The organism is Mycoplasma sp. (ex Biomphalaria glabrata) (genome assembly GCF_001484045.1).
Classification (GTDB): domain Bacteria; phylum Bacillota_I; class Bacilli_A; order Mycoplasmatales.
Genome location: NZ_CP013128.1, coordinates 512,311 through 569,981 on the forward strand (window position 1 = coordinate 512,311; position 57,671 = coordinate 569,981).

The 57,671-nt window shown below is 28.5% G+C and carries 61 protein-coding genes (2 of these 61 only partly in view); 54 read left to right on the plus strand and 7 right to left on the minus strand.

Translation table 4 applies throughout. The annotated features are described in order from the left end of the window. From thrS to ASO20_RS02495, 23 genes are all read left to right on the plus strand, one after another. A protein-coding gene (thrS, locus tag ASO20_RS02380; protein ID WP_085056507.1) for a threonine--tRNA ligase crosses the window boundary here: on the plus strand, positions 1-197 show its 3' end. 1,729 nt of this gene lie to the left of the window's left edge; 197 of the gene's 1,926 nt are visible here — the last part of the coding sequence; its start codon lies beyond the left edge, outside the window; it ends in the stop codon at positions 195-197. A 151-nt stretch (positions 198-348) separates the two neighbouring features. Next, entirely contained in the window at positions 349-891 is a 543-nt protein-coding gene (gene infC, locus ASO20_RS02385) for a translation initiation factor IF-3 (protein ID WP_085056364.1), read from the plus strand. Between the two features lie 13 nt (positions 892-904). Next, on the plus strand, positions 905-1,111 hold the full coding sequence (rpmI, locus tag ASO20_RS02390; protein ID WP_157061712.1) for a 50S ribosomal protein L35: 207 nt from the start codon (positions 905-907) through the stop codon (positions 1,109-1,111). A 16-nt stretch (positions 1,112-1,127) separates the two neighbouring features. Next, the gene (gene rplT, locus ASO20_RS02395) at positions 1,128-1,508 is read left to right on the plus strand and encodes a 50S ribosomal protein L20 (protein WP_085056365.1); all 381 of its coding nucleotides are present in this window, start codon (positions 1,128-1,130) and stop codon (positions 1,506-1,508) included. Positions 1,509-1,559: 51 nt separating this feature from the next. After that, positions 1,560-1,862 (plus strand): OB-fold nucleic acid binding domain-containing protein, encoded by a 303-nt coding sequence (locus tag ASO20_RS02400; RefSeq protein ID WP_085056366.1) that lies wholly within the window; start codon positions 1,560-1,562, stop codon positions 1,860-1,862. Between the two features lie 66 nt (positions 1,863-1,928). Beyond that, positions 1,929-2,492 (plus strand): dUTP diphosphatase, encoded by a 564-nt coding sequence (locus ASO20_RS02405; RefSeq protein WP_085056367.1) that lies wholly within the window; start codon positions 1,929-1,931, stop codon positions 2,490-2,492. Positions 2,493-2,567: 75 nt separating this feature from the next. Continuing rightward, complete coding sequence (locus ASO20_RS02410) at positions 2,568-3,068, plus strand: hypothetical protein (RefSeq protein ID WP_085056368.1); 501 nt, start codon at positions 2,568-2,570, stop codon at positions 3,066-3,068. Between the two features lie 587 nt (positions 3,069-3,655). Beyond that, positions 3,656-5,200 (plus strand): MATE family efflux transporter, encoded by a 1,545-nt coding sequence (locus ASO20_RS02420; protein ID WP_085056370.1) that lies wholly within the window; start codon positions 3,656-3,658, stop codon positions 5,198-5,200. A 60-nt stretch (positions 5,201-5,260) separates the two neighbouring features. Next, positions 5,261-6,313 carry a phenylalanine--tRNA ligase subunit alpha gene (gene pheS / locus ASO20_RS02425; RefSeq protein ID WP_085056371.1) on the plus strand — a complete coding sequence of 351 codons (1,053 nt, stop codon included), beginning with the start codon at positions 5,261-5,263 and terminating at the stop codon, positions 6,311-6,313. Between the two features lie 9 nt (positions 6,314-6,322). Beyond that, a complete protein-coding gene (pheT, locus tag ASO20_RS02430; protein ID WP_085056372.1) occupies positions 6,323-8,770 on the plus strand; it encodes a phenylalanine--tRNA ligase subunit beta in 2,448 nt (815 codons plus the stop codon). Continuing rightward, positions 8,763-10,337, plus strand: coding sequence for an MATE family efflux transporter (locus tag ASO20_RS02435; RefSeq protein WP_085056373.1), 1,575 nt, complete (start codon positions 8,763-8,765; stop codon positions 10,335-10,337). Before pheT ends, ASO20_RS02435 begins: the two co-directional genes overlap by 8 nt. Before the next feature lie 80 nt (positions 10,338-10,417). Beyond that, complete coding sequence (rpmF, locus tag ASO20_RS02440) at positions 10,418-10,585, plus strand: 50S ribosomal protein L32 (protein WP_085056374.1); 168 nt, start codon at positions 10,418-10,420, stop codon at positions 10,583-10,585. 128 nt (positions 10,586-10,713) lie between these two features. Further along, positions 10,714-11,667 carry a 16S rRNA (cytosine(1402)-N(4))-methyltransferase RsmH gene (gene rsmH, locus ASO20_RS02445; RefSeq protein WP_085056375.1) on the plus strand — a complete coding sequence of 318 codons (954 nt, stop codon included), beginning with the start codon at positions 10,714-10,716 and terminating at the stop codon, positions 11,665-11,667. A gap of 10 nt (positions 11,668-11,677) precedes the next feature. Continuing rightward, positions 11,678-12,946, plus strand: coding sequence for a hypothetical protein (locus tag ASO20_RS02450; protein WP_085056376.1), 1,269 nt, complete (start codon positions 11,678-11,680; stop codon positions 12,944-12,946). Between the two features lie 85 nt (positions 12,947-13,031). Continuing rightward, the gene (gene ftsZ / locus ASO20_RS02455; protein ID WP_085056377.1) at positions 13,032-14,333 is read left to right on the plus strand and encodes a cell division protein FtsZ; all 1,302 of its coding nucleotides are present in this window, start codon (positions 13,032-13,034) and stop codon (positions 14,331-14,333) included. 3 nt (positions 14,334-14,336) lie between these two features. Then, on the plus strand, positions 14,337-14,726 hold the full coding sequence (locus tag ASO20_RS02460) for a cell division protein SepF (RefSeq protein ID WP_085056378.1): 390 nt from the start codon (positions 14,337-14,339) through the stop codon (positions 14,724-14,726). A gap of 97 nt (positions 14,727-14,823) precedes the next feature. Then, positions 14,824-15,159 carry a hypothetical protein gene (locus tag ASO20_RS02465; RefSeq protein WP_085056379.1) on the plus strand — a complete coding sequence of 112 codons (336 nt, stop codon included), beginning with the start codon at positions 14,824-14,826 and terminating at the stop codon, positions 15,157-15,159. Positions 15,160-15,900: 741 nt separating this feature from the next. Then, entirely contained in the window at positions 15,901-16,026 is a 126-nt protein-coding gene (locus ASO20_RS03135) for a hypothetical protein (protein WP_257720214.1), read from the plus strand. 1 nt (position 16,027) lies between these two features. Beyond that, entirely contained in the window at positions 16,028-16,312 is a 285-nt protein-coding gene (locus ASO20_RS02475) for a hypothetical protein (RefSeq protein WP_085056381.1), read from the plus strand. A gap of 1 nt (position 16,313) precedes the next feature. Continuing rightward, entirely contained in the window at positions 16,314-19,001 is a 2,688-nt protein-coding gene (ileS, locus tag ASO20_RS02480) for an isoleucine--tRNA ligase (protein WP_085056382.1), read from the plus strand. Positions 19,002-19,006: 5 nt separating this feature from the next. Beyond that, positions 19,007-19,576, plus strand: a complete 570-nt coding sequence (lspA, locus tag ASO20_RS02485) for a signal peptidase II (protein ID WP_085056383.1) — start codon at positions 19,007-19,009, stop codon at positions 19,574-19,576. Further along, entirely contained in the window at positions 19,569-20,495 is a 927-nt protein-coding gene (locus ASO20_RS02490) for an RluA family pseudouridine synthase (RefSeq protein WP_085056384.1), read from the plus strand. Before lspA ends, ASO20_RS02490 begins: the two co-directional genes overlap by 8 nt. A gap of 45 nt (positions 20,496-20,540) precedes the next feature. Continuing rightward, positions 20,541-21,047 carry a deoxycytidylate deaminase gene (locus ASO20_RS02495; RefSeq protein ID WP_085056385.1) on the plus strand — a complete coding sequence of 169 codons (507 nt, stop codon included), beginning with the start codon at positions 20,541-20,543 and terminating at the stop codon, positions 21,045-21,047. 5 nt (positions 21,048-21,052) lie between these two features. On the opposite strand, the gene ASO20_RS02500 is transcribed toward ASO20_RS02495, so the two are convergent. Continuing rightward, positions 21,053-22,066 carry a hypothetical protein gene (locus ASO20_RS02500; RefSeq protein WP_085056386.1) on the minus strand — a complete coding sequence of 338 codons (1,014 nt, stop codon included), beginning with the start codon at positions 22,064-22,066 and terminating at the stop codon, positions 21,053-21,055. A gap of 54 nt (positions 22,067-22,120) precedes the next feature. Here ASO20_RS02500 and ASO20_RS02505 point away from each other — a divergent pair, with 54 nt between their 5' ends. The 10 genes from ASO20_RS02505 to ASO20_RS02550 all read left to right on the plus strand — a co-directional run bounded on the left by ASO20_RS02505 (position 22,121) and on the right by ASO20_RS02550 (position 34,292). After that, on the plus strand, positions 22,121-22,459 hold the full coding sequence (locus tag ASO20_RS02505; protein ID WP_442928649.1) for a holo-ACP synthase: 339 nt from the start codon (positions 22,121-22,123) through the stop codon (positions 22,457-22,459). Continuing rightward, entirely contained in the window at positions 22,459-23,328 is an 870-nt protein-coding gene (thyA, locus tag ASO20_RS02510) for a thymidylate synthase (RefSeq protein WP_085056388.1), read from the plus strand. The genes ASO20_RS02505 and thyA overlap by 1 nt, the downstream gene beginning before the upstream one ends. A gap of 1 nt (position 23,329) precedes the next feature. Next, the gene (locus tag ASO20_RS02515) at positions 23,330-23,797 is read left to right on the plus strand and encodes a dihydrofolate reductase (RefSeq protein ID WP_257720215.1); all 468 of its coding nucleotides are present in this window, start codon (positions 23,330-23,332) and stop codon (positions 23,795-23,797) included. Between the two features lie 79 nt (positions 23,798-23,876). Then, on the plus strand, positions 23,877-24,539 hold the full coding sequence (locus ASO20_RS02520; protein WP_198140225.1) for a lysophospholipid acyltransferase family protein: 663 nt from the start codon (positions 23,877-23,879) through the stop codon (positions 24,537-24,539). Between the two features lie 90 nt (positions 24,540-24,629). Continuing rightward, entirely contained in the window at positions 24,630-25,904 is a 1,275-nt protein-coding gene (locus ASO20_RS02525; protein WP_085056391.1) for a thymidine phosphorylase, read from the plus strand. Then, a complete protein-coding gene (locus tag ASO20_RS02530) occupies positions 25,905-26,669 on the plus strand; it encodes a segregation/condensation protein A (protein WP_085056392.1) in 765 nt (254 codons plus the stop codon). It abuts the gene before it with no gap. 5 nt (positions 26,670-26,674) lie between these two features. Next, on the plus strand, positions 26,675-27,214 hold the full coding sequence (scpB, locus tag ASO20_RS02535; protein ID WP_085056393.1) for an SMC-Scp complex subunit ScpB: 540 nt from the start codon (positions 26,675-26,677) through the stop codon (positions 27,212-27,214). A gap of 1 nt (position 27,215) precedes the next feature. After that, the gene (locus tag ASO20_RS02540; RefSeq protein WP_085056394.1) at positions 27,216-27,938 is read left to right on the plus strand and encodes a pseudouridine synthase; all 723 of its coding nucleotides are present in this window, start codon (positions 27,216-27,218) and stop codon (positions 27,936-27,938) included. Continuing rightward, on the plus strand, positions 27,938-31,060 hold the full coding sequence (locus ASO20_RS02545; RefSeq protein WP_085056395.1) for an FtsX-like permease family protein: 3,123 nt from the start codon (positions 27,938-27,940) through the stop codon (positions 31,058-31,060). Before ASO20_RS02540 ends, ASO20_RS02545 begins: the two co-directional genes overlap by 1 nt. Before the next feature lie 58 nt (positions 31,061-31,118). After that, positions 31,119-34,292 carry an FtsX-like permease family protein gene (locus ASO20_RS02550; RefSeq protein WP_085056396.1) on the plus strand — a complete coding sequence of 1,058 codons (3,174 nt, stop codon included), beginning with the start codon at positions 31,119-31,121 and terminating at the stop codon, positions 34,290-34,292. A 9-nt stretch (positions 34,293-34,301) separates the two neighbouring features. On the opposite strand, the gene ASO20_RS02555 is transcribed toward ASO20_RS02550, so the two are convergent. Beyond that, positions 34,302-34,850, minus strand: a complete 549-nt coding sequence (locus ASO20_RS02555) for an inorganic diphosphatase (protein ID WP_085056397.1) — start codon at positions 34,848-34,850, stop codon at positions 34,302-34,304. A 74-nt stretch (positions 34,851-34,924) separates the two neighbouring features. Here ASO20_RS02555 and ASO20_RS02560 point away from each other — a divergent pair, with 74 nt between their 5' ends. From ASO20_RS02560 to ASO20_RS02585, 6 genes are all read left to right on the plus strand, one after another. Then, a complete protein-coding gene (locus ASO20_RS02560) occupies positions 34,925-35,698 on the plus strand; it encodes an ECF transporter S component (protein ID WP_085056398.1) in 774 nt (257 codons plus the stop codon). A 70-nt stretch (positions 35,699-35,768) separates the two neighbouring features. After that, complete coding sequence (locus ASO20_RS02565; RefSeq protein ID WP_085056399.1) at positions 35,769-36,416, plus strand: hypothetical protein; 648 nt, start codon at positions 35,769-35,771, stop codon at positions 36,414-36,416. After that, a complete protein-coding gene (gene topA, locus ASO20_RS02570) occupies positions 36,416-38,518 on the plus strand; it encodes a type I DNA topoisomerase (protein WP_085056400.1) in 2,103 nt (700 codons plus the stop codon). The genes ASO20_RS02565 and topA overlap by 1 nt, the downstream gene beginning before the upstream one ends. A gap of 82 nt (positions 38,519-38,600) precedes the next feature. Further along, positions 38,601-38,939 carry a hypothetical protein gene (locus ASO20_RS02575; RefSeq protein WP_085056401.1) on the plus strand — a complete coding sequence of 113 codons (339 nt, stop codon included), beginning with the start codon at positions 38,601-38,603 and terminating at the stop codon, positions 38,937-38,939. Positions 38,940-38,952: 13 nt separating this feature from the next. Beyond that, complete coding sequence (locus ASO20_RS02580; protein WP_157061715.1) at positions 38,953-40,383, plus strand: aldehyde dehydrogenase family protein; 1,431 nt, start codon at positions 38,953-38,955, stop codon at positions 40,381-40,383. A gap of 10 nt (positions 40,384-40,393) precedes the next feature. Further along, positions 40,394-41,209, plus strand: coding sequence for an aldo/keto reductase family protein (locus ASO20_RS02585; protein ID WP_085056402.1), 816 nt, complete (start codon positions 40,394-40,396; stop codon positions 41,207-41,209). Here the strand turns inward: ASO20_RS02585 and ASO20_RS02590 are convergent. Next, a complete protein-coding gene (locus ASO20_RS02590; RefSeq protein ID WP_085056403.1) occupies positions 41,206-41,820 on the minus strand; it encodes a hypothetical protein in 615 nt (204 codons plus the stop codon). The two genes, ASO20_RS02585 and ASO20_RS02590, sit on opposite strands and share 4 nt — an antisense overlap. Before the next feature lie 162 nt (positions 41,821-41,982). Here ASO20_RS02590 and ASO20_RS02595 point away from each other — a divergent pair, with 162 nt between their 5' ends. From ASO20_RS02595 to ASO20_RS02630, 8 genes are all read left to right on the plus strand, one after another. After that, positions 41,983-42,810: a hypothetical protein gene (locus ASO20_RS02595; RefSeq protein WP_085056404.1), complete on the plus strand. Its 828-nt coding sequence runs from the start codon at positions 41,983-41,985 to the stop codon at positions 42,808-42,810. Positions 42,811-42,935: 125 nt separating this feature from the next. Continuing rightward, on the plus strand, positions 42,936-43,700 hold the full coding sequence (locus ASO20_RS02600; protein ID WP_085056405.1) for a PD-(D/E)XK nuclease family protein: 765 nt from the start codon (positions 42,936-42,938) through the stop codon (positions 43,698-43,700). Positions 43,701-43,756: 56 nt separating this feature from the next. Further along, entirely contained in the window at positions 43,757-44,167 is a 411-nt protein-coding gene (locus ASO20_RS02605; RefSeq protein WP_085056406.1) for an RpiB/LacA/LacB family sugar-phosphate isomerase, read from the plus strand. Between the two features lie 7 nt (positions 44,168-44,174). Beyond that, the gene (locus ASO20_RS02610) at positions 44,175-44,720 is read left to right on the plus strand and encodes an RpiB/LacA/LacB family sugar-phosphate isomerase (RefSeq protein ID WP_085056407.1); all 546 of its coding nucleotides are present in this window, start codon (positions 44,175-44,177) and stop codon (positions 44,718-44,720) included. Positions 44,721-44,753: 33 nt separating this feature from the next. Continuing rightward, the gene (locus ASO20_RS02615; RefSeq protein WP_085056408.1) at positions 44,754-45,635 is read left to right on the plus strand and encodes a class II fructose-bisphosphate aldolase; all 882 of its coding nucleotides are present in this window, start codon (positions 44,754-44,756) and stop codon (positions 45,633-45,635) included. A gap of 70 nt (positions 45,636-45,705) precedes the next feature. Beyond that, positions 45,706-46,710, plus strand: coding sequence for an ROK family protein (locus ASO20_RS02620; protein ID WP_085056409.1), 1,005 nt, complete (start codon positions 45,706-45,708; stop codon positions 46,708-46,710). A gap of 7 nt (positions 46,711-46,717) precedes the next feature. Beyond that, complete coding sequence (locus ASO20_RS02625; RefSeq protein WP_085056410.1) at positions 46,718-48,052, plus strand: MFS transporter; 1,335 nt, start codon at positions 46,718-46,720, stop codon at positions 48,050-48,052. 72 nt (positions 48,053-48,124) lie between these two features. Continuing rightward, a complete protein-coding gene (locus ASO20_RS02630; RefSeq protein WP_085056411.1) occupies positions 48,125-48,391 on the plus strand; it encodes a hypothetical protein in 267 nt (88 codons plus the stop codon). Positions 48,392-48,407: 16 nt separating this feature from the next. On the opposite strand, the gene ASO20_RS02635 is transcribed toward ASO20_RS02630, so the two are convergent. From ASO20_RS02635 to ASO20_RS02645, 3 genes are read right to left on the minus strand one after another with little or no spacing between them, the layout of a single operon-like run. Continuing rightward, positions 48,408-49,091: a sugar isomerase domain-containing protein gene (locus ASO20_RS02635; protein ID WP_085056412.1), complete on the minus strand. Its 684-nt coding sequence runs from the start codon at positions 49,089-49,091 to the stop codon at positions 48,408-48,410. Positions 49,092-49,106: 15 nt separating this feature from the next. Then, entirely contained in the window at positions 49,107-49,790 is a 684-nt protein-coding gene (locus ASO20_RS02640) for a sugar isomerase domain-containing protein (RefSeq protein WP_085056413.1), read from the minus strand. Positions 49,791-49,792: 2 nt separating this feature from the next. Then, complete coding sequence (locus ASO20_RS02645; protein WP_085056414.1) at positions 49,793-51,133, minus strand: glutamine synthetase family protein; 1,341 nt, start codon at positions 51,131-51,133, stop codon at positions 49,793-49,795. A 142-nt stretch (positions 51,134-51,275) separates the two neighbouring features. Here ASO20_RS02645 and ASO20_RS02650 point away from each other — a divergent pair, with 142 nt between their 5' ends. Beyond that, positions 51,276-51,986: a hypothetical protein gene (locus ASO20_RS02650; protein ID WP_085056415.1), complete on the plus strand. Its 711-nt coding sequence runs from the start codon at positions 51,276-51,278 to the stop codon at positions 51,984-51,986. Positions 51,987-52,002: 16 nt separating this feature from the next. Here the strand turns inward: ASO20_RS02650 and ASO20_RS02655 are convergent, their stop codons facing one another. After that, positions 52,003-53,613: an APC family permease gene (locus tag ASO20_RS02655; protein WP_085056416.1), complete on the minus strand. Its 1,611-nt coding sequence runs from the start codon at positions 53,611-53,613 to the stop codon at positions 52,003-52,005. A 197-nt stretch (positions 53,614-53,810) separates the two neighbouring features. Between ASO20_RS02655 and rpsB the strand changes: the two genes are divergently transcribed. The 6 genes from rpsB to pflB form a co-directional block, all read left to right on the plus strand. Next, positions 53,811-54,818, plus strand: coding sequence for a 30S ribosomal protein S2 (gene rpsB, locus ASO20_RS02660; protein ID WP_085056417.1), 1,008 nt, complete (start codon positions 53,811-53,813; stop codon positions 54,816-54,818). A 2-nt stretch (positions 54,819-54,820) separates the two neighbouring features. After that, positions 54,821-55,660 carry a translation elongation factor Ts gene (gene tsf / locus ASO20_RS02665; protein ID WP_085056418.1) on the plus strand — a complete coding sequence of 280 codons (840 nt, stop codon included), beginning with the start codon at positions 54,821-54,823 and terminating at the stop codon, positions 55,658-55,660. A 3-nt stretch (positions 55,661-55,663) separates the two neighbouring features. After that, entirely contained in the window at positions 55,664-55,933 is a 270-nt protein-coding gene (locus ASO20_RS02670) for a hypothetical protein (protein WP_085056419.1), read from the plus strand. A 73-nt stretch (positions 55,934-56,006) separates the two neighbouring features. Then, positions 56,007-56,270 (plus strand): glycine radical domain-containing protein, encoded by a 264-nt coding sequence (locus ASO20_RS02675; protein ID WP_085056420.1) that lies wholly within the window; start codon positions 56,007-56,009, stop codon positions 56,268-56,270. Then, positions 56,257-57,000, plus strand: coding sequence for a 4Fe-4S cluster-binding domain-containing protein (locus ASO20_RS02680; RefSeq protein WP_085056421.1), 744 nt, complete (start codon positions 56,257-56,259; stop codon positions 56,998-57,000). The genes ASO20_RS02675 and ASO20_RS02680 overlap by 14 nt, the downstream gene beginning before the upstream one ends. A 99-nt stretch (positions 57,001-57,099) precedes the next feature. Continuing rightward, positions 57,100-57,671, plus strand: the beginning of a protein-coding gene (gene pflB, locus ASO20_RS02685; RefSeq protein WP_085056422.1) for a formate C-acetyltransferase. The gene runs 1,528 nt beyond the window's last position; only the first 572 of its 2,100 coding nucleotides appear in the window; the start codon lies at positions 57,100-57,102; the stop codon falls past the right edge of the window.

The following is a 57,671-nucleotide window of genomic DNA, read 5'->3' on the forward strand; positions in this document are numbered from 1 at the left end:
AAGATAATGATGAACGTTTGTCTTATAAAATTCGCGAATCACAAACACAAAAAATTCCATATCAAATTATTATTGGAGATAAAGAAAAAGAAACTCAAACAGTACAAGCTAGAAAATATGGTTCAAAGGATAGTATTTCTTACTCATTAAATGAATTCATTGAATTAATTAAACTAGAAATTGTGAATAAAAACTAAATATTGACATTATTAAAATACTCTTTATAATATTTATGTGTAAATTAAGTAGGAGTATGTCTTCTCACCCTCACGTATTAGGAAAGGGTAGTTGTATTTAAGCATACCTCTTTGGTATGTTTTTTTTATTTAGTTTGCTCACCGGAGGAACATGAGTCAAAAACCTAATTTTGGTAAAAATAATAATAACTCAAAAGAATTAGTCAATCAAAAGATTAGATTTGAAAAGGTATTAGTAATTGATGATGATGGTGCTAAACTTGGCGAAATGTCATCATATGAAGCGAATATGATAGCTGCAAGTAAAAATCTAGATTTATATTGTGTAGCACCAAACCTATCAATTCCAGTTTGTAAAATCTGTAATTTTGGAAAACTAAAGTATGAAATGTCAAAATCTCAAAAAGAGAATAAAAAGAAACAATCACAAACTAAGTTAAAAGAAATTCGTATTAAAACAGGAATTGCATCAAATGATTTAAACACAAAAGCACGCCATGCTATTGAGTTTTTAAAAAGTGGTGATCGCGTTAAATTATCGCTTAAAATGTTTGGACGCCAATTGGCAACACCAGAAATCGGTTTCGAAAAAATTAATCAATTTCTAGAGTTAGTTAAGGATTATGGTCAACCAGAATCAGAGGTTAAAAAAGTAAATAACTTTTTTGATATCATCATTATTCCGAAGAAATAAGAAAGGGTATAACATGGCAAAAATTAAAATGAAAACAAAAAAAGCAATTGCTAAACGTGTTAAAGTTACTAAAACTGGTCAATTAAAACGTGCATCTGCTTATACAAGTCACTTATCTTTAAATAAGTCAACTAAACAAAAACGTCAATTGAGAAAAGGTGGATTAGTTCACAAAACTGATATCGATAGACTAAAGAGAGGATTACCTTACTCAGGGTAATTTATAGGAGGATCAAATGCGTGTAAAAGGCGGACCAATTAGAGCTCAAAAGAGAAAAAGAACTCTTAAAAAAGCAAAAGGATACTTTGGAGCAAAAAGTAAATTATACAAAAAAGCTCATGAACAAGTTATTCGTTCAGAAGCTTATGCTTTTGCTGATCGTAAAAAATTAAAATCTGATTACCGTAAATTGTGAATTACAAGAATTAGTGCAGCATGTAAACAACATGGCATTTCTTATTCAAAATTTATTTCAGGTTTAAACAAAGCTAATGTTGAACTAAATCGTAAAATGATTTCTGAAATGGCAATTAATAGTCCAGAAACATTTGCTGAATTAGTAAAAATTGCAAAAGAAAATGTTGTTACTCCAAAAAATGACAACACAACTCTTTAATATTTTATTTAACTAAATAAAGTAATTAATCACCTCCTAATCTAACTTTAGATGGAGGTGATTTTTATTAATGACGTAATTTTAATTGGGGTTGCAACTACATCGACAAGTCAAATAAATACTGGTGATTTATGTTACCAGAAAATAGCGATTGAAGTACCTTATAGTTCAAAAGATAAAAGAACTGTTTTGATTAATTGTTTAGTGACACCAAAACTTTTAGAACGTTTTAAGAAACAAATAATGCCAGGTGATTCGATCGGGATTCAAGGATATCTATCGTTTGATGACGATAAAAATATTGTTGTAATAGCAGAAGATTGTACATCATTTAAAAAACAACCTAACTTATAGGTTGTTTTTCTATTTTGTAACTATGTACTTGTGGTATAAAATAAATACAATAAATTGGGGAACATCATGAAATCAAATCAATTGAGTAAAAATACTGATAATATAAAATCAGGAAAACTAATAATGAATTTTGATGTTGTTAAGCTTTACGAAATGCAAAGCAAATTAGATGGTTACATTATTGTTAATCATAATGTTAAAGAACAGGAAACAATTAATGAACGTTGAATTGCTCTACTTGTTGAGTTAGGTGAACTTGCAAATGAAACAAGGTGCTTTAAGTATTGATCACTAAAATCAGCTAGCGAGAAAAATATTGTTTTGGAAGAATATGTTGATGGGGTTCATTTCATTTTGAGCATTGGGAACACAATTAAGCAATCAAGAATTCTGCCAAATATAAATGAAGTTAAAATTAATCCAACTAAAAAGGAATTAACAAATAAATTTGCTGAATTATTTACATGCATTACTGATTCAATGAATAAAACAGATATTTTTACGCATAATGAAGTATTCGCTAAATTTTTGGAACTAGGGTTAATGTTAGGATTTTCAAGTGATGATATTTATAATGCATACCTTAACAAAAACCAAATTAATTTCGCACGACAAGATAATAAATATTAATAATCACATTAGTTGACAATTTTATTTTCAGTAGTTAAAATCTAATTCCAATCTAAAAATAAGAGGGGAGTTGGAATGAAAATAACTCAAGTATTACATAAATATTTACCAATTATTACGTCAATTTTATTTCTAGGAATAGTAGCAGAATCAGTAATAATCCTTAATTATTATTTTACGCACCGTAATTTAGATTTAGGAACTAAATCAATTACTATCGAATTAGATGCCAATGACGGAACAAAATTTCAAGAAAATTTTCAAACAGAAGATGGATTGTTAGGTGATATAGTTCACGACCACGGAATTATTTCCGGGGCGCAGCCAGTTACTGCTCCATCAGAACAGGTTCTTTTTCAATTTGCATCATATACTGCAGGAATATATGTCACTGCAATGGCTGAATTTGATAGTAAAACTCAAACTTATCAATGAGATGCACCGCAGAACCACGAAGCAATATTATACTATCAATGAGATAATCAAAAAAAAGTGTGAGTTCAACCTAATTTAGGAGTAAGTGATTGACATATTCATAATGGTGATATCTATAAATTTGATATTGAAAAATTCTAACAATAAATATAGATGGAAAGAATGTCAAAAACATTAAAAAATTAGAATATTTTTAGGAACTTTATTAATATTTAGTGGAGTTATTTCAGTAAGTATTGCTGATAAAAATACTAAAAAATTAAATGAACAACTTACATCCTTTGATCTGAGTTTTAATTTAGAAAAGCATTCAAATAATTTAACTAACAATTTAATTAACGATAAAGTTATAGAATATCAATTTTCACTAAACTTAAATGTTGCAATTCAAAAACTAAGTTCTAAAAATGAATCAGTTAATATGTGAAATGTTATGTCTTTGCAAAGTGACAAGTTTCAATTTTCGAATGTCCGAGGCTTTACTAATAAATTAGTTAAACTATTTGTTCCGATATCAAAGGAATAAATAGATACAACAAATATTGATTTTGAGTCATTTTCAAATATAGACACAAAAGATTGCGGGATTGGCCCAAGTATCAGAATTACTACACCATATGAATGTCATTCATGACTAGATGGTTTAAATCCTACAATACATGTAAACAATGTCTTTTGATTCAATGTATTTGATTAAAGACAATTTAGTATTAATATATATATAAACTATGATTTCAAAAGCTAAAAAGAAAATAAATCTTGACGATTTATATTATCACACATCACCATTTAAGGCTATTTTGAAATTATCAATTCCCGTAATGATAACTCAATTCATTTTGGGAATTTTTACTTTTATTAACTTGTTATTTATGTCACTTGTGATTAAGGGAGCACCAAATGCAAATGTAATTAGTATTTTTGTGCCACTATATACAGTTTTGATGAGTTCCATATGAATGTTCACTAGTGGTTCAACCGCTAGAATGTCATTTTATTTAGGAAAAGGTCAGTACGAACAAGTTAAAAAAATTTTTAATTGCGTAACGATAAATGTCCTGGGGTTGAATAGTCTTTTCATAATAATCGGTTTAGCTTGCGCTTATCCAATCTTTCTATTATTAGCTAGCGGGGCAACAAATATTGCTAATTATGCCTGAGATTTCTTTTGACCAACTGCACTAAGTATGCCATTTTTAGCTATTGGATATTTATGAGGAATTAGTTTTAGAAACATGGGTAACCAAAAAGTTTATGTCACATTAAACGTAATTATGTTGGTAAGTAATGTTTTGGCTCAAATTATTATGTGAAAAACATTAAATACAGATAGTAAGGATTTGCAATACACAATGATCGGAATATGTAATTTAATTTCTGCGATCGTCATTTGCGCTGCAGCTTATGTTTGTTATTTATTAAACAAACGTTGAAATCCTGACACTCCATTATCTTTAGAGAAAAAGTACATGTTTAATAATTGGTCAATTACAAAAGAAATCATGAAAATTGGTTCGCCGGCTATAGTACTAAATTTTGGGGTGACGATGATTGGGTTTTTAACTAATTTAGTTTTTCACTTTGTCCCTATCCATCCTGATCAATACATATGAAAGTCAGGAACTGTGGATAGTAATTTGAAAGTACATTATTGGCAATTACTTTTTGGCGCTGGTTATCCGATTTGGACAATGTTAATTAACCCGATTAATGGAATTATTATTTCCGGACGTGTTGTTGCTATTTATAATTATGGAAAGGCCGATTTTACTCGTGTTAAGCAATCATTTCGAGCAACAGTTTTAATTCTTGCAGTTTATATGGTTCTTGTCGAAGTTATTTTAATTTCCGCTAGTCAATATATAGCAAGAGATCTATACAACATAAGAAATAATATGCAAATTAATTTTAATGGTAATGATTATATCTTACCAAAGGCTAATGATAATTCGCACGCCGTTATGATGATTATTGGTATGTTATATTGATTGAATGCTTTTACGGTATCACTATCAATCTTATGACAGGCTAGAAATAAACCAATTCAAGCAAATTTATGTGTTTTGAATCGGAATGTACTGGTAGAATTATCTCTTGTTCTAGTCTTTGGTGAGTTAGCTAAAGTAACAAACAATTACTGAATATTTTGAGCATCATATCCAATAATGGATGTAATAGGGGTGTGCGTAGGATATTTCTTATATCATTACGGAATGAAATCAATTAAATCTGAATTAAATTTAGTAAATTTACGGAAAAAAATAAAAATTTAATTTTAAATAGGAAAGATTCTAAAAAAATAGGAAAATATAAGTAATGCTAAGTGGGGAATTATGTTAGAACAATTTAATAAACATGCCGAAGATATCTTAAATAAAATTAAAGTAGCTTGTGCTGATCCAAACAATACAATTGATGATTTACAACAAATTTTTAATAAATATTTTGGGGTAAATAGTGAATTAAAACAAAAGTATACTACTAAATTAAAAGAATTGAATCCAGAAGAAAAAAAAATACTAGGTCAAGCGATTAATTCATTAACAAAAGAATCCGAATCGTTAATTAAAGAACGTCAAAAATTTTTGGAAGAACAAAAATTTCTACTTTCACTCGAGAAAGAGAAAATTGATATTACTTTAGAAGCGAAAAAAATGAATCACGGTTCAATTCACCCTATTAATTTGGTCCTTTATAAAATTCATGACATTTTTAAACAATTAGGTTACACAGTTATCGATGGTAAAGAGGTTGAAACTGATCTTTTTAATTTTGAAAAATTAAACATTCCTAAAGGTCACCCAGCTCGCGAAATGCAAGATAGTTTTTTCATTGACGAAGAAAATTTGCTTAGAACTCATTGTACTAATGCAACAGCGCATGTTTTAACAGAAGCTAAAAAGAATATGCCAGTGCGAGTTGTAAGTACTGGAAATGTTTATCGTAAAGATGATGATGATGCAACTCATTCACATCAATTTACTCAAATTGATGTCGTTAATTTAGGTCAAGGGATTACATTAGCTAATTTAAAATGAACATTAGAGTTTTTTGCTAAAGAAATGTTTGGCGAAAAAACTCAAATTAGAATGCGACCAAGTTTTTTCCCATTCACAGAACCAAGTATGGAAGTTGATGTTACATGTGTGCATTGTAAGGGTAGAGGTTGTGCTATTTGCAAAAAAACAGGTTGAATTGAAATTTTAGGAGCTGGAATGTTACATCCAAACGTTTTAGAATTATGTGGTCATGACTCTAAAGTAATTCAAGGTTTTGCCTTCGGAATTGGTGCTGAACGTATTGCGATGCTAAAATACCATGTTAGTGATATTCGTTATTTTTATAACAACGATATTCGTTTTTTGAAACAATTCAAAAAATTTTAGGGGAAATTTATGTATTTAAGTAGAAAAGAGTTAAGTAAATATATTGCAAGAATTGATTCGGTTTCTGATGAAAAAATTGCTAATGCGTTAATTGATATAGGATTTGAAGTTGAAACGATGTGTAATTACGCAAGGTCAAATAGTAATTTAGTTGTTGGCGAAATTTTATCATGTGATAAGCACCCCGATTCAATAAAATTGAATATTTGCAAAGTGAATATAGGCGATGACAAACCAAGAACAATTGTTTGTGGAGCAAACAATGTCCGTAATGGTATTAAAGTTATTGTTGCTTTACCTGGAGCTTACTTATCATTTCAAAATATAAAAATCGACGTTGCAGAATTGCGTGGAGTCGTTTCTGAAGGTATGATTTGTTCATTAAGTGAATTAGGAATAAATGACAAAGTTTTTCCTGATGAAGAAAAATCTGGAATTTACATTTTACCAGATGACGCGACACCAGGTAATAAAGCACCTTTAACTTACATTGGTTACAATGATACCTTTTTTGATTTATCAATAACTTCAAATCGTAATGATTGTAATAGTATTTATTATTTATGTCGCGAATTGGCACACAAATTAGATCACAAATTTTTACCGCTTGAATTATTTGAATTTGAAAAAAGCAATAATAAAAAATTAGAACTAGAAATTTCAACAGACAAATGTTGGGCTTTTAGTTATGCTATTTTAGATGGGGTTAAAGTAGCACCATCTCCAAAATGATTAAGAAATTATTTAATATCACACGGAGTTAATGTTGTTAATAACATTGTAGATCTAACTAATTACGTTCTTATCGAATTGGGGCAACCAATGCATGCTTACGATTATGATGTTGTTGGTAATAAATTAAATGTTTATGAAAACAAACATCATGTAAAAATAGAAACTTTAAATAATAAGGAATTATCAGCTGAAAAAAAAGTAGTCGTTGGCAGTGATGATAATATTTTTTCATTTGCAGGAATTATTGGTGCTAAGAAGGGATCAATCAACAATCAAACTAGAAGTATAATATTGGAAGCTGCGATTTGAGATTATAAATATATTCGTACTACAACAACTAAATTAGGGTGAAATACGAAATCATCACAATTATTTTCTAAACCTTTATCATGAAACAATTTGCAAAATGCTATTTTACTTTTTATTAAAATTTGTCGCGAAAATAATTGAATTGAAAACACATCAACAATTTACACATATAATGATTTACCAAAAATCGTTAATGAAATTAATTTTAATGTATGTGAAGTTGAAAAATTATTAGGTTTATCGATTAATGCTAAGGAAATTAAGAAAATTTTAACAAGCATAGGGTTTACAATTAATAATTTTGTGGAAAATAATTTTTCAGTATTACCACCAGCAAATCGTTTAGATATTCTAAGAAAAGAAGATGTTATTGAAGAATTACTTCGTTTCTATGGTTTAGATAATATTCGTTCAATTCCACCATGTCAAGTAACTTGTCCTTTTGAAAATGATCAACTAATTGAATGAGAAAGAAGTATTACTAATTCATTAACCAGTTTAGGTTTTAACCAAGTAAAAACTTATTCATTAACTGATGTTGATTCTGCAATGAATAATAATTATTTTGAAAATCCAAAATTGATTAAAATTGCAAATCCATTAAGTCAAGAACGTGAATATATGAAAACAACATTATTAAATTCAATGCTGGATGTGATTCAATACAATGTCTCAAGAAAACAAGAACACGTTACATTATTCGAAATCGCTAAAGTATACTCGGATTATAAAAATTTAAGTATTAATAACCGTTTATGTATTGCATCAACGTACACACTTTTTGGAGATATTTACACAAAAGACAAAATCAATTCAGATTTTTATTCGTTTAAAATGATTATTCAAAATATATTGTCTCTTGAAAGTTTTGACATATCGCATATCACATATCGCAATATCGAAAATGATACATATCATTTGTTTCATCCGGTTCAAAAAGCTGCAATATATTTTAAAGATACATTTATTGGAGTGTTGGGCAAGGTGAATCCAAAAATTAAGAAACAAATTAAGTGTCAACATGATATTATTATGGCCGAACTAAACTTAACTAAGTTGAATAAAATTAATCGTCGTCCGTCACAATTTAAAGAAATATCAAAATTCCCAATCGTGAAACGAGATTTTTCGTTTCTCTTAGATAAAGAAATTACCGCTCAAAGAATAGAAAATACAATTGAAGAAGCAATAAACAAATTAATTGATACAGCTGGTAAAATTCTAAACTACAGCATTAACATTTTTGATGTTTATGAAGGCGAGAAAATTAAGGAAAACAAAAAATCAGTAGCTATTGAAGTATTAATTTCAACCAAAGAACAAATTTCAGATGCAGAAATTAAAAAACTTGAAGAAATTATAAATGACTATTGCTCAGAAAGACTAGAAAGTAAATTAAGAATATATGGATAAGGATATTGCTCAAACTAAATCGAGGCTAGACAAAAAAGAACATCGTTTTATTCATACTCCAGTTTTTAAAGCTATTTTACAAATTAGTATTCCAGGTTTGATTATGATGTTTGCATTTGCATTATATAGTGTTGTTGACGTTATTATTAGTTTATATTTTGGAACGATAAATTCTAATGATCCATCACAAGTTTTGACAGCTGTAGATATTCGTTCAGCAATTTCTTCAACGCAAAGTATTAATACAATGTGCTTTGCGTTGATTGGATGTTTGGCAATCGGTTCAGCTACACGAATTCCAATTTTGTTGGGTAAAAAAGATAATAATTTAAAGCCATTTATTGGTACAAGCATTTCATCATTATTCTTTTGTTCAATATTAGTGATTGCTATTTTTTCACCATTGAGTGAATCATTAATTAATTCACAAATTGTTCATAGTAGTCAACCAGGAAATGCTAATTTAGAAACTGTCCGAAAATATGCATGATGATATATCAACATTTTTATTTGAGGAATCCCTTTATATGCTTTTAGCTTTTATTCAGGTTCACTTTTAAGAAATGAAGGTTTTATCTATATTTCTATTGTTGCTAATATTGTTTCAAATATTTTAAATGGAATAGGGGACTTTATTTTCTTAAAGTATTTTCACTGATCTTTGATTGGTTCGGCTGTATCAACAGATATTTCTTGATTAATTTCTTTACTGATTATGTATAGTTATGTCTTGTATCGTCGTAACGAAGTCGTATTTTTATCAGCATTTAGATTTCTAAAAATTCGTTGATCTTATGTTGCAGTTATTATTCTAATGGGATTATCCACATTAATTAGAAATTCTGGAATGTCTTTTAATGCATATCTTGTTAATATATTTTTAAACCATCTACCAGCTCCGCCGAAATATGCCAATAGTGCAATGTTTCACGGTTTTTACTTATCATTATTTGGAGCAATTGGTCAAATTATTATGATAACTGTTATGCCTTTGTTTGGTGTTATTCAATCCTCTTCTAGTTTTATTGGATATAACTTTGGAAGAAAGGAATATAAACGAATAAGAAAAGCGATTTGATCCATCCTAATCGTTGCTTCCATGTATTTGGTGTTCATTGAATTAATTATTATGATTTTTCCAAATGTTTTTTTGAATTTATTTGAAGGAGATATTAGCGGGATTCCTAACTTTAATGAATATCAAAATATGTACCATAGTGTTGGAGATATTATTTTACGTGTTATTTTTTCACTATTCCCATTATTAGGAATTCAAATTATGGCACAAGCAATTTTACAGAGTTTAAATAAACCAATTCAAAGTATTATTGCAGCATCATTACGTTCATTTATTGTGTTTATACCTGTTTCAGTTATTTTATATTTAATTGAAACTCATATTACGGTTACTGGAAATTGATGATTACTATTTTTCTTTTCTTGAACTATCACAGATATTATTTCATCTTTTGTTTCCTTTTTTATGGGAAGAAAGATTTATCATAATCTAGAGAGCATAAAAATTATTGGAATAGACAAACAAAAAATTGCTATTTCAACAGATTAAAAAAACACTTTTTTTGATTTGTATTTTTTGCTAAAATAAATAGTGCCCTTATGTAAAAATAAGATTATAAAGGAGATAAAATGGCTGTTCCATTTAGAAAAACGAGTAAGAGTAAAAAAGGTAAAAGAAGATCGCATCAAGCATTAACAGCACCAACATTAGCAAAATGTTCAAATTGCGGTGCCATGATTAAACCACATAGAGTGTGCCCTGAATGTGGATTCTATAATGGTAAAAAAGTTGCTTAATTAAGTAAAATACTAATTTGCTACTAATTTAATATAATTTTATTACTAATGCCTCCGCTAGGGGGTATTTTTATTTCAATATATTTTTCGTAAATATTAATTAATATTTCATAATAAAAATGGTTATTATGCCAAATCAAATTTCTAATTTTCAACACTATTCAATTTTGCTACCAGAAATAACGGAACAACTTTCTATAAAACCACACGGAATTTATTTAGATGGAACGTTAGGTTTAGGTGGACATAGTTTGGAAATTTTAAAACGATTAAATAACCAGGGTTTATTGATTGCTTTTGACCTTGACAAAAAAGCTATTGAAATGGCAACTAATAAATTTAGAGTGGCTGGTTATGATAATTTTAAGATTATTAATGATAACTACGCTAATGTAAAAGCACAACTAGACAAATTAGAAATAACTAGTTTAGATGGTGTGCTTGTTGATCTCGGAGTTTCTAGTATGCAATTAGATGATGGTTCGCGAGGGTTTTCATATCATCAAGATGCAAAACTTGATATGCGAATGAATCAAGATAGTAATTTATCTGCTTATGAAGTGGTGAATGAATATGATGAAAATTCACTTAGTCGAATTTTTTGGTTGTATGGTGAAGAAACTTTTGCAAAACGCATCGCTGCCATGATTGTAAGAAGTAGAGTAAATAAACCAATTGAAACAACTTTTGAACTTGTTGAGATTATTAAGTCTGCATTTCCAAAAAAAGTTCTTTATACAATGGAAAAACATCCAGCTCGAAAAGTTTTTCAAGCAATTCGCATCGAAGTTAATCAAGAATTAAAATCGTTAGAAAAATTTTTAAATGACATTCTAGATTTTTTAAAACCGACTGCAAAACTTTGTGTAATAACTTTTCACTCACTTGAAGATCGAATAGTTAAACAATTTTTTGTTGATAAAACGTCATCAAATTTACCAAGTAAATTACCAATTAAAGCAAAAGATATCAAAATCAACTATGAGTTGATTACAAAAAAACCAATCTTGCCTAGTGAACAAGAATTACAAGAAAATAGTCGAAGTCGCTCAGCAAAATTAAGAATTATTCAAAAAAAATAAGGGGAACAAAATGAATTATGTATACGCAGGGTTAGAAATAGGAAATACAAGCTTACGTTTTATTGTGAGTGAAATTATCCACGATAAAGTAAATATTTTGTATAAGAAAGTTGTTCCTGGAATATTTTTGAAAAATCATTTAGTTGTTGATCCAAAAACAATCGGGAAAATGGTGGACGAGTTTGTCGATGATGCAAATTTCTTGTTAAAAATGAATATATCTAAAGTTTTATTAGTTTTACCTTCTTTTGGTTTAACTATTAATAAAATTTCAAGAGGGATTAACTTACAAGAACCAAAAACAATTACATTCTCAGATATTAACGCGTTAAAAATGGATATTATGATTGAAAAATCGAATAATGAAAAACTATCTCCGATTGAAATTATTTCAACTTCATATTCAGTTGACGACAAAGAAACAACTTTTAAACCAATTGGTCAAAGAGCTTTTAAATCTTTAAAATTAGAAGGTTATTTATATTCAATTAACAAAAAAGTTTATGAGAATTATTTACAAATTTTTGTAAAAACAAAATCTAAAATTTTAGATGTAGTTATTGATGCATTCGCATGACAAGAGGAAGTTTTTAAATCTGTAGCTGATAAAGAAAATGCAGTTATAGTTGACTATGGTCACAAAAAGACATTGGTAATGGTTTATTCTCACCAATTCCTAAGTTCTATCGATGCGTTACCGTTTGGTGTTAATAACATTGATAAAGATGTTAATTATGTTGTCGATTGTGATAATTTTGCAAAAATAGAAGAATTGCGTAAAACTTGTGTTAAATTAAACGACCAACCAGCAGAAGAACCGTTCATCATTAAGCAAAAATGTTTTCCATTAGCACCAAATAAAATTGTTGATTTCACATCTAATGAATTAAATGTTGTTGCAAAAGCAAGAATTATTGAATCATTTGAAAAAATTTACAAAACAGCTTTAGAGAGAACAGAAGGAAATTTATCAACAATTCATCTAGTAGGAGGAGGAGCTAGTCTGCACGGGTTAGAAGAATTCCTACATGGTTATATGCATTTAGATGAAATTGTAATCTACAATTCAAATACAATTAATGCTAAAAATCCCTCTTTATGAAATGTTTTAGGAGCGATTAAGTATAAACACCATTCTAATACAGAAGAATCAAAAAGAGAAACATCACTTAAAAATAATTTTAGTTACACTTTAAAGAAAAATGTTGTTTTTCCGAGAGTATTTAGTGAAATGTCAAAATCAATTAACAAAAAATTATTCAATAAGGGGGCACAATAAAAATATAAAATCATATTTTAACATTAATAAAATATTAAATATAAAATAAAAGCAAATTTATTGGAAAAATATAAAAGGAGAAATTATGTACGGAAAAAAAGACATTGAATTTAATTCAACGCAAGCAAGTAACGGACAAGCTTGCATTAAAGTAATTGGTGTAGGTGGCGGTGGATGTAACGCTGTTAACCGCATGATTGTAGAAGGGATTTCAGGAGTAGAATTTTGAGTAGTTAATACTGATGCTCAAGTTTTAGCTGAATCAAAAGCTAAGAATAGAATTATTCTTGGAAAAGAATTGACAAAAGGATTAGGAGCTGGAGCCAACCCTAATACAGGAAGAGAAGCGTCAATTGAATCTGAGGAAGAAATAAGAGAAGCACTAAAAGGTGCAGATATGATTTTTATTGCAGCTGGAATGGGTGGAGGAACTGGTACAGGTTCAGCCCCAGTAATTGCTAAAATTGCCAAAGATTTAGGAGCTTTAACGATGGCTATCGTTACTCGTCCATTTACATTTGAAGGTACTACAAGAATGGCTAATGCTAATCAAGGATTACAAGAACTTAAAGAAAATGTAGATTCATTAATTGTAGTATCAAACGATAAATTATTGGAAGCGATTGGTAATATTCCATTAAAAAGCGCCTTCCAAGAAGCAGATAAAGTATTAAGACAAGGGGTACAAACAATTACAGATTTAATTGCCATCCCATCTTTAATTAATTTGGACTTTGCTGATGTTCGCACGATTATGCAAGATAAAGGTTACGCTTTAATCGGAATTGGAATGGAAAAAGGTGAAAACAAAGCTGAAGGTGCCGCATTAAAAGCAATTTCTTCACCATTGTTGGAAGCATCAATTACAGGAGCAAAAGATGCTATCGTTAACGTGACTGGTTCAGAATCAATGACATTGTTTGAAGCTAATGCGGCTGTTGAAGTAATTCGCGAGCATGCTGGTTCAGACATTAACATAATTTTTGGGGTTGCCATTAATGAAGAATTAGATGACCAAATGATCGTTACCGTTATTGCAACTGGTTTTGATGAAGAAGCGATTATTTATGCTGATCCAAATGCTATTGCACAACGTCGCACTGAGTGAAAGAAAAATTTGAAAGCAAGCGTATCAGACAAATTTAGAACTGAACAAGAATTATTAGCTTCAATGAAATATCAATCAAGTCAACGTAGCAGCAATACTGCAAGTAGTAAAATTGAAGTAGCACCACACTTAAGCCCAGCTTCTAGAAGTAGTGCAAGTCAATTATCTAGAACGATGAAACAAAATGTGTCAAATATCAGAATGGACAAAGTTTCATCAACACAAAATATAAGTATGAACGAAGAAGATGATATTCCAGCGTTCTTAAGAAAGAGATAAAATATGTTAAATTTATTTAGAAAAAATAACATTCATCAACAAGCAACAACATCAAAAAAACCAGATATCGTTTCTGGTATTCAACATGCTGTTCGTAAGTTAACAAAAGTACATGAAATTAAAACTTGTATTTTAAAAGACTATAGTCAAGTGACGAAAGTTGCTGATTATGTAAAAGAAGGTGAAAGTGTAATTGTTAATTTACACAACATTGAAGAAAATAAATTCTTTAGAGCAATCGACTTCTTAAGCGGAACTGTTTATGGTATTAATGGAAATATCGAAAAAATTGGTGAAAAAGGAACAAAAATTTACTTATTAACACCAAAATCAGTAATTTTAAGTGCTGAACTTAGAAAAACGCTAACAGTAAGTATTGATAACTTTAAATAAATAAAAAAATAAAATAGCTCAACTGAGCTATTTTTTTTATTCTTAAAAAGGGATTTACTATTTTTGCTTGATAAGATAAAAACATAAGGAAATTTTTATGTACTCAAAACAAAATAAAGTAGTTGCAACAGGGCTTTGGCTAAATATGATCGTCTTACCATGATTTTTCGGATGAATGATGGTACAAATGGTTGATTATTTTTATGATGGAATCCAACTAGATTTTATTGTCGCAACATTTGCAATTTTTCTAGGAATATTAATGTTTGGGATGTTTGTTTGAACATCAGTAATTATTTTGACTGATCACGAAGTCGGTGTTCTATACACAGTATTGTCATTTTTCGTTAATATTTTTAGTTTCATTTTATTTATTGCATGTTATGTGGTGGGATCAAGAAAAGAAAATAAAATTAATGAGTTAAATAATTAAAAAATAATTTTTAAAATTCATTATTCTTTTCATCTTGATAAGATAAAAACATAAGAAAGGAAAACGTATGTACACAAAGAGAAATAAAGTAGTTGCTGTAGGATTATGGCTAAATATAATATTCATACCATGATTATGTGCATTTTCAATAGCATTAACTGTAGAACTATTTAACGGGGACTTAAGTGCAAGTTCAAATATTTTTTGAGGAATATTTACTATATTCATAAGTTTCATTACTCTTTTGATGTTAATTTGAACAATTGTTATATTAGCGACAGATCAAGAAATTCTGGTTTGATATACCGTCTTAACGTTTTTTGCAAACTTTATTAGTTTTATTTTATTTATTATTTGCTATATTGTAGGAACGAATCAAACAACCAAACCTGTCGTTACTCGGGTATCAACTTTTAACCCAACTTCTTAAAATAATAAAAATAGCTCCGAAGAGCTATTTTTATTATTAATTATTCATTAACACAAACTTTTTGACGATCAGATTGTTCTTCTATTGTTTGACCGATCAAAATTAAGATAAAACCTAAAATAGAGCAGCAAAAGAAACTTAATACTAAATACCCTGTAGAAACACTTTTGTTTTTACCTAATATATATACTTCAAATACCCATATCTGTATAAAATACTTTGTACATTATATGATGTTTACGATATTTTAGTCAATCATTTTTAAAATATTGTAACTACATTCTATTTATGTTTTGTATAATACAACTATTATGAAAAAAGCATTAATTGGAATTGGTTTGTTGGTTGTTATTACAACAATCATCATTGTTGTAGTTGTATTAAATAATCAAACAGGATCATCATCTGGTTCTGGTTGTCATGGGCATCAGTGTTAGCATGGATAATAAAGATTTAATGGAACAATGATCAAAACTTTTTCAAGATAAGAGAAGTTTTGAAAATTTTACAAATAATTTAACAAATGAGCAAAGAACTATGTTTGTTAATTTATTAACTAGTGAACTGGCTCAATATATTAATGATGTGCATAATTTTAGCGATAATGTTTTAATTTCATTCTTGGTTAAAAACTTAAAAATTGATGAAGTCGAAATTAAAAAAGATTATCGCGATAATTATGAAAAATACTTAACAACTTTAGTTAAGAAATTAAAAGGATAATATGGAATTTAAAGATACGTTATTAATGCCTGTTACAGATTTTGAAATGCGTGCAAATTTAAATCAAAAGGAACCGGCAATTCAAGAAAAGTGGGAAAGTAAAAAAATTTATCACAAAGCATTGCAAAAAAATAAGTCTAATGAGCCTTATGTATTTTTGGATGGTCCGCCATACGCAAATGGTAGTATCCATATCGGACATGCCTTGAATAAGGTTTTGAAGGATATCAATGTTCGTTATAGAACGTTAAATAACATGTACACTCCGTTTGTTCTTGGTTGAGATACTCACGGATTACCAATTGAAAGTGCTATCGAAAAATCTGGAGTAAAACGTAAAGAAAAGACAGTCAATGAATTCCGCAATATTTGTAAGGAATATGCTCTTGACCAAATTAAAAATCAAAAAGAGCAATTTAAAAGATTAGGTTTATTCACAGACTATAGTGAAACGTATTTTACTCTTCAAAAAGAATATGAAATTGAACAAGTTAAATGTTTTTTTTCAATGTTAAAACGTGGACTTGTTTTCCGCGATTTAAAACCAGTTTATTGATCGTGAAGTTCAGAAAGTGCATTAGCAGAAGCTGAAATTGAATATCAAGAAAAAAATTCTCCATCTATTTATGTAACATTTGACATAAATCATAACGATATTTTACCTACTGGGACAAAAGCAATAATTTGAACAACAACACCATGAACGCTTCCTGCCAATCGCGCCATTTCTGTAAATCCGACATTTGATTATGTAGTAATTGAAACTAATAAGGGCTTATTTTTAATTTTAGATAATCTTCGTGAGAAATTAATATCAAAATTGAACTTTGAAGAAGTCAAAATTATTAAGAAATTAAAAGGGAAAGAACTGGAAAATTTAACATATACCCATTTTTTTAATAACGAAAAATACAAATTAATATTAGGAGAGCATGTTTCTGATATTGATGGAACTGGACTAGTACACACAGCTCCAGGACATGGGCAAGATGACTACATTGTTGGTAAAAAATATAATTTGGAAGTTGTTTCTGTTGTTAATGCTCAAGGAATTATGGAAAAGGCTGGCGAATTCGATGGTTTATTTTTAGATAAAGCTTCTCAGTCAATCATTGAAAAATTAGAGTCATTAGGTAATTTACTTTTTAAAGAAATAATTACTCACCAGTATCCGCATGATTGAAGAACTAAAAAACCAATTATTTTTAGAGCAACACAACAATGATTTATTACGATTAAAAATATTAAAAATAATATTATCAAAGATTTAGATGGAATCGTTAGTTATCCTGATTGAGGAAAATCAAGAATGCAAAATATGATTGCAAATCGTGGTGATTGATGTATTTCTCGTCAAAGAATTTGAGGTGTACCAATTCCAATAATTTATGATGCTAATCATGAACCAATTGTGAAGGATGATGTAATTCAACACCAAATAAATATGTTTATAAAACATGGTGTAGAAGCATGAGATAAATTACCTATTAAAGATCTTTTACCAGATAACTTTAATCAAAATATTGATGGATATACAAAAGAAAAAGATATTATGGATGTTTGATTTGATAGTGGGACAGCTTTCAATACATTACTAAGAAATTTTGACACAACAGTTGCTGATGTTTATATTGAAGGAAATGATCAATTTAGAGGTTGATTTAATTCTTCATTGATTATTTCATCAGCTGTTCATAATAAATCTCCATACAAAAAACTAGTTACTCATGGTTTCGTTTTAGATGAAAAGGGACATAAAATGTCTAAATCGAAAGGCAATGTGATTGATCCACTAAAAGTTATAAATCAATATGGTGCTGATGTATTACGTTTATGAGTTTCATCTGTTGACTACCAAGAAGATGTAAGAATCAGTGATAATTTATTAAAACAAGTCGCTGAAAGTTATAGAAAAATTCGTAACACAATTCGTTTTATGCTTGGAAATTTAAATAATTATCATCATAAAACTATTCAATTGAATGAAGTAGACCAATATATGATTCATTTAACAAATGAATTGATTTATGAAGTTAAGAATAGTTATGAAAATTATAAATATGAAAAAGTTTATCAGTTAATTAATAATTTTGTAATCAATGATTTAAGTGCTTTCTATTTAGACATTGCAAAAGACGTCGTTTATGTTCAACGAGAAAACGACCCAAGAAGACAACAAATTCTTTTTGTTTTCTATCACATTACAAATACTTTAATCACTTTGTTGGCACCAATCATTCCGCACACATGTGAAGAAGCATACTCATTTTTTAATAAATTAAATAAAAATGAGTCTGTAATGTTAGAAGAAATTAAACTATTAGATGTTTCTGTAAATATCAATGTTAATGAATGAAATAAAATATGAAAATTGAAAACAGATATATATCAAGAAATTGAAAAAGCTCGTCAAGATAAAATTATTGGAAAATCGTTAGAAGCTAAGATTGTTTTAAAATTAAAAAATGATTTTAAATTTTTTGAAACAATCTATTTGAAAGAAATTTTAATGGTTTCAAAATTAGAAATAAATAATGAGATTTCTAATAATTTAGTTGAAAAGGAATCTTGTTATGTTCAAGTAACTAAACATCCAGGCAAATCTTGTGAAAGATGCTGAAAATATTTTGAACAAGATGAAATGTTTGATGGAAAAATATGTATTAGCTGTCATAATGCAATAAAATAATACATATGATTAAAAACATTTGATTAAAACTAAAAAGAGTTTCTAATATTAATTCAGGAACGGCAAAAAATAAAATTTTTGCAATTTTGATTGCATCAATTTTTTTTTGAATCGATGTTTTATTTAAATACATTATTTCTGCTGACCAATCCGGCAAGTCATATCCGATTATTTCGCATTATTTCGCCATTAAATATACTGAAAATTATGGTTCCTCTTTTAGTTTATTTAGTGATATGCCATGATTGGTTGCTTTATTAAACGTTATTGCTTTAATTGTTCCATTGGCTGGTTTTATTTTTTCGACTAGATTTGCTATCAAAATTGGATTTGCTTTTATATTGTTGGGAGCTATTGATAATTTTGCTGATCGTGTAATTTTAGGATATGTAATTGATTACATTTCTGTTGAATTAGGAAGTTATACAATAGTGTTAAATGTTGCTGATTTAATGATTACATATGGCGTAATTCATGTTTTAGTTGTGTATGTATTTACATCTAATGCTAAAGATGTTGCAATGAATAAAGAAGAAGTGAAAGCAACTTTAGAAATTACGGATAATAATGAATAATAATGTAAAAGAATTATTTTATAACAATAATAATGCGCAAAGGATTGACAAATTTTTAGCAGAAGAATTAAAAGTTTCTCGTTCATATGTTCAAAAAATGATTGAAAAACAATTGGTTCTTGTTAATGACGAAATCATTAAATCTAACTATGTGTTAGAAAATAATGACGTTATTAAAATAGATGAATTATTTTTTATAAAGGACGAATCTTTAAAATATGTTCGCCCAAACGTGGAAATGAAACTAGACATCATTTATGAAGATGATTATTTAGTAATTATTAATAAACCGAATGACACAGTTGTTCATATAGCTCCAGGGCACACTGAAGACACGATCGTGAACGCTTTAAAACATCATTATGCTGATAAATTGGCTAACAATGAATCCATTCGCCCAGGAATTGTTCACCGTATAGACAAAGATACAACAGGGATAATTGTTGTTGCTAAAAACGATGAAATACTAACAAAACTTCAAGAACAATTCCAAAGTCATACAATTGTCCGCAAATATCATGCAATTGTTCACGGAAGAATTGAAAAGGATAAATTATTAATTGATTTGCCTATTAAACGCGATCAAAAAAACTATAAAAAAATGGTGATTGCTCAGGATGGTAAAAAAGCAAAAACAATTTTGAATGTTTTAGAACGTTACAAAAATTACACATATGTAGAATTAGAATTGATGACTGGAAGAACTCACCAAATTCGCGTTCACTTGAATTACTTAAAATATCCAATTGTTGGTGATAATATTTATGGATTATATTCTGATCGTAATTATGAGTATGGTCAATATCTAAATGCTTTTTATTTAGAATTTACGCATCCAATTACCAACGAAAGATTGAAATTTACTATCGATGATCCAATTGAATTTAAAGATAAATTAATCAGAATAAGCAATGAATAAATTAATTTAGTTAAAATACATAATGACTATAATAAAGAGGGGAAAATGCAAAAAGACAAACATATAAGTTGAGATGAATATTTTATGGGGATAGCGCAAATGTCAGCGCTAAGAAGTAAAGACCCACACACTAAAGTAGGGGCTTGCATTATAAGTAATCACGATAAAATCATTTTAGGAACAGGTTACAACGGGGCACCTCGTCGAATTGACGATAAAAATATTCCATGAGAAACTCGCGTTGATAAACATGTTAATCAAACTAAATATCCATATGTAGTTCATGCAGAACAAAACGCCATCATTAATTCATGAGGAAGAAATACTGCTAAATCTCATGCTTATGTGACGTTATTTCCTTGTTCAACATGTACTAAATTATTATTACAAATTGGAATTGAAGAATTAATTTATCTACACAACCCATACGAAAAAGAAGATGACATTAAAGCTTCAACTAAATTATTAAAGGAAGCTGGAATTAAAATTCGTCAATATACACCTGAACATATTAATTTATTATCTAATGATAACTACCCAACTTACAAATAACGATATTAATTTACTTTATAAGTTTTATTAACATAATGTATCGCATCTTCGATGCGATTTTTTATAGTTTCTCTAACTATTTTTTCAATTTCCTGTTTTGGTCGCTTACTTCTTATTAAATGATCGATAAATGGTTTAATATTTTTTTCAAAATTTGCACCAATTGTTAAATCAAAATTATATTTTCTACTAATTTCTTGAATAATATCTAAATACTTAGCGCGAGCAAAAATACTTGCACACATTACTGAGATATATTCTTGATCTGCCTTTTCTATTAATTTAATTTCGCTATTATAAGATGATAAATTTTCAATATTTTCAATTTGAATTTTATGACTTGTAAATTTATCAATAACAACGTTGTGATTAATATCACGATTAATACATGCTTGTTTAATTAGTAATTCATAGTGATAACACATAACTTCATTTAAGTTAGAACCCTTTTCACGAGCATTGTGTAATTCAGATGGAGAAGCAAATGAATAAAGTATATTTTTTTGTTGGATTAATTTTGAAATTTGTTCTCTTAATTGAATAATTTTCATGTCTGTTAATTTTTTTGAATCATTAATACCGAAATCAGTTAATTTTTGAAAATCACTTTGTTGGACAGTAACTGAGCAAAAAACTACAGAACCAAAGTCTTCACCTTTACCTGATTCATCCATTCCAACATAATTTTCTTCTTCTAATTCAAAATCTAAAATTTTTTGAGGTTTTGGTTTATGGATAATAGCATTTTTTTCATTATGGAATTCTGGCACAAATTTTGGATTAATTTCTTTAATTATCGAAAGTACTTCTGTTTTTATAGTTTTTCCTTTTCCTTGAACATCTAATCTTTTAGGTTCCTCGTATCAAAAAATAGAATAACCATTTCGCTTTAAGTATTTGGCATTATTTTTTATTTCGAATGGATTAGAAATAAATCATTTTTCTAAATCATTTAGTTGTTGCTTTGTAAAATTTATTTTTCAGTAAGTATCATTTAAAATATCTATTATTATTTTCATCAATACAATTTTAATATTTATTTTTAGAAATTAGTAATTTAAAATTAATCTATGATGAATAACTTTATTGGTATTGATATCGTTGAAAATAAGAGATTGATTATTTCAGCTAATAAGATAGCTAAGCGAATTTTATCTCAGGATGAATTGTGTGAATTTACAAACCGTAAAACAAAACTAGCGAAACGCGAATTTTTAGCTGGGAGATGAGCAGCTAAAGAAGCTATTATCAAATGTATTGAACAACCGATACCAATGAATAAAATCGAAATCCAAAAAACCGAAAATAATAAATTGTATTTCATTTATAATAAGTACAATGTGACAATAAGTATAAGTCACGAGAAAGCATACACGGTTGCTGTTGCTTATTATAATGCAGAGGGAAAATAATGAAACAATATTTAGATTTATGCCGTTTTGTTTTAGATAATGGTGAAAAGAAAGGTGACCGAACAGGAACTGGTACCATTAGTTGATTCGGATATCAATCTCGTTATAATCTAAAAAATGAATTTCCTCTTGTCACAACTAAAAAAGTTCATTTTAAATCTGTTTTAGTTGAATTACTATGATTTGTTAAGGGAGATACTAATATTCAATACCTTGTTAAAAACGGAGTAAGAATTTGAAATGAATGACCATTTAAAAAATATCAATCCTCTTCAGAATATGATGGAATAGATATTAAAACTTTTGCCCAACGTATTGCGGATGATGATAATTTTGCTCAAAAATGAGGAGATCTGGGTCCAGTATACGGAAAACAATGACGGGATTTTAATGGAGTTGATCAACTAAGTTGAGTTGTAGAAGAAATTAAAAAGAATCCGCAATCTAGACGTTTAATTGTTTCAGCATGAAATCCAGTTGAAGTTAAAAATATGCTTTTACCTCCTTGTCACTCTTTAATGCAATTTTATGTCACTGACGATGGATATTTAAATTGTCAACTATATCAACGTAGTGGAGATATCTTTTTAGGTATTCCTTTCAATATTGCTTCATATTCCTTATTAACATATATGGTCGCTGCCATAACTGGTCTAAAACCTGGTACTTTCATTCATGTAATTGGGGATGCTCATATATATTCAAATCATGTTGACCAAATTAATCTTCAATTAACAAGAACACCATATAAATTGCCAAAATTAATAATAAAAAGAGAAGTTAAAAATATTGAAGACTTTAACATTGAAGATTTTGAATTAGATGGATACGAGGCTCACCCTCATATTGCTGGAGCGGTGGCTGTCTAATATGATTTCTTTTATTCTTGCGATGGACAGAAATGGCCTAATAGGTAATGAGAACAAATTACCATGACATATCCCGGCTGAATTAAAATATTTTCGCCAAGTAACACTTGGAAAAGATATGTTAATGGGCAGAAAGACTTTTGAATCAATCGGTAAACCATTACCTGGTCGAAATACCATTATACTGACAAATAATAAGGATTATTATTTTGATCATCCTAATGTACGTGTTGTCTTTAATGTAGATAAATTATTGGCAGAATATAGCGACAAGGAATTGATGGTTGTTGGTGGTGCAGCTATATTTAAGTTATTATATGAAAAGTGTGAAACTTTGTATTTAACAATTGTTAAAGGTGAATATCAAGGTGATACTTATTTTAAAGATATCAACTTAAATGATTTCATTTTACAAAGTGAGCAAGATAACGAAGATTTTACAACTTACGTTTACAAAAGAAAGAGTTAAAATGCGCCTTTGATTTTTACCATTTTATTTTATTTGCCTACTATGACTTAAATGAAGAGCTAAATCTTTATATAAAGGTGTGAAAGTAAAAAACAAACCATATGACAAAAATAGAGCATATCATCTTGTTCGCCGAATTTGTCAATATACTAAATTCTTATATAAATTTAAAATTGAAGTTCAAGGATTAAAAAATATCCCTGATAAAAAAATGTGCTTAATTACACCGAACCATCAATCAAATTTTGATCCTATTTTAATGATTTTAGCTATGCCTAAAAAAACTTACCCAGCATTTATAGCAAAAGAAGAATTGTTAAAAGATTGAAAAGTGAATTCTTTTTTAAAAATTATTTATTCGTTTCCATTAAATCGTCAAAGTTTACGTCAATCATTGGAAATTATTAATGCAAGTACTGAACACATGATTAAAAATAAATCACCATTGATTATTTTCCCAGAAGGGACTCGTTCTAAATCAAAAGAAATGGGAGAGTTTAAACCTGGTGCTTTCAAACCTGCTTTTATATCAACAGCACCAATAATTCCAGTAACTATTGTTAATTCAATTGACATTACATCAAATATTCACAAACGAATGATAAATAATAGTTTTAGTAAAAAAATGAAACCTACTATAAAAATTATTTTTCATACACCTGTAAAATATGACAATTTTCATCATAAAAATACTACTTCAGTAGCTGAAGAGGTTAAAAAAATCATCGGGAAAAGCATTTAAATACATACTTTTAAAAAATATGCCTTAGTGCATATTTTTTTTAATAAACACTTTTTTAACTATTTAAAAGATATAAAATAAAATTAAAGTATGATTGATAAAATTTTAGAGAAAAGACATTTAGGTTTAGAATTAAACGAAGAAGAAATTACCTACATTGTAGATGGTTTTTTATCTGGTGAAATAATAGATGCACAAATGACTAGTATTTTGACTAGTTCTAAATACAAAAGATTAACAACTAAAGAAGTTATTTGATTTACAGAGAAATCTGTTAATGTATCAAAAAATATTAAAATTAGGTCTAAAAAAATTATTATCGATAAACATTCTGTTGGCGGAATTGGGGATAAGTTTACATTATTGCTTGTTCCAGTTTTAGCATCTTTAGGTTTTACTGTTGTTAAAACAAGTGGAACCGGTCTAGGAATAACTGGGGGAACTATTGATAAAGTACTTTCTATTCCAGGATTTAATCCATTTTTATCAATTAAAGAAGTTGAAAAAATAACATCAAAAAATGACATGATATTGTTTGCACACTCTCCTGATTTCGCTTTAATTGATGAAAAAATTTATAATCTACGTAATCAAACTAATACAGCTAATATAATTGAATGAGTAGCTATTAGCGTTATGACCAAAAAAATACTAATTGATTCAGATTTAATATTAATCGATTTAAAAGTTGGTGACGGAGCTTTTTGTAAAACTACAGCTGATGCAGATAAATTAATTCATTATTTTCAAAAAATTGCAGATCATTTCAAGCGAAAAATTTCCATTGTTGTATCAACAGTTAATGAACCGTTAGGTTTTAGTGTCGGAAATGCTTGTGAAGTTCATGAAGTAATTTCATATTTATCTGGGGAAAAAAATTCTGATTTAGAAACCCTTTTAAAAGCATTTTTGAATCACTTAGCTAAGGAGTACCCATTAGCTAATACAAGAATCGAAGAAGCGATAAAATCAGGTAAAGCTTTTAAAAAATTTGTTCAACTAATTGATAATCAAGGCGGAAATTTTAATGAGTTTATGGAAAAATATGCTAGTGAATTAGCAAAAATGAATTTAACTGAAATTAAAGCTAATAAATCAGGAATATTTAAAATGACAAAAGTTAGCCAAATAGGTGAAGTTAGTCGTGATATAGGAATCATTGCTACCTCAAAATATCCAACTCCAGAAAAGTATTCAGCGATTTTTGTTGACAAAAAAAATAATCAATCTGTGAAAAAAAATGATGTTTTAATTAGAGTGTATTCGCCAGAACAATTATCAAAAGAAACATTAGATAAATTAAAAACATGTTATCGAATAGATCAAACAAGAGGCAGTTATAAATTAATTGTGAAAATGGTTTAAATGAGTGAGAAAAAATTTTTAGCAATAGATGCTCATAAATTTACTTTGGAAAATTTTGAAGGCCCGATGGATCTTCTTTTAAGTATGGTTCGTGACAAGAAAATAGATTTATTAGAAATAGATTTACTTAATTTAATTCAACAATATTGTGATTTTGTAACAAAAAATATTCACACCAATATTGATGATGTTAGCGAATATTTAGTGATGGCAACATATTTGTTAGAACTAAAAAGTAAGTTACTTCTACCGAAAACGAAATTAGAAGTCGATGAAGATATGGTTGCAGCAGAAAAAGATAAACTTATTAATGCTTTGATAGAATATAGCAAATTTAAAAAAGTGTCCGCACTATTGCAAAAAAACTTTCTAGAGCGTCAATATTTTTACGATAAAATACCGATGGATTTAACTCAAATTAAATCATCTGCAAAACCAACAATACGTAACGTTTCGTGAGATAAGGTAAATTATGTTTTAAAAAACATGATCGAAAGAATAGCTTGAGAAAAACCACTTGATCAAAAAATAGTTCAATCTAAATACTCTCAAGAAGAAGTTAAAGAAGTATTTGATAATTTTGTAGATGAATTAACAGACAATAATCCAATTTCCATCTATCATGTTTTGAAAGCACAAAATATCGATAGAGATGATTATCTAACATATTTTGTTTTATTATTTACAACTTTATTAGAATTAGTAAAGGAACAAAGAGTTTTTATTGATTGCAATGAAAACGATGTTTTTTTTGTAAAGAGGTAGGGGTTATGAATTTTTTAAAACAAATTGAAGCAATTTTATTTGCTAAAGGCGGAGATGGAATATCACTAAGTGAATTATCTAAAATTCTTCAAATTAGCAATAAAGCATTATTGGAAAATATTAGCGAATATGAAAAGGAATTAAGTAGTGAAAATCGCGGATTAAGCCTTCAGTTATTTAATGGCAATATTAAACTTGTTACAAAAAAAGAATGCTCAATTTACCTGGAAAAATTAAAAAACGAGCAATTAAAAACCTCATTATCTATTGCTGCAATCGAAGTCTTAAGTATTATTGCAGCTAAAGAGCCAGTAACAAAACAAGAAGTGGAAAAAATCCGCGGGGTAGGATGTGATGGTTTATTTTTAAAACTAAGAGCATTGGAATTAATCGAAGAAAAAGAACGTAGTAATTTGCCTGGGATGCCGATACTATATGTTATTACAAGTAAATTTTATGATTTGTTTAAATTAGAAAATAAAGAAGCGATTATTTCTTTATTATCCGAATTAGAATTATCCCAACAACAAAACATTTTTAATTAATATGAAAAGATTAGGTTTAGCGATTTCATCGCGAGGTTTTTGTTCAAGAAGACAAGCGGATAAATTAATTCTCGAACAAAAAGTAAAAGTAAATGGCGAAATCGTAACCGATTTCTCATTTAAAGTTGCTGATAACGATCAAATTACTATTGATGGTTATGAAAATACAATAACTAAAAATCCTGATGAATTTGTTTATTTTTTATTTAACAAACCTCCTGACTGCGTTTGCACCAATAACGACCCACAAGGCAGAAAAACTTACTTAGATTATTTCTCCATCGAAGATAAAAAACATCATTTATTTCCTATAGGCAGATTAGATTTAAAAAGCCAAGGATTATTGATTGTGACAAATGATGGTGAATTATATAATAAATTGATGCATCCAAGAAATCACGTCGAAAAAGAATATTTAGTAGGTGTTGATAAATCATTAAGAAAAGACGAATTAAAAAAATTTTCCCAAGGACTTATGATTCGTGAAGGATATGAAACCGGACCTTGTGAAATAAAAGAATACAGAATGGTCGGTAAAACTTATTATTATTTAGTAATCTTAAAACAAGGTAAAAATCGTCAAATTCGCGAATCATTTAAATTATTTCATATATATGTTTCATTTATCGAAAGAATTCGAATAGGTTCTTTAGAGATAGGGGATTTGCACTTAGGAAAATATCGTAAATTAACAATACATGAATTGGAGAAATTAAAAAGATAATGAAAAGACTTTTATACAAAAATTCTTTATTAAGCATTAGAAGACAAAAAACGTTTTTCTTAACTATTGTTATTTTGTTATCACTTTTGCTAACATTTATTTTTAGTGTCCAGAATTTCGTTAACATTAATAATGATAATGCACTGGATTTTATTAAGCAGGCTAATATTCCGCAATTTGGTGATTCAGCTTCTTATAAATATAAAGAAAGTTTAGATTCACAAGTTGACACATTAGAAAAACACGAAAATACAATATACAAAGATTGATCAATAACTAATCACAACTCCAATAATCCTACAACTAACCCTTTATATACATCACTAAATGCATTAGAAGATGTTGATAATCAAAATAACTCTAATATTCAAGTTGGTGATCATATTTTTTCATCATATACTTTGTTTTCAACATATAATGCTACTTTTAATAGCAATCATCCTAACATAGGGCGATTGTTTCAAGTAAATGACAATAAAACTACTTTTATTGATGACAATGTTGTTAATGATTTTAATAAACTAATGCCACAAAACGTTTCCTATAGTGTAGAAGGACAAATTCTTCATTGTGATTTTAGTGGAGAAACGTATGTTTCTTATGCATTCGCGAAAGAAAATAATTTAAAAGTTGGAGATACAATTACACTTCACCATATTACAGGAGGGCAGTTAAAAATCTTTACAACTGCTACTTTGCAAGTTTATGGAATAGCTAATAGTTTTTTTAACGTGTATCCAACTTTATCGGGAACAAATTTTTTTGTTAATTCATCACGTCCGAGTTTAATATTGCCGTTTAATTATTCATTTGTGCAAATCCCGCCATCTTTTAAAAATTGAGGAACGTATAATTTAATTATTCCGACACTAGTTCAGACAACCGCTTTTACAAATCCAATTTCAGATAGTGATTTAAATAGTTTAATTTCCTTTGCAAATAATTTAAAACCAAACCCAGAAAAGTGGGGGACAATTGATAGCAATAGTTTTTATATTTCAACCTTTTTGATGAAAAATTTTTTTCTTGCTTACATAATTATGGGTGCGGCATTTGTAGCTATCTTAATAATTTTTATTTTTTTAATTATTTACGGAATTTTAAAAAGAATGGTTGCATCATATAAAACACAATTAGCATTATTTAAATCAATGGGAGCTTCATCGATGAGCATCGCAACCTCCATGACTATTTTGCCGTTAATTTCAACTTTTGCATCAATTATGGTTTCGATTCTAGTGGCTTATTTTGTGCAACTACAAATTAGTAGCATTTTTTCAAAAGTTTTTTCATTTTACTTCATAACTTTATTGAATATTAAAGATATTGTGACCATTTCCTTGATCGCAATCACTTTAATTACTATTATTAGTTATTTAATTTCCCTTATAATGTGCAAGAAAATAAAATTTACTGATACATTGTATGAAGGGAATCTTTCAAAACCATATGGTTTTTTTTGATTTTTTAAAAAATTTGGAGCTTTGTTTTCAATTAATGGTATGTTAACTTACAACCTTTTTTTAAAAAATTTTACTAAGATTGTTTTCTCACTTGTAACCATTGTTTTTTCATTTGTTTGTTTGTTGTTTACATCAATAGCATTGACAACGGTAACTAGTTTTGTTGGAGAAATAAATGCTGGCACGAACATGTGATATGAATATTCAACAAACTCTATTTTTAATTCATCATCAAACATTCTTTCACCATTTTTAACATGCGAAAGGGATGATAATAAAATTTCTGACTGCCGCTACTACAATCCTAATGAAATTCATCCATTCGATATTAAAGGAATTTATACTTCAGAGGAATTAAAATTTGATATAAGTAGCACTAATGACGCGGTTGATAAAATTGTAAAAATGTTAGAAGTTAATGAACAAGTTGTGAACGACATTACAACCGATATAAACGGAGAGAAATCAACCAGCATTGCTCAGTTATTAAATGATTTACCGGGTACTACTCCTACATTTTATTATTTAGATTCAACAAGCACTAAAAGTCCACAAACATGATTAGAACTAGCACAAAATCTTAAAACTGCTATTAATAATCCATCAACAAAATTGACTCCTAAACACAAGACCGCCGTTATTGCTGCTGTTGATAATTTCATAAAATCGATAACATCAGATGTTAATAATAAAAAATTTTATTTTGGAGCAGAAATGTTGCGCAGAGGAGAAGATTCTGCCGTTTATGCCCATTATGTTGGCGAAGCCTTTAATTCATCTGGGTCAAGTATCTATGGATTCAATTTAATGTCGATAAATGAGAACGATTTTAATTTCAATTTATATAATTCTGATGATATAAAGATGTTAAATTCTTATGAAAATCAACCAAATCTAGGCTTTATTCCGATTTTTGTGAATAGAAGTTTTTTAATTACATCTCATCTTGCTAATGGCGACATGATTAAAGTGATGAGTTCTGATGGAGTTAACTACTATAATATGAAAATTATCGGTGTGCTAAAAAATACTTCACAAACTTTCGCTGTAACAAATGATTTTTTCGCTCAACAATTTTTTAAAAAAGAGGGTGCTTCGATAAGAGTTACTAATAGTGGAGATATTGATAATTTTGCTTATTCATTTACAGCAAATTCATCAAAAAGCAATTCAACATTTGCTAATTATTTTTCAACAGTTAATAAATGACCATTTTTATATTCTAATCCAGATTCTGTTATGAACATTTCTAATATTGTTTTAGTGTTAATACTATTAGTTGGAATTATTGGATTTTTATTGTCACTATTTTCACTAATGACCGTTATTAATATTATGATCTTTCAAGATATTCGCTATTTATCAGTTATGAATGTACTGGGTTATAAGTGAAATTATTCTTTGAAGCAAATTTTTATTATTTATGTTTTTGCAACCGCTATCATTGTTGGTATTTCTATTGGTGCGTTATATAAACCAGTTAACAATTTCTTTAAGAATTTTGAAAACGTTAATCCTTTACGATTTTCGATTCAGATGGATTCATCAGCTATCTTATTATCTGTTACTTTAATGGTGATTATTTTTCTTTTAATTTGAATAATATCAACAATTTCTCTACGTAAAATTGATCCATTGAGAATTTTGAAAGAAGAATAATTTTCAAAAATACACTCATTTAATTTATAAATATATAATTTTAATAGAATAATGTTATATGAAAAAATTACTCTATAAAAATTCATTAGTGGGTATTAAAAAGCAAAAAACTTTTTTTGCCACTATTACTGTGTTGATAACATTTCTTCTAACTTTCATTTTTAGTATTCAAAGTTATGCAGCTTTTAATAGTGGTACTCTAGAAAAAGTTATGGAAGAAGCGAATATTCCGCAACTTAAAGCATATAACGACCAAATGATGACTTCTGGATTTGATGATTATACTAATGCTATTCAAAACCGTTATGCCCAATTTTATGACAATTGATCTAAAACAACGGGAAATAAAAACAATCCTCAAACAAATCCTCTTCACGTTTCAGTATTTGGAAGTTCAGACTTTGTTAATAATAGTTATTCACAATTAACAAATATGCAAAATAACGATTCAACTTCGTTGTTTTTATTAGCATCATTGTATAACGGAAAAGATCATTCTGATGTTAAAGACAATAATCGATTCTATCAATGAGATCAGGACCAAAATAAATTCACTTTTTTAACCAGCCAAGAAACACATGATTTTAATAACTCAACACCAACCAATATAATTTATCAAGAAGTTGGTAACAAATTAGATATTAATTTTAGTGGAGAAACTTATATATCTTCTGGATATGCAAATATTGAACATTTGAAAGTAGGTGATAAAGTTTTTTGCAGTGCTTCTATTGCTGACAATCCGAGAATAGTTATTAATGCTACCTTAACGATTCGTAAAATAGCTGATAATTTTTTGACAACTTATCCATCTTACACTGCAAATAATTTTTTTGTTGGAACTAGTAAACCAACGTTATATTTACCAATCAACTATAGTTATTTCAATATTCCAGCACAATATGCAAGTAAATTTGGGCAAACTACTATGATGTGAGATCATTTGTACTCATGAATTAGTTTTGAAAAAAAAATACCATGAAAAGAAATTGATAGTATGGTCGATTATGCAAATGGAATTCCATCATTAAGAGGGTTTTTAACATCTTCTAATAGTTTAGGAATATATATATCAACTTTTTTAATGAAAGCTTTTTTTCAAAGCTACATAATTTTAGGTTCAGCTTTTATCTTAATTTTAATTTCGTTTAGTTTTTTAATTATTTATGGAATATTGAAACGTTCAATTGCTGGATATAAAACGCAATTAGCAATTTTTAAATCGATGGGTTTAACATCATTTGAAATTTCTACCTCCTTAACAATTTTACCCATCATTTCTACTTTAATAGGAATTGGAATATCGATTCCGATCGCCTATGAATTACAAGAACAAATTAATCAAATGTATAATAAAGTTTTTTCTTATCATTTTTCTGTAAATATCAACCCTTGAGAAATAGGATTGATTTCTTGAAGCTCGTTTTTGATTGTTGCCTTTGCTTCATTCATGATTTCTTATATAATGTGTCGCAAAATTAATTTTAAAGATTCATTATATGAAGGGAGTAGAAGTAAACCTAGCATGATTGTTTGAGGAATTAAACGAATCGGAGGGATGTTTAGCATTAACGGAATGCTAACATATAATTTATTTTTAAAAAACTTTACTAAGATTACATTCTCCTTGCTTACAATTATTGTTTCATTTATTTGCTTATTACTAAGTTCAATCGCTTTATCGACAATGACTAATTTTTTAAAGGAAATTAATAATGGTATCAACATGCGTTATTCATACACCGTAAAATCAGGCCCACTACATGACAGTCCACAACCAATTTTACTTTGCGAACATAATGGAAATGTAGTAAATGAATGTGGTTATTACACTAATAAGCAAACAAAAAAAGTTACAATTGGTAATACTTTGACAACTGAAAAAATTTCATTTTACGATTCATCATCTATTCAAGATGCAACTCAAAAATTGATGCAAATGCTATTGATGAATCAAGAAATTACAGATGACATTTTAAAAGATAATAATGGTGATCAAAAATCGAATATTGAACAAGTTCTAAATGCACAACCTAATAACAAAATTTATTATTTAAATAACACAAGTACAAATAACACAAATCTATGAATGAATTTAGGAACAAGTGTTATTAATGCTATTAAAAACTCTCCCAATATTTCTCAAGATAATAAATTAGCTCTTCAAAATAGTTTTCCAGATATCATAAATACCATCAAATATACGAAGGATTTGCAAACTTTTGATTACTATTTTGGCGTTCAAATTTTAGAAAATAATCGTGATTATGACATTTTAAAAACTACTTTCCAATCTGTCTATATCGAAGGAGAAAGTCAAATGCAAATGTCATATTTGCCAATATATCGTATCAATAATAATTATTCAGCTTTCACTTTATATACCCCTCAAATTATTGATACATTTAATAATTACGAAAAAAATCCAGTTCCTAATCCAACTGGCGGACCACTTCCTGTGATTCCGATATATGTTAATCGTAGTTTCTTGGTTAATTATCAAGTAAATGTTGGAAACACATTGAAAATTCCGACTAAAAACAATAATTGACTTTACTTTAAAATTATTGCTTCTATGCCAAATATTTCATCTCCAGTTGCTGTTACAAATAATTATTTTTCAGATTTATTATCAACATATTCTTTATCAAATAGGTTAGGTTGAACTGATTTAATTATATGTAGTAATGATGGTTTAAATAGTTTTGGTTATTCATTTAGTAATCCACAAAGTTCATCAACACAACAATACGCGACATACATCGATCCAGATAGTAAAGACATTTTTGCTTACTCAGAGAAGGCAAGTATTTTTAATGTAAACAATATATTACTAATATTGATTTTAATTATTGGAATAATCGGTTTTTTCTTAGCACTATTTTCTTTAACTACCGTTATTAATATTATGATCTTTCAAGATATTCGTTATTTATCAGTAATGCATATTTTAGGATATAAATGAAATTATTCGTTAAAACAAATTTTTGTGATTTATACAATCATAACTAGTCTTTTTGTCGGAGGAACAATTTATGCAATATATCAACCATTAAAAGATTTTTTAATAAATTTTCAAAACAATAACCCATTGAAATTCGCTATTAATTTAGGACCAATAGAGGTATTAGTAGCCGTTGCTGCTTTGATTATTATTTTTATTATTATTTGATGCATTACCATGTCATCACTAAAACGAATCAATCCTTTAAAAATTGTAAATACGGATTAAAAAAAGGGCTTAATGCCCTTTTGATTCTTCTTTAATAATTCTATCGATTTCTTTTTTGTTGCCGCTTAAGAAATATTGTTCACATTTTTTGTACAAATTTTTAGTTTCCTCAATAATTTCTTCAGCCTTAGATAAGTTAACGAAATTACCAACTTTTACTTCTTTTTTTTGCAATATTTTATAGGTTTCGAAGAAATTTTTAATTTCATCTAAGCGATGTTTTGCAATATCTTCTAATTTATTAACGTCTTTATATCTTGGATCACAATCAATAACTCCAATTAATTTTGTGTCAATATCACCGTTATCTATCATTTCCATTGCTCCTAAAATACGAACAGGAACTTCACATCCAATCGCAAATGGTTGATCGGAAACGATTAACACGTCTAATGGGTCACCATCATAATCCAACGTGTTTTCAATATATCCATAATTCATTGGATAAAAATTTGATCCATAGAGAATTCTATCTACAACAAAACGTTTGTTGACAAAATCATATTCATATTTAACATTTGAGCCTTTTGCAATCTCAACAATTACATTTAATTTCATTTAATTTCCTTCCATTAGTTATAATAATAATAAAGTTTTTTATCTTATATTACTACTATAAAAAAAGGGGAATTATGTTGCTAAAACATCATAGTGTAGTTTTCAAAATGGCAATATCTGGAATTTTTTTAGCAATCGCGACATTGTTAATGTTTATGGAATTTAATCTTCCGTTCATTAATTTCTTACCACCTTATTTAAAAATGGATTTTAGTGACATTATAGTAGCTTTTGCAGTAATGTTCACAGGTTGAACTTACGGTTTAGTTGTGGCAGCCGGAAAAACATGAATTAAATTTGCAGTTGATGCCGGAAGTGGTGGTTTACCAGGACACGTTTTAGATACTATTTTATCGATAATTTTGGTTTATGCTATTGCATTGATGTTTTTAATTGCTGAAATGATTTATAATTCCAAAAAAAAGCATAATAAATATTTTTTGGGAGTATGTATTGCAATCTATTTAGTTATTACTTCAGTGGTTTTGGCATTTATTGCTGTCATATGTGATAACTATTTTCTTCTAAGCTGATATGGAATGGGCGGAATCTATAACTTTTTAGAGGTTTTAAAAATATTTGGAACATTTACACTTATTAAATACTTAATATTATTTGTTTTGTTTGGATTGATTATTGCAAATTCATGAAAACAAATACTATCAGTTATTGGGCAATTTCCTGCAAAGAGCATACAACCAGTAATTCCAGAAGTAAAACAAAATGTAAGAATTAATCCATTTACAAAAAAAGAAGAAAAATTACCTAATAAACCATTTCCAATTGATGAAGAAGAATCTTCTAAAGAGGTTACAAAACCACCAACAAAAAATATTTTTGAAGATTAATTTATATCAAACCAAATTATTTTTATATAATTGCTTTACCATCTAAAATTTCAAAAGGGACAAGCAATTTATGAAAGATTTAAAAATTGTTGCTAATAAACCAGCAAATACGCAGGTTAGCAACACTAGAACGAACTCAAAAAGCAAAATTTTACGCATAAGTACATCAAGAATTGCCTTGTTAGGATTATCTCTTGGTTTATTAATAATTGCTAAATGAAGATTTTTTTTAGACCTTCCCGGGACTGAAATAATTACAGGATTATTTATTATTTTTGCTATTGTTTTTTCTTTTTTAGAATGTATTTTGTTGATTGTAGCTTTTAATTTATTGGTTTTGGAAATGTATGGATTTGGAACGTGATGAGTTGCATATTGATGAATTTGAATAATTGATGTTACTTTTATAAAACTAGGTTACAAGTTATTTGCAAGAGGAACTATTTCATTAATGTTTTCTGCTTTATTTTTAGGGTTTTCAATTAATATAGATTATTTTTTTTCAGATTTAATTTTTTTCAATCTACCTTATGCAATTGTCGATTCTATTTCTGGATTAATTACAAACGTCATTGAAGGGGTGGTAAATTCTTTTTTTATTATGATAGCTTCCAAAAGATTACTTCTACTATTTTGAAATCACAATTTTTATAATCCAAAGTGTCAAAAATACTTTTTAACTAATAAAGATTTACAATTACAAGAAAATATTATTTAATGAAAACAAAAATGACATCACAAAAACATCTATTAATAGTAGAATCACCTACTAAAGTAAAAACGATTCAAAAATATTTAGATAACTCTTTTATTGTCAATAGTTCTAAAGGACATATATACGAGTTATCATCGGAAAAAGAAAAATTTGGATTAGGGTTTAATTTACAAACTTTAGAACCACATTTGAAAATTATTGAAGGTAAAGAAAAACTTGTTAGTGAATTAAAAACTCAAGCTGATGATGCAGACATTGTTTACATCGCATCTGACCCCGATCGTGAAGGGGAAGCGATTGCTTATCATTTAATACATGCCTTAAATATTAAAAATAAATATAAACGTTTAGAGTTTAATGAAATTACAGAAAAAGGAATTAAATTAGCATTACAACATCCACGTTTAATAGATACGAATTTATATCATTCTCAAAAAACACGTCGTTTTTTAGATCGTATTATTGGTTTTAGATTGTCACGTGTTGTAGATTTAAAAATCGGTTCTAAATCAGCCGGAAGAGTTCAATCAGTTGCACTTAAACTAATCGCTGAACGTGAAAAGGAAGTTCGTAATTTTGTATCTACCAAGTATTACACAATTCAAGCGAATTTTGAAAAACCAACTTTTTCAACAAAATTATTTCAATTTCAAAATAAAAAAATCAAAATTACATCATTAGAACAAGTTGATAATTTAAAAAAATCTTTGTCTAACAAATTTTTAGTGGATAAAATAGATTCAAAAAAATTTACAAAGAAAAATCCGTTTCCGTTAATTACATCTACATTAATTCAAAAATCAAAAATGCCTGCCGCTAAAACTATGCAAATAGCCCAAAAACTATATGAACTTGGTCACATTACATATATGAGAACTGATTCAATTCGTTTATCGGACGATTTTAAACAATTAGCATTAAGTTTTATTGAAAAAAACTATGGTTCCGAATATTGTAATCCAGAATTAAGAGTAAAAAATAATAATAATAACGTTCAAGATGCTCACGAAGCAATTCGTGTTACAAATTTGAATTTAATGCCACAGCACATTGAATCAATTTTATCTGATGAAGAAGCGCAGATTTATGAATTAATTTATAATTATTCTCTTGGAGCATTAATGTCACCGGCTCAATTTATTGATGAAATAGTAGTTTTTAACAACAATGATTACCAATTCAAAACTACTTTCCGTAAAAAAATTTTTCCAGGTTATTTGAAATTGTTTCTAAAAGATATTCAGCAAGATGAAGGTAAGAAACCTAAAGATGAAGATGAAATTGATTTATTGGTTGAAGATATTAATATTGATTTTAAGATTGGGCAAGTTTTTATGACTCACAATATTAAATATAATGAATGTGAAACGAAACCGCCTTACCGTTATAACGAAGCTCGCCTGGTAAAAGTGCTCGAAGAAGAAGGGATTGGTCGCCCATCTACTTATTCTTCAATAATTTCTCGTTTGTTGGATAGTAATTATGTTTACAAATACAACAACAATTATTATTTAACAATCCGTGGAGAAAGCACTAGTAGTTTTTTACAAACTTATTTTGCTGAGGAAATTCAAGAAAAATATACTTCTGAAATGGAAAAATGTTTAGATCTAATTGCAGAAAACAAATTGGAATACTCAAGTTATTTACATAAGTTTATTGACTACTTTATGCCAAAAGTCGAGGATGTAATAAAAAATGCTCCATATCAAAATACAATTGTGACAAATTTACCTTGTCCAACTTGTTCAAAAGGGAAAGTTGTTATTAAAAAAGGTTATAAAAATAAAGAAGGATTTTTATCTTGTTCAGAATATCCTGAATGTAGATTTATTGCAAATTTAAAATCTTTAAAAGAAGAAAAAAATCAAGTTTTTTTAGAAATAACAGCAGTTGAAAAACCATCGATTGAATATTTAGAAGAAAACTGCCCACTTTGCCAATCTAAATTAGTAATACGTAACTCCAAAAAAGGGCAATTTATTGGATGCTCTAGTTATCCAAAATGTCGTTATGCTAGAACTTTAGATGGCAACATCTTAGAAATTGAAACAAAAAAACCAATTAAACGAAAAGTTCGAAAAGCTTCTAAAAAATCTACTTAAATTTGCTTTTTAACATTAAATAATCTCTTAAAAAATTGTTTTAGTATTTCTCAAATATAATAAAAATAAGCATGGAGGAAATATGAAAAAAATTTTTCAGGGTGAAGGTACAATACGTGTAGGAGTTTTAATTAATGTAATTTTTGCTCTTCTGTACTTATTGGCTTTTTTTCTAATTTATTATCTAACAAAGTGATTCGATTGCTTAGGTGATTATGCCTTATTAGTTCAAATTGTGGTAACTGCTTTAAGTGTTGTTGAAGTAGGGTGATCTTTATTAATTTATGCAAATACTAAAAAAATCACACCACTATATTTGGCGTACATTTTTATTATGTTGAATGTAATTTCATTTTTAATTGTATTGGTTGGTTACAACAAACAATACAACGATATTGCTAAAGAAATATCAAATTCATAAAGGAAATAAATAAATGATAAATTTAAGCGAAAAACAACGTAAAATTTTAATTAATGGTGAGTTATATTCGAATGAAAATTGAATAGATGTTACTTCTCCGATAGACAATTCGATAGTTGTGCAAGTTCCTGCTTTAAATGCATCAGAGATTAAATTTGTTTTTGAATCAGCTCAGGCTGCTTTTTCAACTTGAAGACATGTAGGTTTTATTGAAAAGGAAAAATTAGTAAGTCAGTGAATTGAAAGTATTAAACGTCACAAAGATGAATTTGTTTCGCTGATGGTTAGAGAAATTGCCAAATCACAAAAAGATGCAACTATTGAAGTAGATAGAACAATATCTTTAATTTTGGAAACGGTTGAGATATACAAAACGCTATTAGGTGATTCTTATGATGGACAGATTTGAGGAGCAAACAATAAACACGCTTTTTCCTTAAATGAACCTAAAGGAGTAATATTGGCTATTGCACCCTTCAACTATCCACTTAATTTAGCTGTATCAAAAATTATTCCAGCTTTGATAACAGGAAATACGGTTGTATTCAAACCTGCTAGTTTTTCTTCTGGTATTGGGGCCTTGATTGGTTTAACAATTCATGAAGCAAATTTCCCAGCAGGGGTATTTAATGTTGTCACAGGAAAAGGAACTGAGATAGGCGATTTATTAACATCTCACCCTTATATTAAATTAATTAATTTTACTGGAAGCACAGCAACTGGTAATCATATTGCCTCAAAATCCGGGTTAGTTGAATTCATTTTTGAATTAGGCGGGAAAGATCCAGCTATTGTTATTGATGACAATGATTTAGAATTATATGCTAGCCAGATTGTAAAAGGAGCATTTAGTTATAATGGCCAACGTTGCACTGCTGTAAAAAGAGTAATTACAACTAAGGAAATAGGTAAAAAATTGACACCCATTATTACTAAAAAAGTTAGTTCATTAAAAATTGGTTCGCCAAAAGATAATTGTGATATTACACCAATTGTAGATACAAAAAGTATTTATTGAGTATTAAAAATGGTAGAAGAAGCAAAAGAAGAAGGAGCAATTTCCTTGTTGCCAGAAAAAGTTGATGGTAATTTAATTTATCCGATTTTACTTGATAATGTTAAGAGAACTTCCAAAATTGCGATTGAAGAACCATTTGCACCAATTTTACCAATCATTTATTGCGAAACTTTTGAAGAGATGATTGATATAGCCAATGAGTCACCATATGGTTTACAAGCATGTATTTTTGGTAATGATTATAAAACTATTTTAACAATGGCAAAAAAATTAGAAGCCGGTTCAATTAATATTAATACAGCACCCCAACGTGGCCCCGATGCTTTTCCTTTTAGTGGTGTTAAAGGTTCAGGAATAGGAACTCAAGGAATAAAGGATGCTTTATTAGCTCACATACACAAAAAGTTAATTGTTTTAAATTTTTAAAGGAGCAATAATGAGCGTTTTAAAAGATAGAATTATTTTTGGAACATATGAACTGACCAACCAAGAAAAAATTACTGAATGCATTTTTGCAGCAGGAAAAACTGGTTACAATGTGATTGACACAGCTTGAGTTTATAAAAATGAAAAAGAAGTGGGAGAAGCTGTTCGTAAATATAATTCTTCAAATAAGCATCAATTATTAATCCAAACAAAGTTGTGACCAAGTCATTTTTTAAATGCAAGGGAGCAAATTTTGTCACAGTTAAAGGTAATGGGGATAGATAAAATTCATAGTGTTTTATTGCATCGCATTCCGATTAATTTAGAAGATGCATTGTTTGCATGAAAAGAACTTATTAAATTGAAAAATGAAAAAATAATAGAACACATAGGTGTTTCAAATTTTGATCATGATGATGTTGAATACTTAATTTATAACACCGGAGTTTGCCCAGAGATTAATCAAATTGAATTATCAATTTTAAATTATCGCCACGATCGTGTTTTGTATAATCAAAAACGAAACATCGTTATTCAAGCATGATCACCGTTGGGTAAAGATTTAATTCCATTAAATTTACCAAGTGTAAAAAAAATTGCATCATTACATAAATGCACAACAGCACAAATTGCAATTGCTTACTTATTAGAACAAAATAATGCTGTAGTGGTTAAATCTGAGCATTTAGAACGTATTCAACAAAATATTGATGCACTTAAAATAAAATTATCAAGTGAAGAAATAGAAGTTTTACAAAAAGAAAATAAGTATGAAAATAAATATTCTGATCGCTTAGATAGTACACATTATCGCGGGAAGCATTAAAGATTAATATTGTATTTGTTTATACGCATACTAACTGTTAAACCGATCGGGATCAAAATAGCTCATTCTATAATAATGTTTGGTCAAGTAATAGATAAAAATGCAATTATTCCTCAATTAGAACCATCAAAGATACCAACTTTAAGTCACGTAGATACTTGTAAGAATAAGACAACGAAAATGGTATTTAATATCGGGGAAATGTATATCATTAAGTTTTGTAAATTATAATATTTTTTACTTTTGCTAAATAATAATTTTCAACCAGTAACAATTATTCCAACACAAATTCTTGCAACAACAGAAGGTAATGGATTATTCATGAAAACATTTGGAATCATTGTGTATGATAAAATTAACGCATAAATACCAAACATTGTTCAAACAAACAAATTTATTCAAATACCTCAACAAGCCCCGATTACAATAATAGGTAAAAGGATTAAAGCTAGACCAAAATTATTGACAGTTAAAAATCCAATTTGCGGGACAAATGCAAATAACGAAATTATAGCTAATGCGATTGAATATTTTACTACATCGTTAATTTTTTGTTTTTTACCAAATACATTACTTTTTTTATAATGTGATTTAATGTAATTTTTACCCATAAAATCTCCACTTTCCGAATCCACATTAAGTTGGTGGTAAAATTACTAAAAATAGTATATTTGTTTATTACACCATTTTTTTGTCTTAATTTCAAATATTTTTTTTAAAAAGCATATAATAAAAAAAGTTCCGTAAATTATTTTACGGAGTGAAAGGGAAAAATGAAAATTACAAATAAAATTTTAGCTTTATCATTGGCACTTTCAAGTGTGTTAATTGGAGTAATGCCTGGAATAGTTAATAATAAAAAAAATAATGACGAACCTAATTACAAATTACACATTAATGCTGAAGAAAAAAAATTAGGTGACAAACTTATTCCGTTTTTAACAGAAAAAAATATACCTAAAAACTATGAAGCTATTGCAAAAAAGGTTCATCATCTAGCTAACAAATATGAATCTATGTCAAAATTACATGCTAATTACGAAAATAATTTAAGAATCGATTGAGATAAACAAACTTGAAACAAAAACCAAAAAGAAACAGTGAGAGAAAATATTGTTAATCAATTAACTACTTATTCATTTATGTTTGAAGAATATGCGTTAATTGGAACGGCTCTTCATGATTACTTGCCAACAATTGCAAAAATGACTGATAAGCAAAAATTGGAATTAACAAGATTAACATGAGATGTTAATACAAAAATAGAATATAGTTTTGGTAAAACAATTCCAAATTCTCAAAATATGGTCGTAAGTTTAAGTACTGGTGGAACTAGTCGTTTTATTAATGATCAAAAAGCTGAAGACCAATGCTTAACTGATTTTATGAATAAAAATTGACAAAAAAATGAAATTACTAGAGTTGCATTCAATTCATCAACACAACAAGATACTAATGTCCAATATTCATTATTATTTTCAGATAAAAATTTCCAAAATCATAATCAATTGAATTTTGTTTATGATATAAAAAAATCAACAGTTGGTCCTAATTATGGTCAAAAAGGGCAATCATTTTGATTTGGATATTGAATAGAATAATAGCATAAATATAAATTCTCGTTAATACGGGAATTTTTTCATTTCCCCAAAACATAATTATTAGTTAAAAATATTAATTGATATAATTTTAATATTATTCTCTTGAAGAATAAAAGGAACCATCCATGAAAAATTTATATCAACAATTAAAAAGCGATCAAAATAATGCACGTTTGATTGAACAATCTCACACATATGTAATTAATGGTGAAAAGTATTGTCGTTTAAGTGCAACAGCTTTGTTAAATTATTGCATGTTTTTAGAAAAAGGGCAAAAACCTGTTAAATGATTAATTGCTGAACAACAATTAGAAAATGATAGTGCCAAAAACATTGAAATGACTAAAGGATTAGAAATAGCTATGAAAAATGGAGACCGTATTCACCATATTCTAGAAAAAGGTCAATATGATGAAACAGCTCCAGAAAATGTTAAAAAATTTATTGATAAAAGTGTGAAACATGACCATGACATCAATAATGACGAAATGTGTTTAAAAGAAGTTATTATTTGAACTGAAAATTTAGTGGGAAGTATCGATTTAATTACTTTTAAAAACGACCGCATTATTATTGCAGATTACAAAACGTCTAATTTTATAAAAGATAAAAAGGAAAAATACTTTTTACAACTTAAAATATATGCTTATATGATTAGTAAAAAATACAAAGTTCCAATTAATAAAATTGATTTGCAAATTATTTGATTACCCAGAAAATTTTCTAGTAATTTTGAAGTTTTTACCACAATTATGTCGCCAACCGATACTTATAAAATTATAGAAATGTATAAAAAAGTGCAAAAAAATGCAGATAAATTGAGAGAAATTGAATTTTTATACCTAAAGGATAATGCTTTTCCATACATAATTACCGATTGAATTAATTAGTTTTGAATTTTTAACAAAACCATTATAGAAATTTTAGTTTGTTATATAATGAAGATATGACATCACTAATTACTATTAAAAATTCATTCAAAAATGCAGATATTATTGAATTGGAATATAAAAATAAGTGTGATATTAGAACATTCCAAAATTTAGAAACTGAATTGGAATATATTAAGAATAATCAATCAAAATTTGATCGTATAGTTTTCATTAATGAAGATGCTATTATTCCTTTTATGTATTTTTCTAAACAAAAAGGAATTGTTGCTGCTGCTATTTATGATGAACACTCAGCCATGATGACCCCATCTCATAATAATACTAAGATAATGTGCTTAGGTTACGAGATTTCGACTCCAACGTTACTTAATTCAATGATCAGTTTATATTTAAGTACTCCATACGAGGGTGCTAGACATAAATCTAGAATTGACATGTTAGATGCCGAGTTAGAAAGAGAATAGGGAAAAAATGAAATTAGCTATTGGTTGTGATCATACAGTTACTGGTCTAAAAGATGAAGTAGTAAAATACTTAAAATCGAGAGGTCATCAAGTTATTGATTGTGGAACATACGATTTAACAAGAACTCATTATCCAATTTATGGTCGTCAAGTTGCACTATTAGTTGCTAAAAAACAAGTTGATCAAGGCATCGTTATTTGCGGAACTGGTGTTGGTATCTCAGTTTCGGCAAATAAAGTCAAAGGGATTCGTTGCGCCTTGGTTGCTGATGTTTATACAGCTATTAAAGCTAAGGAAGCATACAATGCGAATATTATTGCTTGTGGTGGAAGAGTTATCGGAATAGGTTCAATTATTAACATTGTCGAAGAATTTTTAAAAGCAAAATACCAACATCAAAATAGTGATTTGATTGCTTTAGTTGATAAACAAATAAAGACTTTAAATGATGATCCAAAGTTATTTGATGAAATTATTTGTAATTGAGAAGAAGGAAAATATACAAATGGCGAAAAACAAGATAAAATTCCTTTACCTAAAATAAGTCTATAATTTATAACAATTTAATCTAAAGGGGTGAAAAATATGTTATGTAATACAAAAAAAATGATTTTAGATGCGCAAAAGCATGGTTACGCAGTTCCTGCGTTTAACATTCATAACTTAGAAAATGCTCGCGCTTGCGTTGAAGCAGCGGTAGAAATGAAAAGTCCTTTAATCCTGGCTTGTACACCTAGTACCTTTTCTTTTTCTGGATTGGAAGCTGTAGTTGGATTGGTAGAAGGATTGCAAAAACAATATCCAATGATACCAATAGCTCTACATATGGATCATCATCACACATACGAAGAAATTGAATTAGGGTTAAAAGCTGGAATTCGTTCAGTAATGATAGATGGTTCATCTAAATCATTACAAGAGAATATTGAATACACGAAAAAAGTAGTTACCTTAGCAAAAAAATATGACGCCACAGTTGAGGCCGAACTTGGAGCTATCCCTGGCGTGGAAGACGATTTGATTGTTAATCATGTGCTAAAAGATGACCCATGTACAACACCAGTCGCGGTTAAAGAATTTACTGAAAAAACAGAAGTCGATTCTATTGCTGTTGCTATTGGAAATGCTCACGGAATTTATATAACAAAGCCAGTTCTAAACGTGGCACGTTTAAAAGAAATTAGAAAAATTGTTGATACACCACTTGTACTACACGGCGGAAGTGGTTTGACATTAGACCAAGTTCGCGATTGCATTAAAAATGGTGTTGCTAAATTTAATGTTGGTACAGAACTTAAAAAACCATACATTAGCGGCATAATTGAACATTACAAAAAATGTAATACAAACGATTATGAAGATTCAAAATTGAATGATCCGAGATATTTTTTAAAAGACGCGATAAATAATATTAAAAAAGTAGCGAAAGAGAAAATTGAGATGTGCATGTCGAATAATAGATGCTAATCTATCTTTTATTTTTTGTTGGGGGATAAAAAATAAAAGGACATGTACAAACATATAAGGGGTTAAATAAATGATTAAAGAAAAACACATAGATACTTTAACTAATAATGCTCAATTAATAGTTGCTATTGACATGGGCGGGAGAACAGCTAAAGTAGCGATTGCTGATACTGGTGGATGAATTTACAAAATATTTGTAATTCCAACAAAAAAAGGTGACGATGCAATTCCTTTTTTTGCTTTAGAAATCAAAAAAGAATTAGAAAATTTAGGAATTAACTACGAAACACAAGTACAAGCAATTGGATTTGGTTGCGTTGGACCATTGGATATCGATAACGAAATATCAGTTAATGCTGGTAAGATAGGTTGATACAATTATCCAGCCGCTAAGGTTGCACGCGAATGTTTCAAGAAACCGGTTTATTTAATAAACGATGCTAGAGCTATTGCTGTTGGCGAGTGAAAACAAGGAGCCGGGAAAGGTTATAAAAATTTTATTATTTTTTCAATAGGAACTGGCGTAGGTGGCGGAATTATCATTAATAACCGTCTATATGGTGGAGCCCATAATTTAGCAAATGAATTTGGGCATGGTGGGATGCTACAAAGCAAATATCGTTGTAATTGCGGGTTAGAAGGATGTTTAGAAGGTTTATCTTCAGCCACAGGGATTGAAAAATACTTTCAAGACTATATTAAAGAAAATCCAAATTCAACATTAGCAAAACGTCAAAAAGAATTAAATAAAATCATTGAAATAAAAGATATTGCGGATTTATTAATTTATAAGGATCATGATGCAACCATTGCCATGAGTGAAGCATTAAAACCATTATGTCAGGCAATTTCAATGCAAATATTCGCTTTTGATCCAGAAGCTGTCTTGATTGGAGGAGGCCCTTCTTCACTTGGACAAACCTTACTGGATATGATTAATAGTCATTTACAGAAAATGGTTTGACCAGATTTATTAAAATTAGTCGACATCAAAATTTGTGAATTACAAAACACAGCAGGAATTGTTGGAGTTATGGAATATGCAATTGCTAAGATTAAAGGTTACGAAATTTAGGTGTATTATGGACAAAGTTATTAAAAAAACCACGGTTAGTGGCATTAAACAAAAATTAGACATTCAAACGTATTGTTGCTTTGCAATGTTATTTATTTATGGAGCGTTACTACTAATGGTTGGTTATACGCAAGGAGGATTATCTAAGGCGCTATTTCCCAATGACGGTAACGCTGGGGGAAATATGGTTTACTTACTGGTTGCTCAATCCGTTGGATTGATTGCTGCAACTTTAATTACAAGTAAATTATTAAGTAAAATTAACATTCGTTATATTTTCTTAGCAGGTTATGGAATAGCTGCTACAATGTTAATTTTAATCTCACAAATTACGCATTTTGGTTCTGGAACAACTTTAGTTGTTTTATTTATTGTGTTTTCCTTTATCTTAGGTTGTGGAATCGGTCCAATGAGTCCGCTTGTTTCAACTTTTATTAGTGCAAAATATCAAGGAGCACAACAAGCGACTTTATTATCGGTTTCAAATGGAGTTTATGGTATTGGAGCAGGTATCATTCCCTTAGCGGCTTCCTCATTTGTATATAAAGTTGGTAACGAGGGGTTTAGCGATGTACAAATGTTCTATTACATCGCTTGTGGATTAGCTGTTCTTGGAGCTATTGTAGGATGATTTATTAAATATCAACATTCAGCACAATTAACATCTTCAAAAATTATCGAAAAAGGAGAAAAGTCATTTAGTATTTGAAAACCATTAATCATGGCATTAATAATCATGAGTTTTTATATGGTTGCTGAAACAATTTCTAACTATATGTTTACAAACATTGCAAAATCAGAAGCATCAAAAGGTTCATCTACAATCTCTGAAAATATCGCTATAACAGCGGCGCAAGCCTTTGGATTATTTGTAATGATTCAAGGAGTATGACGTGCAATTTCAGGTTTGTTTATTGTTAATCGTATGCCAAAATCATGATTTATTGTTGCATCAGGAATTGTTTTTGCGATTGCTTTTGTTGTTATGTTTACTGGTGAAATGCAATATAGTTGAGCGCAATATTTAGTTGCAATATTGCTAGGGTTTGGGATTGGAAATTTATGACCAATGATTTATGGTTATTCAATTGAAATAGACCAACGTCGTGCTTCATTTATCGGAATGTCAATTAACATTGTCTCAATGTTTTGAATTCCTGTAACGCAATTGATTTTAGCTCCAATTTGATCGGATGGTTCGAAAACAGATAATTTTCATACAGCATTGTATTTTGCGCCAATTATTATCGGAATTATTTCAGTTGCAGGATTGGTATTATTAACAATATTTTCAATATTTTTCTATAATAATTTTCGTAAACAACAAAATATTCAAAAATAATTTTTTTGAAAAAATTTTAAATAAAAACCCGCAAGGGTTTTTTGTTTGCCTTTTTGAATGTAAAATTAAAGTATGTCTTATAATATAGAACAAATTATGGTAGGTGAAATTTATTTAGTTAATGATACCGATCTGAAAATTTCTGGAAATAAACAAAGACCATGTAAAATAGTTGACATAAATTATGAAAATGAAACAGTTGATGTTATTTACTATACTTCCACACCTTCGATTTATAATCAAAGTTCAGAAAAATTGCCTGGGAATAGGCAACTATCACACACAAATAACCAAGTAATTTGTGTGCATGTTAAAAAATTACGTAACCTTTTAAATTAATTTTGTTGTCAAAACATTAGTTATTTTTTTTACCCATCTTTTTTAAATTTGCTTGGTCATTTCCATCCAAATTAGAACTATTAAATGGATCAATATTTATTTTAGAAACTATGCATTCTGTTAATGCATGTAGAATAGTTGAACCAGTTATCGTTGAGATTGGACAATATTTATTATTTTTAATAGTTAGAATAGCATCACCACTTGGAGACTTGTTGTCGAGAAAAATATCAGCAATGTCAATTATTTTTTTAGCAGAGTGGTGGCGTGAGGTAACAACTTCTGAGTGTTCTTTTGAACCAAGACCTATAATTGTTAAGCCTTTTTCTTTAAGTTGTAATGCCATTTCTACATTTAAATAATTTCTTCCTGAATTAGAAATAGTTATTAAAACATCTCCGTTTTGAAAATCGTATTTGTGAAAAATTTCTTTTAAGAATGCACCATCACGTTCTAATTCAGTGCTTCTAAACGGATCAAAATCTGTAACCATTAATTCCTCGAAATAAACAGGGTGATAAATATTTAATCCACCTGCTCTTGTGTAAACTTCAATTGATAATAAAGCAGAATGCCCGGTTCCGAATAATCAAATTTTCTTTTTGTTTTTAATAGCGTCAATTAAAATATCACTAGCTCGATCTATTATTTTTTGATCAATACTTTCAATTCTTTTTAGTACTTCGTTTATGTAATTCATATTTTCTCCGTTATATTAATATTTTCCAAACTTTTTTAAGTTTTCTTCGTCGGTATTATCCAAATTAGCACTCTTATAAGAATCAAGATTTGGAATTTTTTTAGCTAATTTTTCAATTATCATATTAAAAATTATTGTTCCAGTTACTGTAGATACAGGGCAATATCCTTGGTTATTGGAAGTAATTAATGTATCGCCTATTGGAGCACAATTATCAAGAAACACATCAGCAATGTCGATTAATTTCTTTTTAGATGAGTGACGTGATTTAACACTGTTTGTATGTTTTTTTGATGACATGCATATTAATTTCAATCCTTTATTTTTAAGTTGCAAGGATAATTCCACATTTAAAATATTTCTTCCTGAATTTGAAATACTTATGAATACATCGTTTTCTTTGAAATCGTATTTCTCATAAATTCTTTTTATAAAAGAAGTATCTCTTTCTAAATTAGTACTTCTTAGTGGATCGATGTCCGTTACTATTAATTCTTCAAAATAAACTGGAGAAAAAATATCCAAACCACCAGCTCTTACGTAAAGATCGATAGCGAAAAGAGCAGAATGGCCTGTCCCAAAAACTCAAATTTTGTTTTTGTTTTTATAGGCATTGTAAATAAGAGAAGAAGCCTCTTCAATAGAGGCTTCATCAATTTTATTTATTGTTTCGATAATTTTTGTTTTATAACAATTCATTTTTAATTATAAATATATTTATTAATTTCTCATTTTGATACAGTTGATCGGAAAGAAGATCATTCATGCATTTTTATTTTGCAATATGAACGAAGAAAAGTTTCACTAAAAAAATGGTGGAAATTTTTATTTGCTTCTAGGCAAAGAATCGCTTCTTCTAAACTTTGTGGTAAAAATTGCAATTCTCTTTTTACAACTTCATCATAAGATAAATCAAATAAGTTATCAGATACAATTTCGTAATTCTTAGTTTTAGTTGTTAACCCTAGCATACCACATTCAATAATTGCTGTCATTGCTAGGTAAACATTACATGAAGCATCAACATTTCTTAATTCGATTCGAGCACTATTGCCAGTTGTTGCTGGGATTCTAATTAATGTACTACGATTTGATTTTGAATACGAAAGATAAACAGGGGCTTCAAAGCCTTTGATTAAACGATTATACGAATTAACTGAGCTATTAGTAATTGCCGCTAATGCACGGCCGTTATCTAAAATTCCATTGATAAATTTGTTTGCAAAGGAAGTTATTTCAGTACCTTGTGTGTTTTTGAATAAATTTACACCATCTTTTCATAAAGACATGTTACAATGCAATCCACTACCATTAATACCTGCGACAGGTTTTGGCATAAATGTTGCTATATAACCATAACGATCAGCTATTTTTTTAGTAATGTATCTAAACAATATAAAGTTATCGCAACTTCTTAGGGCGGAAGCGTGTTTGTAGTTTATTTCAAATTGACCAGTTGCAACCTCGTGAGAAATTTTTTCCATTTGCAAATTATACTCTTTCATCGTAAAAGCGATTTCACGGCAAATTCCTTCGGCCTTATTTAAGTGCGAAGAAGCAAAATAATTTCCTTTATCAATTGGTTTTAAAATCCCACTTGATTCATATGTGTCCGCATCAAATAAAAAGAATTCTGGTTCAAAACCAACTGACACAGTATCATAACCTTCTTTAGATAATTTTTCTAATGTGTGTTTTAACAATGATCTTCCACAACATTCATGAAATTTTCCATCGGTTTTGATGATATCACAAAACACATAAGCAACATTTCCTAAATGTGAGGATTCTAATGTGTCAATTCCTAATGTGTCTAAATCTGGTCTTAGAAATAAATCACTTTTATTGATTGAACCATATCCCGGAACACTACTACCATCAAACATTATTTGAAAATTGTTGTCTGATGCATCTCAAAAACTTTCTATTGAAACTTCAGTTTCTTTAGTGGTTCCGTTAAGATCCACAAAGATATATTTAATATATTTAACTTGATGTGTTTCTAACTTATTTAAAGCTGGATGATTTTTTAAATTGTTCATATTTTACAAACTCCTAAGTGTAAGAATAAATTACTTAAATTATTATAGCTGTATTTTGGCCTTTTAAAAGAGAGTTTAATTTTTTTTGAAATTAAGTAAAACTATTATTTATAATATTAATAGTTAAGATTGTGGGGTAAAAATGATAAATAATTTGATAGCAAAAGCAAAAAAATCTACTAACCATCAATGATTTAATTTATCGACAGTTTTATTTTTATTATTGGGTTTATTTTTTATGGTTTATAGTTGAATAGTTTCTGGAATAGATGATGCTAGTAACTGATGAAAAAATTTATGCTTTTTTACAACTCAATCGAATTGACTAGTTTTATTTACGGTTGGTTGCACGTTTATTAAAAATAAAAATAATAAAATTGTTAAGATTGTAAACACCAATAATTTCCGCAATATGATTGCAGGTTTTATTACAGTAACATTTTTAATTTACTGATCGATTTTATTTCCAGCAGATACTAATCGCGGAATGAGTGCTGAAGATTGAGTGATGGATATTTGAAAACACGGTATAACTCCAATATTTATGTGTTTTTTTGCTATATACTACTTAATTAATTATCCCGATGGAACTCAAATAAAAAATTATCCCAAACAATTTGCAATATCAATTTTATTTAGAATGATTTATCCGCTTTTTTATTTAATTGTTTTTGTAGTAATTATTCAAGCCATAACTGATTGACCAGTTTATGGTGATAAAGTGAAAATTTTTAACACTCCAAATCCTGCTGAAGGGTGAATTTACATTATTATTTCGATGATTGTTTTTGTGTTCATTAACTGCATTTGAGCCAATTTGGGAAACCCAATTAAAAATAAAAAATCAAAATAATTTTAGTAATTTTAAATTAAGCTTTTTCAATAAATAATCAGTCAGGATATTTTTCTGATTCAAGTCTGTGGATGCGTTTCAAAATTTTTTCATTTACAGCTTCTGGATTTAATTTAACATAAGCAATAAAAGAGGGATGCCATTGTGTTCGCGTTTCTCAATATCGTTTTTTTCCAACTAAGTAGACCGACAATCCTGTTAGCATTGCAAGAGTAAAAGCGATAAATTGAAATATAAATCCTTTTAAAGCTGAACCATTACTTGTTACAACAAAATAGATTCATTGTGTAAAGAATCCTAATATTGTTAAAAAAATTAATGCATATGCACTAAAGCAAATTACTAATTCTCATTTTTTGAAAACTAACTCTTTTTTTCTTCATAAAACAAAAGCTGACGTCATCGTTCCTAAATAATTTATGAACGTGATTAACGAATATATTCCTAATGTATTAGATAAGTTATTAGCAATATCGTCAGTTGCAAATGATGCTCCTAATGCATAAACTACCATTAATACAATTGTTAAAATTGAATCAAATATCAAACATTTGCTAAACTGTCCGTGTTTATTAACGCGAGTTCATGATTTTGGTAATCATCCCTCGATCGCTAAAGGCAACAATAATCTAGTATCAATTCAAGAATTTTGCATGCAAGTTGCACTATTGTTTCCAACTTGCGACAAAACACATAAACTTGTAATTGCAATAAATACTCCCGTTGCACCACCCAAAACATTTAGAATTACTGAGTTAATTGGGTTAGAATCCAAAGTTCCATTAGGAATTATTGAAGTGGGATCATTTTGATTAACACCTAGTGCAGCTAAAAAAACAAAATAATAAATGAAATTAAAAAAAGTAGCGATAATGATAGAACCAATTAGTATAAAACTCATATTTTTTTTGGCATTTGTCATGTCATCAGACATCGCAGCAGCCCCTTCAAAACCACCAAAAGCAAAAAAGAAAGTTAAAACAGATGTAATTATTTCAAAAAAATTACCATTATAATGAAATCCTTTTCCGGTTATGTTGTCGATAATTTTGTGGCTATTGTTTTCAGCTATTAATTTTCCAATGCAAATGAATGCAAATATTAAGGACAAAATAATAACAAATCATTTTAATCCTCAGGTTAATCAAAGAGATAAACGTGTTGAACGAAAACCTAAATTGACAATAATGATAAATATAATAAATAGAATAGTTGAGATTGCAAACAATATCGGTTTGACTTCATCAAATTTAGCAGTATTTGTTAAATCTCATCCAAAAAAATTTGCTCCCTGAAACGATCAAACAATTGCAGCAATGGCGCTTATTGCACAAAATGGTCCTTGGATATATTGGCATCACCCAATAAAGAAAGCTCATTTTTTCCCAAGTCCGTGCTTTACATAAATGTATGCACCACCATAACCTGAATATTTTTCAGCAAAAGTACCAAAAACAATTCCAGCCCCAAATGCTACAATAGCACATGCCAATAAAATTAATGGCATTCCAATCAAACCACTAGCTTGAATGGAGCTACCAAGGCCTACCACAAAAGCATATCCAACAATAATATTAAGAGAGAAAAACAACCCCCCTCATTTGGAAAAACGTTTTTTGGTGCTCATGCAGTTCCTTTAAACTAGTAATAAATTCATAAATATTTTACTATTATTTTTAAATAATAAAACAACTTATTTTTATAAATAAAACATATTTTAATTCGTATTGTCATTAATTTTTAATTGTTATATAATGTTATTTGGTTTACACTCACATTACTTTATAATGTAATTATTCAAAATTTAGGAGGAATATTTAAACTATGGTAAAACTAGACCCAGAAAAACACGTTATCGGAACGAAAGCATTAGTGGAGAACATTGTTCACATTGGACACAAAAAAAATAACACTAACCCAAAAATGTTAAAGTATACATACAAAAGAAAGCGTCAAAATTATGTTATCGATCTTTCAAAAACTTTAGATTGCGTTTTAGATGCATATACATTTTTAAAAGATTTAGCTGCGAAAAAACCAGATGCAAAAATTTTATTTGTAGGAACAAAAGAAAAAGCTAAAAATATAATTTCAGAAGAAGCTTTAAGATGTGGAAGTTTATTTATTGATGAAAGATGATTAGGCGGAACATTAACGAATGCTAATACTATTAATCGTCGTATTAATAAATGAGTAACATTAGAAAGATCAAAATCAACTTCAAATTTCGAAGGTTTAACAAAAAAAGAAAAAATGTTAAAAGATAAAGAAATTGAAAGATTAACAAAATACTTCCGTGGTATTAGAACTTTAAAAGGTTTACCAGATGTAATTTTTCTAGTTGACATTGTTAAAGAAAAAGTAGCTTTAGCTGAGGCAAAACAATATAATATCCCGGTTATTGCTTTAGTTAATACAAACGTTAACCCAGATAATGTTAATTTTCCAATTCCAGCTAATGATGAAGACGAAAGAAGTATTCGTTTAATTACTGGATTGATGGCAGATGCCGTTATTGAAGGAAAAGGTCAAGGCGAAGAATTAAAATATGCTTACAAATTAGAAGCCATGGAACCTGTTAAAAAAGAAGGGGAAACTGCAACTGAAGGTAAAAAAGAATGAAGTGGAGATAAAAGACCTTTTGTAAAAAGACCTTTTGTAAAAAGAGAATTTAATAAAGATTATCAACCAAGAGAAAATAAAGATGGTCAAAATAATCAAGATAAATTTAATAACCGTCCTCCAAGAAGAAATAATACAAACACTAGATCATTCTCAACAGCTTTCTCAACAGCTATGAAGAAAAACGACGACAACAAAGGAAATAATTAATCATGTCGACAATTACGTCAAAAGATATTGCTACTTTGAGAGGAATCACAGGAGCTGGGATTTTAGATTGTAAAAAAGCTTTAGAAGCAACTTCAAATAATCAAGAAGAAGCGATTAAATGATTACGTGAAAAAGGTATTTCAAAAGCTGCTAAAAAGAATGATCGTGAAACTCATGAAGGTTTAGTTTATTCAAATATAGATGGCGAATACGCTGGTATTGTTGAAATTAAATGTGAAACAGATTTTGTTGCCCGTAACGATAAATTTGTCCAATTTATTCATAATGTTGAACAAATTATTCGCAAAAATAATGTGCACACAGTTGAGGCTACTTTGTTAGTTAAATATAACAACACAACCGTGCAAGAAGAATTAACACATTTAAGTGCTACAATTGGTGAAAAATTAGATTTAAGTCGTGCGCAAGTACTTCATGCTCCAGGTAATACAATTGGAAGTTATAATCATTCCAATGGGAAAATTTCAACACTTGTTGTTTTAGAAGGAAAAGTTGATTTAGAAGTTGCTAGAAATATTGCTATGCATGTAACAGCTTTAGCTCCAAAATATACTTCAATTAATGACGTGCCAGCTGATGTAGTTGCGACTGAAAAAGCTGAAATTGAACGTAAAGCATACGAAGAAAATGAAAAATCTGGCAAACCAAAACCAGCTAATATTATTCAAAATATGATTCAAGGTCGTTTAAGTAAGTCACTAGGCGAATTTTGCTTAGTTGAACAAATTTATGTTAAAGATCCAGCAATTAAAGTAAAAGATTATTTAGCGCAAAACAAAACTAATGTACTAAAAGTTGTAAGATACGAATTAGGAAAGTAAAATATGCCTAAAAAAATTTACGAAAAGAATGAACAACAATCAACATTTATTTTTTCATTAGTTCATTCGCTAGCTTATGCTCTTATTAGTGCTATTGTTACATTCGTAGCAATCACGTTAGTTTATTTCTTTGATAACAAAATAGACACAACAATTTGAGCTATCCCACCGGTTGTAGCAGGATTGATGTTCATTCTTGTTTTCGTTTGAGTTTATATATCAGAAGAGAATAAAATTCGTAAGACAACGTCAAAAACTATTGACAAAAAGTAGTATTGGTGCAAATTTTGAGACTATTTAATAATATTTCAAGGTATAATAATTAAAAAGTATAAAGGACATTATTATGAAAAAAGTTAAAAAAGTAGAAAAAACGACTAATACGCAAGAAACTAACTTAGTTTCATTGATGGATGGGTATTTTAAAAAAGGTGCACAACATTTAAATGTAAATGTTTTTAATCGTGAGACATTATTAGACGCACAAAAACACCCAGAAAAATATCCTCAATTAACAGTTCGTGTTTCTGGGTATGCCGTAAATTTTGTTAAATTAACAAAAGAACAACAAAACGACGTAATTTCTAGAACATTCCATGGAAAATTATAGTTCTATAAAACTACCAATTTTTCACATTGAAACATTTGGAGCAGTTGATGGTCCTGGAATTAGGTTGATTATTTTCACTCAAGGGTGTGGGTACCGTTGCCTATTTTGCCATAATCCAGAATCTTGATCAATTGAAGTAACTAAAACAATTACTCCAGAAGAAATATTGAAGAAATTTAAACGTAATCGTGAATTTTACGACGCTAATTCTGGCGGGGTAACGTTCTCTGGCGGAGAACCGACTTTACATATTAAATCATTAATTCCGATTTGTAAATTACTAAAAGAAAATAACATTCATGTAGCTATTGATACAGCTGCTATGACGTATACTGATGCTAATCAGAATCGTTGAGAAGAATTAATTAAATACGTTGATCTATTTATATTGGATATTAAACATTTATACCCAAGTGAACACAAAATTATTACAGGTGTTGATTTTAATTATGAACTATCATTATTAAAATTTTTAGAAGAAAAAAAACATCCATATTGATTAAATCAAGTTTATTTAAATACGTATATGGATGATAAGTATTTTGGAGAACTTGGTAAATTATTAACAACGTTAAATTATTGCAAACGATTTCAAATATTACCATATCATGACTTAGCTTTGCCGAAATATCAAAACTTACATATTGATTATCCAGGTAAACATTTAAAGGTTCCAACGTCTGATGAAATAAAACACGCAATGGCGATAATAAATAAGCATTTAAAATAAATACATTGTAAAATCAATGTATTTTTTTTATTAAAAAGTATTAAAATAATATTTGATTTATGTAAATATACTAAAAAAATACATAATGGAAGGAATATCATGAAATTTGAACAATGAAAAGGTTTCAAAGAAGGTTCATGAGCGGAATCAGTTAATGTACGTGATTTCATTCAAAAGAACTATACTCCTTACGAAGGGGATGACTCGTTTTTAGTTGGTCCAACAAAAAGCACAGACAAACTATGAGCGAAAATAATGGAATATACTGCTTTAGAAAGAAAAGCTGGCGGTGTATACAAACAAGACACTCGTGTGTCAGATATTGATAATTGAGATGCAGCATACATTATCGAAAAAGAAGAAAAAATTGTTGGATTACAAACTGACGAATTATTTAAACGTGCTTTTATGCCTTATGGTGGAATTAATACAGCCGTTGGAGCAGCAGAAGCTTATAAACAACCTGTTGATAAAGATATCGTTGAAATTTTTCAAAAATATCGTAAAACTCATAACCAAGGTGTTTTTGATGCATACACACCTGAAATGCGTTTAGCAAGAAGATCACATATTATTACTGGTTTACCAGATGCGTATTCACGTGGAAGAATTATTGGAGATTACCGCCGCATTGCTTTGTATGGTGTGGATTTCTTAATTAAAGATAAAGT